The organism is uncultured Candidatus Kuenenia sp. (genome assembly GCF_900696675.1).
Taxonomy (GTDB): Bacteria; Planctomycetota; Brocadiia; order Brocadiales; family Brocadiaceae; genus Kuenenia; species Kuenenia stuttgartiensis_A.
Window position 1 is genome coordinate 1 of sequence record NZ_CAADGZ010000017.1, and the last position, 44,514, is coordinate 44,514.

At 41.9% G+C, this 44,514-nt stretch carries 29 protein-coding genes and 1 pseudogene; 17 read left to right on the forward strand and 13 right to left on the reverse strand.

What is annotated here, in order from left to right; all coding sequences use genetic code 11:
* Window positions 1-255 precede the first annotated feature (255 nt).
* Window positions 256-2,751, reverse strand: coding sequence for a glycogen/starch/alpha-glucan phosphorylase (locus tag QZT26_RS04575; protein ID WP_164995001.1), 2,496 nt, complete (start codon window positions 2,749-2,751; stop codon window positions 256-258).
* Window positions 2,752-2,939: 188 nt separating this feature from the next.
* On the opposite strand from QZT26_RS04575, the gene QZT26_RS04580 reads away from it, so the two are divergent.
* The 5 genes from QZT26_RS04580 (at window position 2,940) to QZT26_RS04600 (ending at window position 7,353) form a co-directional block, all read left to right on the forward strand.
* Window positions 2,940-3,764, forward strand: a complete 825-nt coding sequence (locus QZT26_RS04580; protein WP_164995002.1) for an adenosylcobinamide-GDP ribazoletransferase — start codon at window positions 2,940-2,942, stop codon at window positions 3,762-3,764.
* 134 nt (window positions 3,765-3,898) lie between these two features.
* Complete coding sequence (gene cobU / locus QZT26_RS04585) at window positions 3,899-4,420, forward strand: bifunctional adenosylcobinamide kinase/adenosylcobinamide-phosphate guanylyltransferase (protein ID WP_099326825.1); 522 nt, start codon at window positions 3,899-3,901, stop codon at window positions 4,418-4,420.
* Window positions 4,420-5,412 carry a DNA polymerase III subunit delta gene (holA, locus tag QZT26_RS04590; protein ID WP_164995003.1) on the forward strand — a complete coding sequence of 331 codons (993 nt, stop codon included), beginning with the start codon at window positions 4,420-4,422 and terminating at the stop codon, window positions 5,410-5,412. The genes cobU and holA overlap by 1 nt, the downstream gene beginning before the upstream one ends.
* Window positions 5,413-5,474: 62 nt before the next feature.
* On the forward strand, window positions 5,475-6,122 hold the full coding sequence (gene fsa / locus QZT26_RS04595) for a fructose-6-phosphate aldolase (RefSeq protein ID WP_295100987.1): 648 nt from the start codon (window positions 5,475-5,477) through the stop codon (window positions 6,120-6,122).
* Between the two features lie 208 nt (window positions 6,123-6,330).
* Window positions 6,331-7,353 carry a cache domain-containing protein gene (locus QZT26_RS04600; protein ID WP_295100989.1) on the forward strand — a complete coding sequence of 341 codons (1,023 nt, stop codon included), beginning with the start codon at window positions 6,331-6,333 and terminating at the stop codon, window positions 7,351-7,353.
* On the opposite strand, the gene QZT26_RS04605 is transcribed toward QZT26_RS04600, so the two are convergent.
* Window positions 7,350-7,538: a hypothetical protein gene (locus QZT26_RS04605; RefSeq protein WP_099326821.1), complete on the reverse strand. Its 189-nt coding sequence runs from the start codon at window positions 7,536-7,538 to the stop codon at window positions 7,350-7,352. The two genes, QZT26_RS04600 and QZT26_RS04605, sit on opposite strands and share 4 nt — an antisense overlap.
* Window positions 7,539-7,948: 410 nt before the next feature.
* Between QZT26_RS04605 and QZT26_RS04610 the strand changes: the two genes are divergently transcribed.
* Complete coding sequence (locus QZT26_RS04610; RefSeq protein ID WP_230405652.1) at window positions 7,949-9,367, forward strand: replication-associated recombination protein A; 1,419 nt, start codon at window positions 7,949-7,951, stop codon at window positions 9,365-9,367.
* Window position 9,368: 1 nt separating this feature from the next.
* Here QZT26_RS04610 and QZT26_RS04615 read toward each other — a convergent pair whose 3' ends face one another.
* From QZT26_RS04615 to QZT26_RS04640, 6 genes and pseudogenes are all read right to left on the reverse strand, one after another.
* The gene (locus QZT26_RS04615; protein ID WP_164995004.1) at window positions 9,369-10,943 is read right to left on the reverse strand and encodes a DEAD/DEAH box helicase; all 1,575 of its coding nucleotides are present in this window, start codon (window positions 10,941-10,943) and stop codon (window positions 9,369-9,371) included.
* 1,233 nt (window positions 10,944-12,176) lie between these two features.
* Window positions 12,177-13,055, reverse strand: a complete 879-nt coding sequence (locus QZT26_RS04620; RefSeq protein WP_099326820.1) for a hypothetical protein — start codon at window positions 13,053-13,055, stop codon at window positions 12,177-12,179.
* A gap of 5 nt (window positions 13,056-13,060) precedes the next feature.
* Window positions 13,061-13,780, reverse strand: a complete 720-nt coding sequence (locus tag QZT26_RS04625; RefSeq protein WP_099326819.1) for a metallophosphoesterase family protein — start codon at window positions 13,778-13,780, stop codon at window positions 13,061-13,063.
* Window positions 13,781-14,080: 300 nt separating this feature from the next.
* Window positions 14,081-14,218, reverse strand: a pseudogene (locus QZT26_RS04630) (DUF2442 domain-containing protein); the annotation flags it as partial.
* Between the two features lie 340 nt (window positions 14,219-14,558).
* Window positions 14,559-14,813 (reverse strand): hypothetical protein, encoded by a 255-nt coding sequence (locus QZT26_RS04635; protein ID WP_197705273.1) that lies wholly within the window; start codon window positions 14,811-14,813, stop codon window positions 14,559-14,561.
* 731 nt (window positions 14,814-15,544) lie between these two features.
* Window positions 15,545-15,922 carry a hypothetical protein gene (locus tag QZT26_RS04640; protein ID WP_164995005.1) on the reverse strand — a complete coding sequence of 126 codons (378 nt, stop codon included), beginning with the start codon at window positions 15,920-15,922 and terminating at the stop codon, window positions 15,545-15,547.
* Window positions 15,923-16,725: 803 nt separating this feature from the next.
* On the opposite strand from QZT26_RS04640, the gene QZT26_RS04645 reads away from it, so the two are divergent.
* Together QZT26_RS04645 and QZT26_RS04650 are read left to right on the forward strand one after the other, a co-directional pair.
* The gene (locus QZT26_RS04645) at window positions 16,726-18,735 is read left to right on the forward strand and encodes an FAD-dependent oxidoreductase (RefSeq protein ID WP_157820758.1); all 2,010 of its coding nucleotides are present in this window, start codon (window positions 16,726-16,728) and stop codon (window positions 18,733-18,735) included.
* A 161-nt stretch (window positions 18,736-18,896) separates the two neighbouring features.
* Window positions 18,897-19,703 (forward strand): enoyl-CoA hydratase/isomerase family protein, encoded by an 807-nt coding sequence (locus QZT26_RS04650; protein WP_099326815.1) that lies wholly within the window; start codon window positions 18,897-18,899, stop codon window positions 19,701-19,703.
* A 108-nt stretch (window positions 19,704-19,811) separates the two neighbouring features.
* On the opposite strand, the gene QZT26_RS04655 is transcribed toward QZT26_RS04650, so the two are convergent.
* From QZT26_RS04655 to QZT26_RS04665, 3 genes are all read right to left on the reverse strand, one after another.
* Entirely contained in the window at window positions 19,812-20,021 is a 210-nt protein-coding gene (locus QZT26_RS04655) for a twin-arginine translocase TatA/TatE family subunit (protein ID WP_099326814.1), read from the reverse strand.
* Between the two features lie 21 nt (window positions 20,022-20,042).
* Entirely contained in the window at window positions 20,043-21,014 is a 972-nt protein-coding gene (locus QZT26_RS04660; RefSeq protein ID WP_099326813.1) for a polyprenyl synthetase family protein, read from the reverse strand.
* 68 nt (window positions 21,015-21,082) lie between these two features.
* The gene (locus tag QZT26_RS04665; protein ID WP_157820756.1) at window positions 21,083-22,177 is read right to left on the reverse strand and encodes a glycosyltransferase family 9 protein; all 1,095 of its coding nucleotides are present in this window, start codon (window positions 22,175-22,177) and stop codon (window positions 21,083-21,085) included.
* A 386-nt stretch (window positions 22,178-22,563) separates the two neighbouring features.
* On the opposite strand from QZT26_RS04665, the gene QZT26_RS04670 reads away from it, so the two are divergent.
* The 8 genes from QZT26_RS04670 to QZT26_RS04705 all read left to right on the forward strand — a co-directional run bounded on the left by QZT26_RS04670 (window position 22,564) and on the right by QZT26_RS04705 (window position 39,897).
* On the forward strand, window positions 22,564-23,412 hold the full coding sequence (locus tag QZT26_RS04670; protein WP_295100993.1) for a lipopolysaccharide kinase InaA family protein: 849 nt from the start codon (window positions 22,564-22,566) through the stop codon (window positions 23,410-23,412).
* A gap of 31 nt (window positions 23,413-23,443) precedes the next feature.
* The gene (gene plsY, locus QZT26_RS04675; protein WP_197705272.1) at window positions 23,444-24,064 is read left to right on the forward strand and encodes a glycerol-3-phosphate 1-O-acyltransferase PlsY; all 621 of its coding nucleotides are present in this window, start codon (window positions 23,444-23,446) and stop codon (window positions 24,062-24,064) included.
* Between the two features lie 278 nt (window positions 24,065-24,342).
* Window positions 24,343-24,600, forward strand: coding sequence for a type II toxin-antitoxin system HicB family antitoxin (locus QZT26_RS04680; RefSeq protein ID WP_295100994.1), 258 nt, complete (start codon window positions 24,343-24,345; stop codon window positions 24,598-24,600).
* A 366-nt stretch (window positions 24,601-24,966) separates the two neighbouring features.
* Window positions 24,967-28,224: a BTAD domain-containing putative transcriptional regulator gene (locus QZT26_RS04685; protein WP_295100996.1), complete on the forward strand. Its 3,258-nt coding sequence runs from the start codon at window positions 24,967-24,969 to the stop codon at window positions 28,222-28,224.
* Between the two features lie 262 nt (window positions 28,225-28,486).
* The gene (locus QZT26_RS04690; RefSeq protein WP_295100998.1) at window positions 28,487-34,876 is read left to right on the forward strand and encodes a DUF6531 domain-containing protein; all 6,390 of its coding nucleotides are present in this window, start codon (window positions 28,487-28,489) and stop codon (window positions 34,874-34,876) included.
* Window positions 34,877-35,786: 910 nt separating this feature from the next.
* A complete protein-coding gene (locus QZT26_RS04695) occupies window positions 35,787-36,938 on the forward strand; it encodes an ATP-binding protein (RefSeq protein ID WP_295101000.1) in 1,152 nt (383 codons plus the stop codon).
* 1,023 nt (window positions 36,939-37,961) lie between these two features.
* Window positions 37,962-38,318 (forward strand): hypothetical protein, encoded by a 357-nt coding sequence (locus QZT26_RS04700; protein ID WP_295101002.1) that lies wholly within the window; start codon window positions 37,962-37,964, stop codon window positions 38,316-38,318.
* A 19-nt stretch (window positions 38,319-38,337) separates the two neighbouring features.
* Window positions 38,338-39,897 (forward strand): M12 family metallo-peptidase, encoded by a 1,560-nt coding sequence (locus QZT26_RS04705; protein WP_295101004.1) that lies wholly within the window; start codon window positions 38,338-38,340, stop codon window positions 39,895-39,897.
* Between the two features lie 87 nt (window positions 39,898-39,984).
* Here the strand turns inward: QZT26_RS04705 and QZT26_RS04710 are convergent, their stop codons facing one another.
* Complete coding sequence (locus QZT26_RS04710) at window positions 39,985-40,179, reverse strand: DUF4926 domain-containing protein (RefSeq protein ID WP_197705271.1); 195 nt, start codon at window positions 40,177-40,179, stop codon at window positions 39,985-39,987.
* A 510-nt stretch (window positions 40,180-40,689) separates the two neighbouring features.
* Complete coding sequence (gene dsbD, locus QZT26_RS04715; RefSeq protein ID WP_164995008.1) at window positions 40,690-42,519, reverse strand: protein-disulfide reductase DsbD; 1,830 nt, start codon at window positions 42,517-42,519, stop codon at window positions 40,690-40,692.
* 299 nt (window positions 42,520-42,818) lie between these two features.
* Between dsbD and hemC the strand changes: the two genes are divergently transcribed.
* Entirely contained in the window at window positions 42,819-43,769 is a 951-nt protein-coding gene (hemC, locus tag QZT26_RS04720) for a hydroxymethylbilane synthase (protein WP_099326801.1), read from the forward strand.
* The last annotated feature ends 745 nt before the right edge of the window (window positions 43,770-44,514 follow it).

Here is a 44,514-nt window from a genome sequence, read left to right on the forward strand (position 1 = left end):
GAATAAAACAACCGTATCATAGATTAAAGCGTAGAAGAAAAAGTTGAAAAAGGGGCAATTTAAAAAAATTTAAATTTGCTCAGAGAAAGAATCTTGCATAAAAAAGATAGTTTTCGTTCAGACACTATATAGTCAAACAAATAGAATTTCCGAAAGGTGAATAATAAGATTCATTGTAAGGGTGGAATTATCCTGATAAAAAATTTAAAGACTTCCCTGCTCTTTCCCTAACAACCATCTGCCATCAGCCATCAGCTACGTTTGCTTGCCATTTAACCGAATAGGAACAGATTTTACATTCCAAATATCCTCGGCATACTCATGAATGGTTCTATCACTGGAAAATTTTCCAATACGGGCGACATTAATGATTGATTTCTTTGTCCATTCATCCTGGTCACGATATAACTTGCTTACCAACCCCTGACAGTTGACATAACTGGCAAAATCTGCAAGCACCATATACTGATCGCTTTTTAGAAGTGAATTGGTAATTGGCATAAAGAGTGAAATATCGGAAGATGAAAAATATCCATTCGCAATCATGTCAATTGCCGTTTTAAGAGCGGTATTGTTACGATAATATTCATACGGATTGTAACCCACACGTTTGATATGATCGACCTCTTTCTCGGTAAGTCCGAAAATAAAGATATTATCAGATCCTACCTCGTTCATAATTTCAATATTAGCACCGTCAAGCGTTCCGATCGTTAAGGAGCCGTTAAGGGCAAATTTCATATTTCCAGTACCTGAAGCTTCCATACCAGAGGTGGAAATTTGTTCGGAAAGGTCTGCTGCGGGAATGATGCGTTCTGCCAGAGAGACCTGATAATTCGGCAAAAAGACGACTTTAAGCTTATCGCCAATATCGGGGTCGTTGTTAACGACTTCAGCGACAGAGTTTATCAGTTTAATAATGAGCTTTGCGATAAAATAACCGGGAGCCGACTTTCCTCCGAATAGTATGGTACGCGGCACAAAGTTTTCAATGGAATTGTTTTTCAGTGAATTATAGAGAAAAATAACATGCATAATATTCATCAATTGTCTCTTGTACTCATGGATGCGTTTTATATGGCAGCAGAACAATGAATCTGTATTCACCACAATACTGGTAGTCTGCTTTATGTATTCAGCAAGCCGTATTTTGTTCTCTTTTTTAATATGCTGCCATGTTTCACAAAATGCTTTATTTCCGGTAAACGGCATCAATTTTTTTAAATCCGCAAGATTTTTGAGCCAGCCTTCTCCTATAGTATCCGATATCAGTTGAGAAAGCGCAGGATTACATTTTTTCAGCCATCGTCGCTGGGTAATGCCATTTGTCTTGTTGTTAAAACGATCAGGGTAAAGTTCGAAAAAATCCCTGAAAACGGTTGTTTTTAAAATTTGTGTATGTAAAGCGGCTACGCCATTTGTTGAATGGCTTCCTACAATTGCCAAATGGGACATTCTTACCTGTTTTTCATTGCCCTCTTCAATTAATGACATACGGCGTAACCGATCGGCATCGTCAGGATATTTGGTTTTTACACTTTCAAGAAACCGGGAGTTTATCTCATAGATAATCTGAAGATGTCTCGGCAATAATTCGCCTATCAGGGGGACACTCCACTTTTCCAATGCTTCTGGAAGGATGGTATGGTTTGTGTATGCAAAAGTACTGACGGTTATATCCCATGCTTTTTCCCACGAAATACCTTCTATGTCAATAAGGATACGCATTAGTTCCGGGATTGCAATGGCAGGGTGGGTATCGTTCAGTTGGATAGCTACTTTATCGGGAAAAAGATCGAAGGAGGTATGTGTTTTTTTGTATCGGCAAATAATATCCTGAAGGGTTGCCGACACAAAAAAGTATTGTTGTTTCAGCCGTAGCTTCTTCCCCGTATGGATTTTGTCGACAGGGTAAAGGATTTTTGAAATTGTCTCGCTTCTTTGTTTTTCCTCCACAGCCTTAAAATAATTTCCCTCATTAAATGAATCCAAATCAAATTCACGGCTTGCCCTCGCAGACCAGAGGCGTAGGTTGTTGACAGTATTGGTGCGGTATCCGGGAATCGGGGTGTCATATGCCATTGCCATAATTGTCTGGGTGTCTATCCATTCACTTCTTGATATCCCTTTTTCGTCAGTATATTCCCTCACATGCCCATAAAACATTACCGGATATAAGTGCTCTGGTCGTTCGAATTCCCATGGGTTGCCGTAGCGCAGCCAGTTGTCAGGCAGTTCAACCTGATAACCATTGAGGATACTCTGGAAGAAAATCCCATACTCATAGCGCATGCCATAGCCATACGTCGGCAGTTCAAGAGTAGCCATAGAATCAAGGAAACAAGCCGCAAGCCTCCCAAGCCCACCGTTGCCAAGTCCTGCATCCCATTCTTTTTCACAAATTTCTTCTAACTCATACCCTAATTCATGCAGCGCCTTGTGGCATTCATCGAGAAAGTCAAGATTGATCAGATTGTTTCCAAGCGCCCTGCCCATAAGAAATTCAAGAGAAAGGTAATACACACGCTTTACGTCATTGTCAAAATAGGATCGTTGTGTGGCAATCCAGCGTTCCACGAGACGGTCACGAACGGTATAGGCAATGCTTTTATAAATGTCCAGTTTTGTCGCCGAATAGGTGTCTTTGGACAAAGAACATGTGAGATGATTGGCAAAGGATTTCTGAATCGATTTGATATCAGTGGCAGATATAGTATCGATAAGTTTTTTTAGTGTATTATTCTGGACCATTATGGTGTTACTCCTGGTTAAATACCGTTTAATGAAAAACCGGAAAATAGTTGACCGTTTGAAAGGCTGATGAATAAGAACACTTTACTCTTGCGCACGGACAATTAATTTTGGTAATGTTTGGTCATGACAAACTATTTAGTGTAATACGTAAAATTGTGGCCATCCCCACATTGTAATGGCAATTCATGAATAATTTTTTATGGGCGCTAAAGTTTCTCACCATCATTCCAATTAATAGCGGATCCGGGGAATTGCCCAAGAGCAGTTATGCCGTGTGCTGGTTCCCCATTGTAGGAATTGTCATTGGCGCTATTTTATCAGTTGTTTCTCTGCTTTTGCAAAATGTTTTTCCTCCGTGTATAACAAATGCCTTCATATTAATAACGTATATTGTAATAACCGGAGCGTTGCATCTCGACGGATTTGCTGATACATGTGATGGTATTTATGGCGGATGGAACAAGGAAAAACGGCTGGAAATAATGAAAGACAGCCATATTGGGAGTTATGGCGTTATTGGTTTGATTTGTATTCTCGGACTGAGATATGCCTGCCTTCTGCATACAGGAGAATGCCATGTTTTCTTGAATACAAAAGACATTTCAGCCGGGATATTACCATCATTTGGCGAGCCATACAGTAGAGACGCTTCTTCCGCAGTAGTGACAAAAATTATTGTGCTGTGTTTAATGCCTGCAGTAGGGCGATGGGCGCAGGTGTTTGCCGCCGGAGTATCAAATTATGCAAGAGATGTGCCGGGAACAGGAAGTTTCATCGTGAACGGAACCACGCAAAAACATGTGGCTGTTGCATCCGTTGTTCCCTTTGTTCTTATACTGTATTTATGCCGTTTAAAGGGTCTGGCGGAATGCGCAATAATTGTTGTTTTTACATTATTTATAATCTGGTATATCAAAAGAAAGATTGGCGGTATGACAGGTGACACATTGGGCGCAATCAATGAGGCGGCAGAAATTATTTTCCTCTTAGCACTGTTCGTTGTTTTTTAACGGTTAACCCCATTTCTTGTAAAAATATGGATTTTTATAAAATTCCATAGTGAAGCATTTTCTCTCTGTATTTTTAGGGAATGAAAAGTTGTTTAAGAATAAGAAATTAAAAAAAGAGGTTTTTACAGAGTTCTATGGCTAAGACTATCCTTGTGCTTGGCGGTGCCCGCAGCGGAAAATCTTCATTTGCGGAAACCATGGCGAAACGTTACAAAACAGTTGTGTATGTGGCTACCGCCGAAATCAAGGATGATGAGATGCGTGAACGCATACGGATACATCGGGAACGGAGGCCGTTGTGCTGGCAAACAATTGAATCGCCGTATAATTTGGAAAAAGTCGTTTTCGACCAGAGTAAAAAGGCAGACCTGGTTTTTATAGACTGCATTACCTTATATATTACCAATCTTCTTGTAATGCCGGCAAATCAGGATTCGTCACAGATAATTGATAAAATACATACACTGTGCCGCGTTTGTGAAGAAATAACTTCAGACATTATAATCGTCTCAAACGAAGTCGGACTTGGCATAATGCCGGAAAATGCACTGGCGCGGCATTTTTGCGATATAGCCGGTTCTGCAAACCAAATACTGGCGCAGCACGCAACAGAGGTATATTTCGTAATTTCAGGAATTGCACAAAAGATCAAGTAATGGATATTCAGGAACTCAAAACATCAATAGCGAAGAAGAAAGATTGCCCGGTCTTTGTTGTTTTCGGGAATGAAGAATTCTTTATTAAAGAAGCGGTAACGACAATAAAAGCCGCTTTAATTGCCGATAACGATACCGACCCGGTGGTGATTGAGGTCGGCGGAAATGATACGCCGGCACCGGTCATTTTTAATGAATTAAGAGGACGTTCCTTTTTCCAGAAAAATAAAAAGCTGGTTATTGTAATTAACGCAGACAATTTTGTGGAAAAAAACAAAGATTCATTAGAGAGTTATTTGCAAAAGCCATCAACGCATGCGCATTTGATTTTAATATGTGCCGGATGGGATAAAAGAATAAGGTTGTCAAAATTAGCGGAGAAAACCGGCATTGTCGCAGATTGTCAAAGGATAAAGGAATATCAATTGCCCACCTGGCTTATGTCCCGCGCAAAACATTACAAAAAGACGATGAACCCTAAAGCCGCACAGCGGTTAGCCGGGGACGTCGGAAACAATCTGGCTATATTAGACATGCATCTTGAGAAACTTTCTATTTATAAAGATAATAAAGCTACAATAGACGAATCGGACGTCGATGCATTAGTGACCGCCGACAGGAATAGAACGATATTTGAGCTTACCGACGCAGTTGCCCGGAAAAATTTTCCACAGGCGCTTAAGATTCTCAATCAGATGTTGACACACGGTGAGAATTCAGTGAAAATTATCACATTGCTGGCATGGCAAATCAGGAGGATTTGGAGAGCCAGGCAATTATTGGCGCAGGGAAAAGATGAAAATAGCATTTCTTCTGAGCTTCAAATAGCGCCTTTTTTTAAAAAAAAGTTTTTTGACCAGGTAAGGGATTTTACCGAAAATGACCTTATGAAAAAACATGCCTCCCTGCTTGAATCTGACATACAAAGCAAGACAAGCGCATTCAATAAACAACTATTGCTTGAACTCCTGGTACATAAATTGTGTGCATGATATTTTATGGCCGCGGATTTTTTTTGACACATTAATTCTATTTGCATTAGAAAGGAATTGTTATGAAATTTTTTATTGATACCGCAGATGTAAAAGAGATAAGAGAAGCGCATGACCTTGGAATTCTTGACGGTGTAACGACGAATCCGTCCCTCGTTGCAAAAACAGGCAGACCATTCCGCGAAACGCTTGAAGAAATTTGCTCCATAGTAAAGGGGCCAGTGAGCGCTGAAGCGGTAAGCCTCGATACACAAGGCCTCGTTGATGAAGCTCGTGAGTTATCGAAAATTGCCGAGAATATCGTAGTAAAAATACCCCTGATAAAAGACGGACTTAAGGCAGTGAAAATATTATCTGAAGAAGGAATAAATACGAATGTTACACTTTGTTTCTCTGCCAATCAGGCGCTGTTAGCGGCAAAGGCTGGGGCAACCTACATTAGCCCTTTTGTGGGGAGACTGGACGACATAGGGCATACAGGAATGGACGTCATAGAGGATATACGGGCAATTTATGATAATTATGGGTTTGCGACTGAAATAATTGTGGCAAGTATCCGGAACCCGAATCATGTTCGTGATGCGGCATTAATGGGAGCGGACATAGCTACCATCCCTTTTAACGTTTTTAATTTGCTGGTGCAGCATCCGTTAACGGATGCCGGTATCAAAAAGTTTCTTGCCGATTGGGAAAAAGTTCCGAAAAAATAATAGTATAAGCCCGTTTTACCCACTCCCTTAGTCCCCTCCCGAGAAGGGATTTCTCAAATTCCCCTTTTGAAGAGGGGGTAGGGGTGAGTTAACGACATAATGAAAAACTTTGTAACACTTTATCAGGGGGACTCAATTGATGATTTTAACAGGCAAACAATAGATAAAAATTCAAAACGCTGTTTGCTATTTCCTGGAGTGCCGCGCATTGTTTAACTTTACAAAAAACAAACTCATTATATTTTTGCTCATCTTTTCGTTCCTGCCGTTATTTATCATGCGTCTTGTTGTTTATCCCATTGCTTTCAATGCATTAAGGGATGAAATTATTCGTAATTTGAGGCTTGCGGTAAATAAACAGGCTGAATTAATTGCAGCATGGATGGAAGGCCGCTTATCAAATACCAGGTACATCGCAAATAATCCGTTCTTGATTCAAGCAATGCAAAAAACAGGGAATGCGCTTACCATAGAAGTTAACGAATATTTTAAATCCATTTGCAGCGATTTTGGCTATAAAGAGATTTTTTACGCTGACCGTAACGGAAAAATTTTATTTGCATCCAACAAGGCACTGTACGGTGAAAATATATTGGAACAGGATTACTATCGCAGGGCAATTGCCGGGGCATTTTTTGTATCGAATATACAATCCTCCCTGGAACTCACCGGCAATGTTGCCGGATTCCAGGAGGCAGATACACCGGCAATGATCATGTCCTTGCCGGTAAAAAACGCCCCGGATGCAATTTTAGGGGTGCTGGCTGTGTGTGTGGATGTTGCCGAAATTGACAGGGTGATGAAAAGTGTTCATTTCGGGAAAACGGGAGAAGCATACCTGATAAATAAAAACGGATATATGTTAACTACCTCAAGGTTCACTGATGAATTACTTCAGGCTGACCGTATCAAAAAAAGGGCATCATTGGAGTTAAAAATTGTTGATCCTTACACAAAAAAGCCGACAAAAGGAGCGCTTGAATGTATTAACGGCGGGGAAGGCTATGATGCGCATGGTTATCCTGATTACAGGGGAGTACGGGTACTTGGCTTTTGGCATTGGATGCCGGATTACGATTGGGGAGTAATCGCGGAGATAGACGTTAATGAGGGGTATGGAAAACTTTATACACTGCGTGATTCTGTCATGTTTGTTTTTGCATTTTTAGCAATGGGGATTGTTATTGTTGTTTTTCTTCTTGTAAAGAAGGTGACCCTGCCTTACCGTTAAAATATTTTTTCGCGGAGGCTGTTTAGCATTCTCACTCTTATGATTTCAGAATAATATTTCTCGATGTACCTTTCCATTTTAGCCCTGTGTGTTTTCATTGCACATTCGATTTCTTTCGGTTTTGCGTAAAAGCAGTACCAGCTAAGAAAATTTTGTTTTTCCATTTCATCATCTGTTATCATCATAATTACCTCCTGACTTTCTGTTTTTCTCCCCTATCCAGTTAAATAGCAATAATAATGCCAAATATGAATTTATTAAAGGATATTGTACTAAGTTGCGTATTACCATAACAATGTGACTATTACAAATAACCGTTTTATTTTTTTTGGTGTTATTTTTTTATAATTAAAAATGCAAAACCTGCACATTTTTCCCACACACACGTGGAGATATGTTCGCCTTTAAACTTTGCTCTACTATGAAAAGTATTGTAACACTTTAATCTTTTGAAACTGGAAATTGTCATTTGTAGTGCGACGAGGTTCGTCGCACTACATGTGAATTTAGTGGGCTTAGATTTCAAGTGAGGAAGGAACGAGCAGCAACCGTTTAATATATAGCAAATGCTTCGCCCCTGTTTTTGACTATACGTGTGAAACTTGTTGAAAAACAGTATTTATTTCCAAAAGCTTCGTTAAAAGAAAAGAGGAATGAGGCGTTGATTACAAAAAAAGTGCAAAGAAGTTTATTTGATACAGTCCGTGATGATACAAAAAAATCACCCTTGGCAGACAGGATGAGGCCGCGAAATCTCAGTGAATTTGTGGGACAGGAACATCTCGTGGGGGAGGGCAAGATTCTGAGAAGTTTTATCGAAAATAAAGAACTTGTTTCATTAATCTTTTGGGGTCCTCCGGGTGTTGGGAAGACAACGCTTGCCTTGATTATTGCAAACGCGATGAATGCTCATTTTATCACATTTTCAGCGGTACTCTCCGGTGTAAAAGAAATACGGGCGGTTATTGAGGAAGCAAAGGAACAGCTTAAATTCAATGGCAAAAGGACGGTTCTTTTCGTGGATGAAATTCATCGGTTTAACAAAGCCCAGCAGGATTCTTTTTTACATCATGTGGAGGATGGTACTATTACTTTAATAGGTGCGACAACGGAAAATCCCTCCTTTGAGGTCAATTCACCTCTCTTGTCACGATGTAAGGTACTTGTTTTAGAACCGCTCAGAAAGAGCCATATCACTGCTATTTTGTTGAATGCCTTGTCGGATAGAGAAAGTGGTTTGGGCGGTCAGAAGATAGAAATACCGCAAGACGTCATTGACTTTATAGCGGAGTTCTCACATGGTGAGGCAAGAGCGGCGCTGAATACCCTGGAAACTGCCATTATGCTTGTTCGTCCAAACGAAAAAGACATTCGCCCTGTCACCATGGAAATTGCCATGGAGGCAATGCAGCGAAAGGCATTACTCTATGACAAGGGGGGAGAAGAGCATTACAACGTGATTTCCGCTTTCATAAAGTCCATGAGGGGAAGCGACCCTGACGCCGCACTCTATTGGTTGGCGCGTATGCTGGAGGCGGGGGAGGACCCTCTCTTTATTGTGCGGAGAATGGTCATATTTGCAGCGGAAGATATCGGCAATGCCGACCCGGCCGCTCTTCAATTAGCCGTATCGGTAAAAGATGCGTTTCATTTTGTAGGTATGCCTGAAGGATGGATACCGCTCGCGCAGGGGGTCACCTATCTTGCCTGTGCGCCGAAAAGTAATGCGTCGTATATGGCATATTTAGCAGCGATAAAAGATGTAAGAGAAAGAGGGGCATTGCCTGCACCAATGCATGTAAGAAATGCGCCTACCACTCTTATGAAGGGGATGGGATACGGCAAGGATTATAAATATCCACACAGTTTCGGTGGATATGTTGAACAGTCGTATCTGCCAAAAGAATTGGATAGTAAGGAATATTACCATCCGACGCAGAATGGATTTGATGCAGAAATCAGGAAACGACTTTCCTTTTATAAGAGTAAGCGAAAAGGTCTGGAGGATGAATAGTCTATGTCCGCATTTTTTTCGCTTTGGTGATAAACAATCCGGATCCCTTTTTTCTTCTTTTAAAACTCGTTAATAATATTTCCGCTTCGCGAAAAGGGAGTGTTACAAAAGAATATTTATCAAGAATCTGCACGTCCCGTATTTTTTCACTCGCGATATTTGATATATCCTTGATGTATGTCACTAATTTTTTGTGTGTTAATCCTTCCTGTTTCCCCTGCGTTACAAAGAGCCTTGTTTTCCCTTTCTTGTCAACTACCGCCTCTTCTATTTCAACATAGCGTTTTTCATTAAGTTCATCAGGAAAGGAATACTGCAGTAATGCTGATATGATATCTTCTGGTTTCTTATGTTCGGTCAATTCTTTTGCCATTTCAATGTAGCAATTATGGGCATTTAAATCCACAATTTCATTAATATGGTCTTTTATTTTAAGTTTTTTTGTCCGTATAATATCCTCGATCTTTGGAAGTTTTTCCTTGCGAATGTCCGTCTTTGCCGCTTTTTGTATAAATTGCAGTTTCCTGTATTCTTCCGGGGTTATAAATGTTATAGCAATTCCCCCTTTCCCCGCGCGGCCGGTGCGCCCAATCCTGTGGACATATGATTCTGGGTCCTGCGGAAGGGAATAATTTATTACATGGGAAAGGTTGTGAATGTCTAATCCCCGCGCCGCCACATCAGTTGCGATAAGTATGTTGATCTGGCGTTTTTTAAATTTGGCAAGGATCTTTTCCCTCAGGCTTTGAGATATATCGCCGTGCAATGCGTCCGCATCGTAACCGCGTTCAATCAGATGGCTGGCAACGGCGTCAACATCAATTTTTGTACGGCAGAAAACAAGGCCGTAAAAATCCTTCTCGATATCTATTATCCTGCAAAGCGCTTCAAATTTATCCGCCGCAAATACCTCAAAATAAATCTGATCTGTCTGACTTACGGTAAGTTGTCCGGCGTTGACCTTCTGCACGTCAAAGTCTCGCATATAATTTTTGGCTATTTGCATTATTTCAAAGGGCATAGTAGCAGAAAACAGCAATGTCCTTTTTTCATGTCCCGTGTTTTCCATGATTTCTCTGACATCATCAATAAAACCCATATTCAGCATTTCATCCGCTTCATCAAGGACAAGAAACGATATTTTGCCGATCTTTAATGTGCCCCGCTTCAGATGATCAAGGACACGGCCTGGCGTGCCGACAACAATATCAATCCCCTTTTTAAGGCTTCTTAGCTGTAATTCCATGGATTGCCTTCCGTATATGGGAACAATGCTCAATCTTTTCTTTCCCTTCAGCGAATTGAGTTCTTCTGCCACCTGAATTGCCAATTCTCGTGTTGGAGTGAGTACAAGCGCCTGAACATTTTTTGATTTTTCCGGCAGGAGTTCAAGAACGGGAAGGCCGAATGCCGCTGTTTTGCCAGTACCCGTCTGCGCCTGCCCCACGATATCTTTAGTTCCGCTCAGTATTGCCGGTATGGTTTTTTGCTGAATTGGCGTAGGTTCTTCGTACCCCTTTTCCTTTAACACCTTTAGTGTTGATTCTGACAGTCCTAAACTTTCAAATGATTCCATAGATTATTTCTATCCTTACATTATTTAAATAGGTATAAAATTTGTAACTATCACAAATGATACACGTTATCTGCTACTTTAACAATAACAATCTCCATAATAAAGACATCAACTATACAAAAATTGCATTGATCCGGCGACCTGTTTTCCTCTTTTTTATCGGTGCTACAAATAGAGAAAACATTGCTTTTTTATCAAAAATCTTAAACCGTCTTGTCTATCTTCTTTTACCCCCCATTTGTCCATTCTTTGTGTAAGAGGGTCGCGGGGTTGCTATACTGTAGGAGTTCACAAAATGTGATTCCAGAAATGCTATAATTATTTATGTTGGCAGAAGTTAAATTTTTCCTTAGAAATCCCTATTTGTGAACTATTACAGTATACATCTGATCACAATTTTACAAAAAAGGGCCCGAGAAAATAAGGGAAGGGGCTTGGACTTTTTTTATTAACGGTGGCAGAAAAACCACAGAAAGAAAATCTGTTAGAGTATTTTATCATAAAACAATTGTTGATAACATGTCGGTATAGTGCTAGTATTACGTTTTTAAATAATATGGTAAGTATAATATTATAGATAAGATAAATGTTTTTTTACTTATTTATTAATAATGTTTATAATAAGTAAATTACAATAACTATTCAGCGTAATTTATTAAACTACCGGAGATCAGAGCGCAACTCGTTCCCAAACAGATACTTCACTATGTTCAGTACAAAGTTTGGGAACGAGCCGTGTATCGTTTACGCTGAATAGTTACGTGATTCCCTTTGAAAAGTGCTGATAATATGTCTGTGTAGAGGAGTGATGGTTGGTGTATGGTTAGTCATTATCTCTTGATCTCTTGAAAAGCTGCTTCTATCGAGAACCAATGTTTCTATATCCTCAATATCTTTTGGTGAGAGGTCATCGTATACCAGAAAGGCAAGCGAAAGGATATCTGTCGGTTCTTAGTTGTTATCTTTAATGATAAGGGAGACCTTTTTTGGTAAAATGAGTAAAAAACAGATCAGCTTACGGGTAAAAATGACAGGTTATCGCAAAAAAATCAAATGTTTTGTAATACTTTAATTTTTTGAAAAATACGTTCACGTATAGGAATTTCAATGTGCATAATGTAAGAGACGCATTGCATGCATCTGGAAACTGCTGCACGTAATAAAAATGTTGACACAACAGATAGACGCATGCAATGCGTCTATCTGATTTAATGCGTTAATCCTGAAGTAATGTTAACCCCATACTGCAAGCTGTGATAAGGCGGTTAAGGTTAAATACATGGGGAACGACGATTGGTTTTGCGACAAAATTCTTTGAATTTCCGCGCTCAATCCCTTCCGCCATTCTAAGTATTTTCGCGGGAAAGGCTGTTTTTTTTTCAGCATATTAAACAAATAATTAATCCTTGACTCCACCATTAATTGCGCCAATTTTGTATTGTCATGCACATATTTCCCAATCAAATTCAATATTATTTTTTTATTTTTGTAAAATGTTTCTATCAACTCCACAACGTGGGGAATATCGGTAATAGTTTTTTTATTAAAAAAATCAATTATCGCATCCGGAAATGCAAGAAGATCTTCATCTTTACCAATAACAAGGCATGCGTTATTATCAATAGCGTGTATTTTGTCATCACTGGTAAATAATATGTTTCCCAGGTGTCTGTCGCTGTTGCCAATTATAAAATCGAAGATTAGCAATCGTTGGTAATCCTCTCTTTCTTTACGGGTCATTTTATCTATTTGATATCCGTCTTTCGCATTTTTTACCCATTCCTGAATGGAACCGTTATATCGTATATTGTTAATGGTATCGTCAATTACCATCGTTTTCGGGACTAATCCAAGTCCTACTATGGTGTCAATTTTATAAACAATAGTTTCCCTGATAGGAGTATCCGGGTTATCAGCCATCCAGTAGTGCCGGATATCGCATTTAAACATTGCGATACTTCCATCTCTAAAAGTTATTTTCTCAGGTCCGCGGGGACCGCCCATCCATCGTTCGCATTCCACGTTTTCTATTTCTTTATCTTTTATGCTACCGAAGATATCACGTTCCAGCTCGTTTTTAGAAAAATTATCAGTATGTTTGTGAGAATCCATAGACTTTAACCTCCTAACCGTAATGCATTTTCTCCAGGCAGTCCAGCCTTATAAATTTTTTCCATTGCAGAGATAATATTGTATTTGACCCGCTTGATATGTACGGTTTTTTGTTCGGTGTTGTAAATAGCGTAAGATGCCCTCAAATCCCAATCGCGCGGCTGTCCAACACTCCCCACGTTTATGAGTGCCTTTTCTACATTATTCAAATCAAAGACATGTCCTTTATCCAACCGGACAGAACTCTCGTTTAGAAATAATGCCGAGGGCACATGGGTATGACCGTAAAAGCAAACAGATGTATTTAGTTTATCAAAACTCAATTGAGCGTCTGCGAGGGTTGTTATGTAGTCAAAGAATTCCGGCCTGTTTAAAGAAGCATGCACAAGGGTAATGTCGTTCCATTTCTCAATCAGGGGCAAATTTTTCAAATAATCTTTATAACTTTGTGAAAGTTGGTTTGACGTCCATATGGCCGCTTCTTTTGCGGATTTATTGAAATAACTTACGGGGAATTTCCCTACCACCGCACAGTCGTGATTGCCTGCAACGGTTTTACAACGTAGTTGTTGTACTAATTCAATGCACAAAATTGGTTCTGCGGCATAACCAACAATATCGCCTACGCAGAATATTTCATCGACACGTTCTTTTCGTATTTCATCTGCAACGGCAGTAAACGCCTCATAATTACTGTGTATATCACCTATTATTGCATAAATCAATGATCACTCCCTTGTATCTTAGTCGCACTATCGAGTAGACCTTCTTCCTTATCGCACAACTTTTTTTGGTGCGGCGAATCCCGTCACACTAAATTGTTGGAATTTTTTAAAATACTAAATTGTTACGAATTTTATTGTTCTTCTTTTGAAGACCTTATTTGTTTGACTATATATAATGACAGGGCCAGACCTTATCTATTGACAACTTCAGTATGATTTGTCTGGTTATCTACATTACAAACTCAATAATAGCTGTTGCCTGCTTTAAGCTGGCAGTAATTGACACTATGTGTCATCCTTTTATGGTTTGTATACCAGAGGATACTTTTCTGGATTTTCCAGAGAGTCTATTTCCAGATCGATGTCCAGGTCAGGCCAATGTAAATGCGAGTCGTGGATGAGCTGTACATTCTGAATCTCCCTCATTTTTGCATCTTGAAACCAAGGGTACTCTTAGTAAGTCAAAAAATACTCCTTCCCATCTGTATATAGCCAAATACCGACTGTATATAGCCAAATATCGAAATTGGATATATTTACAATTTCGGCTTTCAAAAATGCTTCTTCCACTTTTTTGCAAGGTCGTTTTTTTCTCCTCAATGATTTTTTGTATTTCCTGTCTCGAAAATAAGACTACAAAAAATAACTCAAGCACAGGTGCCGCAATATGATATGGCTATAAAACCATTTTCATCGTTTCCGGGTGTTGCTGATGCAACATGATGACTGATGACTTATTTTGTCATTACAAGGGTATCCGCTTGTCATTGCAGGGGTCTCAGCTTGTCATTGCGAGGGTATTTTCCGAAGCAATCTCATAAACCGTCATAGAGATCTTCCATCCCGCATTCATTCCAGTAATTAATTCTATTTTTTTAGCCCTTGAGCCACCCTTAATTTGCTTTTCTCGCGATATGGCGTTTCTTACGTCACGAAATATCTCGTAGTATACTGATTGCTTCGGAAAATACCCTCGCAATGACAAGCAGAAAAAGACCCTTGCGATGACAAGCCGGGCCTCCTGCAATGACAAGCTGATACCTTTTGGATGGCCCTATACATTAGAACCGGTACAGAAACAGAAATGCCAGATGTTCCCAACTCGAAAGTAAGACTGCAAAAAATAGCTTAAGTACAGATACTACAAGATGATAGGGTTATAAAACCATTTTCATCTTTCATCGTTTCTGGGTGTTGCAAATGAAACATGATGACTGCTTTGTAGATAGTCCATAATGCCTTGCAAGTGAAACCAGTGATTCTCACCAGAATTTTGTTTCTCCGTCGAGATATTGAAAATGTATGTGGAGACTGGATTCTTCTCCCGAAAAGAAACAAAAATGATAGTTCTTATGCCGAAATACGGAGGGACTTACCTCCTTACTCTTTCATGGTAAAATGTTTAGCTTAATAATTACTATTCCTCGTCCACATAATCAATCTATCAATCTTTTGCCAAAAAGTTAAGTCTTTTTTCTTAGTCTTAACCTCGGCAGCCTTCGTTCCTGTTGCTATAAGTCAAACAAATCGTAACACTTTGGTTTTTTGGAAAAGTAGGGGCGAAGCATTTGCCCGTTTGGGTATGAACTTATTTATAACAATTTATGGTAAATGCTTCGCCCCTACACTATGCGGCAAACATTGCCAATATTGGAATTTTTAAAAAAAATAAAGTGTTACAAAAAAGTAGCAAATGAAGTGAATGGTAGGAAGTGAATGGTAGTATTCCCATGGATTACCCATTGAGAATTATCTCAACCGATTTTAGGGTAGTTTTGTGTTGTTTATGTTTTTTGCTGTGTTTGTGAAAAATTTCTGTATATTTGATAAGACCTCTTCCCATTTCTTTTCTGCATAAAATTCATAGAATGATGTTTGCTCATCCTCAGCAACCCAGTTTTTCGTAAACGCCGCAAATTCGCCATTATGCATGTGCAAAAACTCCCGCAACTTCAAATCAATGTTTTTATCATAGTCCAGGAACCACTGTACAAAATGGTTCCATGATTTTGTTTCCTTTTTAATCCACATGCGCCAAACTTCCACAGGACAGTTCCAGTCCATTTTATCCCTGAATACAAGTTTGACAATGTTAAACAAGTCATCTGATATTTTTGATTCGTCAACTTTAATTATTTTCATAACAATTTTTTTCTCAAGAATTATTTCTAAAATTGTTCGTATTGTTTTTATTACAAAGTACCCATTCCTGCAAAACAATGCCCCATTTCCTATGTGTGAGAGCTTCTTATCTTCACAATTAAACAAATAGTATGCCAGCACGAGAAAGGGTTTTTTGTATTAAATATAACTATTTATATTACAACCATTAACGCTAATTATTTGATAATTAATAAATAAAATACCCAAGGAAATGAAACGAATAAAGGATGCCGCTTTGCAATATCTGCAATCAACGCATAAGAATACGTTTATCAAATACTTACATACTTTATAGATATATGATGGAAAACGTATGCCTTTGATTAAATACACACAAACAAAGTATTCGCGCCTAACCCTATGCATATTTTATTTAATTTTTTGCCTATGCAAATTTTGCATTTTTGGTAACAATTTGTAACACTTTAGTTTTTTGAAAAAGTAGGGGCGAAGTATTTGCAATAAATTGGCATAAATGCGTTCATGCCCAAACTGGCAAATGCTTCGTCCCCTGCACTTTTTTTTGATTACCTTGACAAAAAGTTAAATGATTTTTATAATCGTAACGTTCCTGAATGTGAAGAATTAGAGCAAATGTGTCTGTTTTTTTAACGGTAAACGAGTATTGCGTGTTTGATTAAAAATATGTCTCCTGCCAACAGTTTTTGGTTTCCACTCCCCCTCTTATTTATATTCAACACGTAAAGGGGCATTTCATTCCATTACCACGGTAATTATCTTTATTGCTGCGGTTTTTGCTATTTTTTACAACAAATTTTATTATGAATAAACTATTCCAGAAAATAAAAATCGGACGTATGCAGGTAAAAAACAGGCTTTTCATGTCTGCCATGGACTTGGGTTTTACTACTGACGGCGGTATTAATGATCGCATCATTCAGTTCTATATTGAAAGGGCAAAGGGGGGGGTTGGCCTTATTGTTGTGGGCGGTTGTTATCCCGAAATGAATGGCAAGGTGTGGAAGAGCATTATAGGGCTTGACAAAGATGAATTTATTCCCGGACTCAAAAAACTGACCGACGCTGTTCACGCTTATGGAACGTGCGTTGCCGCTCAATTGCTTCACGGGGGAAGGAGCGCTTCTTCATTTTTCACGAAAATGAAACCCGTTGCCCCGTCGCAATTGGCACACAGAAATATCAGACAGGAACCTCATGCATTGACAATAACGGAAATAAAAAAGGTTATTGACGGATACGTGAGCGCAACGATCAGGGCAAAGAAATCGGGGTTTGACGCAGTGGAGCTTCATGGCGGTATGGGATATCTCATTAATCAGTTTTTTTCCCCTGCGACGAATAAACGTGATGATGAATACGGTGGAAGTCTGGAAAACAGAGCGAGGTTTGCGAAGGAATTGGTAATTGCAATAAAGGAAGAGGCAGGGGGGGATTATCCCGTTATTTTCAGGTTATCCGGGGAGGATTTCGTGGAAGACGGCATCAGGATCAACGATTCTGTTGAAATAGCTGGAATATTAGAAAAGGCGGGGGCTGATGCGTTTAATGTATCTCCCGGCTGGCATGAAAGCAGGATACCTATCATGTCAATGGTAATTCCCAGGATGACATATGTCTTATTCTCTGAAAAAATTAAGGCACACGTCAATGTGCCGGTGATTTCTTCCGTCAGGATTAACGATCTTTCACTGGCGGAAGAAATACTTGATAATGACCGTGCAGATGCTGTGTCTGTTGGCAGGCCGCTTATTGCAGACCCGGAGTTGCCCAACAAATATCAACAGGGACGTTATGATGATATCAGGACGTGTATTGCCTGCAATCAGGGGTGTTTTGATTCGCTGCTCAATTTTAAGGCCGTTTCCTGCATTTACAATGCAATGGCCGGGCATGAGGGTGAATATGCGGTAACAAAGGCGGAAAGTATAAAAAAAGTTATTATAGTAGGAGGCGGGCCTGCAGGCATGGAAGCTGCCCGTATTCTGGCATTACGGGGACATGATGTTTCTTTGTATGAAAAAAAAGATATCCTTGGGGGACAATTGCAATATGCCTGTATTCCTCCGGGACGTAATGAGGTGCGAAATATTATACACTATCTCAAAAAACAGTTGAAAAAACTGCATGTCAAAATACATACGGGCGTTGAAGTTGATAGTGTTTTTATTGAAAAAGAGAATCCAGATGTCGTTATTCTCGCAACCGGGGGGGTGCCAATCTTGCCTGATCTGCCGGGCATTAACTCAAAAAACGTTTGCCTTGCAAGTAGTGTTTTGGAGGGAAAGACGCCGCTGGGAAGCAATGTAGTAATTATCGGGGGGGGGACTGTTGGTAGCGAGGTTGCGCTCTATGCGGCTAAACAGGGGGCAATGAGCCCGGAGGTTGCCTGTTTTTTGCTGAAACATAAAGTGATTAATGCGGATGAGGCAGTGGAATGTACATCTCATGGAAACAGAAATATCACACTATTGGAGATGAAACGGAAGGTCGGGGGCGGGTTTGGCGTTTCAACGCGATGGATTATGCTCAATGAGCTTAAAGATGCCGGGATACTCGCCGAAACGGGAGTAAAGGTAAAAAGAATTGTTGACGACCATGAGGGTAGTGGCATTGTGTATGAAAAAGACGGGCAGGAGCATTTCATAAAGGCGGATACCATAATTGTTGCGGCAGGTTATCGTCCTAACGCGGAGCTGCAGGATGAAATATCCCGTAAATTTTCAGAGAGTTACAGCATAGGCGACTGTGTTAAGGTGCGAACGGCATTAGAGGCTATTCATGAAGGATTTCAGGTAGCGCTGAAAATATAAGCCTTTTCGGAAGAATACTATGATGGAAGAATATTCTCCTTTTAAACCCAGGTTTCCTGTGCCAGCGGTGTTACACGTTTTTAAACAAACCAAATTTTGTAAGTATGTTAAGTTTATATGTTTAATAGAAAATCAAACAGGTAAATAACCGGGCTATTATTATGAAAGACATCCGTATGAATCGTGGAGATACCTCAGGGTACGACCACATTGAATTTGAAGAAATAAAAGCGAAAAATGGCAAGGCGATCGGCATTATTTACATGAAAAAACCGCCAAGAAATTCTATTGGTTCATGGTTGTTGGATGCTATTTACGACAAGATGGATCAATATGAAGGGGACGACTCTATCGGAGCGATTATTATTGCAAGCAGGATTCGTGGGGTTTTTAGCGACGGGGCAGATCGTGACGAGCTGTTTGGGTCATGGATTTCCGGTCTTGTAGCGGAGAAAAATTACGAAAGATTCCGCAAGGCGCATGAAATATTTGTTGAAATAGAGAATTGCAAGAAACCCGTTCTTGCCGCGATAAATGGCGTTACCATTGGTGCAGGGCTGGAGCTGGCAATGTTGTGCGACCTGCGTATTGCGTCTGATATATCCTTTTACAGTCTGCCGGAAGCCAAACCGGAGCTTGGAATTATTCCGGGTTTGGGCGCTACTCAAAGACTCCCGAGATTGGTTGGGGTAGCGCGTGCAAAGGAGATGTTGTTCCTTGGAAAACTGATACGGGCTGATACTGCGCTGGAATGGGGGCTTATTAATCAGATCGTGCCTCATAAGGATGTTTTAAAACATACGATTGAAATTGCAAAAACTTTGCTGGAACGGGATGCAAGGGTGTTGAAGGAAATGAAAAAATGTATCAACTACGCAATGGAAAACGATCTTCAGAAAGGAATCGAATATGAGGTAAGGCTCTTCGCAGAAATGATGCGGTTGAAACTTGTTGGAAAGGGCTGCTGACTACAAGTTAATTATTACTAAGACGTCAGGCGTGGGTGTGTTTGAGGATTACTGAAATCTTCGTGATTATTTGTGTGAAGATGCAGTCAATAAAATACCCGGCAAGTATCAATTAATCTTAAATTTAGTAATAGTATCGATATTGCCTTTTATTTCTTTCACTTCGTTTATTTCTTCTTCAACGTTTTTAAAGCCCTTCCTGAACTCAGCAATACTTCTTCCGACATTTTTCATAATGCCAGGCAGTCTTTTGCCAAATATGAGAAAAGCAATTAACGCGATTATAATCCACTCCCAACCACCTGGTATGGAAAACATAAAGCAGTCCTTTCTTCTTTTTTATTTTTTCCTGGCAATGATATAATCTGCCAGTTCAATAAGCGCTGTCTTGTATTGAGAATCGGGAAGCGGTGCAATCACATCCTGCGCCTGTTTAACAATGCTTCTTGCCCTGTCAAATGCGTACTCTACGGCATCGTGTTCGGTAAGCAACTCTACGATGGCGTCCTTTTTTTCATCTAAATGACCTTTAAAGATCAACTCCTTTGTTGATTCCCTCTTGCTTACGGGGAGTTGATGCACCAGCCGGATAAGCGGTAAGGTGAGTTTCCCTTTTTTAATATCCGTATTCAGCGATTTGCCAACCTCATCTTCATCTCCCATAAAATCAAGGCAATCATCTATTATCTGAAAGGCGGTACCGATTTTTAAGCCGTAATTTGACATCATCTCCGAAAGCTTATGGTTTGCCCCGGCAAAGGTGGCGCCTAAACGGCAACTTGTGGCGCACAATGAAGCGGTTTTCTTTTCGATAATATCAATATAATCTTCTTCACTAAGCCCCACATCATAGCGTCTTTTCAACTGAATCAACTCGCCTTCGCACATCGTATTTACCGTTTGAGAAAGCAGCAGAGTTGCTATTTGAGAATCAAGGGCGGAAAGGATGGTAAAGCCGCGCGAAAACAAATAATCACCAAACAGAATGGATATTTCACGTCCCCACTTTGAATTCATACTTTCGACATGCCTTCTCATGGCAGCCTCATCGATGATATCATCGTGCACCAATGTCGCGGTATGCACCATTTCCACAACAACAGCAAGGTCTATGTGCTGAGGTGCCGTATCGCTTATACATTTGCCTGAAAGCAGCGTTAAGGCGGGCCGCAGCCTTTTTCCTTTATATTTACTTATATGTACAACGAGGTCTGCCAGTGAGTTATTCTGTGGTTGTAATTCTTTGTAAAACCGGGCTTCTACCTCATCCATGAGTGGTTCGATTGAAGCGAAAATATCCTCTGTTTCCAAAACAAAATCTCTCCTAAATATCGGCTTCTATTAATAGTAAAGCGAAGCGATATGTTATCAGGCAATATTTAAAAAGTCAAACCTCTTTTCTTCCTTAATTTACAGATTTCGCTGTATACATCGTCAGGGGTTATTGAGTGAATGCACGTAACATGTTCACACCTGCGTTTTTCACAAGGACTGCAATGAATGTCTTTTCTCACCACCGACGCATTCTCATCAAAGGGTGCGTAAACAACCGGGTCCTTTGGCCCGAAAACTGCTATTGTAGGAATCCCAAGGCATGATGCAAGATGGGTAGGCCCGGTATCCCCTCCAATATAAATATCCGCACGTTGCAATAACGCAACCAACTGTTTCACCGATGCGGTCTTGCATGCAATTATCGCCGGGAAATGCATGTGCGACCGGATATCCTCTGCAATGTTATATTCCGGGCCGCTCCACGTAAAAATCACTGCATATCCGAAATCTTCTATCAATTTGTCTGACAAACGCGCATATTTTTCCGTCGGCCATCTCTTGTATTTGCCAAACAGGCTTGTTCCCGGATGAATAATCGCCATGGATTTCTGACCCAAATGGTTTTTGAGGATAAAATCGTCAATATAATTATTGTCTTGTTCCGGAACAGAAAACACCGGTTTTTTATAATATGCTTCGATGCCCAATCCCTGAACGAGCGACAGGTATTTTTCAATTCTGTGCATGGTTTTTTGCCGCGGAGTAATATGCACATTCGTAAAAATATAATTGAATTCTTTACAATATCCCATGGAAAACCCCACCCGTATTTTTGCGGCGCTTAGATATCCCAAAAGGCCGCTTTTAAAATTACCATGAAAATCCAATACAATATCATACCTTTTCATGTTTAATTGTTTAAAAAAGGCAAACATTTCTGAAATGAATTGAAAATACCGTTCCGGACGCAATAACCATGATTGCCATCGCTTCCGGGGGAAGACAAGCACTTCATCCACTTCGGGAACCATTTCAACCAAATCCTTAATATTATCCTCAACAAGCCATGTAATTTTGCTGGTGGGCAATGCTTCTCTTACATTTTTTACGGCAGGAATCACGTGAATAATATCACCCATAGCACCCAGGCGAACAATTAAAATATTTTTCTGGTTGATGCTGTTTTTCCCTATTTTCATATTTGAAAACCCTATCTCCGTCCTTTTACGATATTTTCTGCGGCAGTTCATCTTTCGGGTTAATGTACCCGCCGAAATGTGTATTTGCAACTCCAATTTAACCCGTTATACGCCACCGTTTATCACAATGCAGGAATAGCAACTTTGCGTTTGTATTCATGGAATTCGTGATATATAATGAAACACCCATGCAGACTTCTATAAGATTTACGAATTACGATTTGGGATTTGGGATTTGGGATTTGGGATTTAAATCGTACCTCGCAAATCGTAATTCGTACATCATAATCGATGGTTTAAATCACCCCTTTTTTCACTAAGCTTTACCCCGACAGTATATGAACTGTATGCCGCATACAACAAAAATACCCCCGCATTTTTCCATAATGAGAAGCAATAAGACTATCATATGTGTAAAAGAAGATTATAAAGAATTTATTGCAGACATAATTTCCCCTCCATTGGTGTCAGAAGCAGGCAATCAGGATTCTTTTCAAATAAAGCAGGGAAGGGGCCGCTATCCGACCATTCCTATTAAAAAAAACGGCGGTGAAAGACTCATTGTCAGAAACTATAAACATGGCGGTATGTTGGGCAGGCTTTTAGGAAATGTATTCTTTTTCGGCGACCGGCCATTAAATGAAATCTATGTACATGAAGTTGCCCGAAAAAACGGCATAACCTCCGCGGAAGCCATCGCCGTAACAAAAAAAAAGAGATGGGGCATTTTTTATTCGGCCAATTTCATATCGAAGGAGATTGCAGGCGCCGTTGATTTAATAGACTTTCTCAATGAACAACCTGCAGTAAATGTCCACTCAAAAAAATCTGTTATTTTTACCCTGGCAAAATTGATAAGAAAAATGCATGACGCGGGAATATACCATGCGGACTTACATTTAAAAAATATGCTCTTAAAGAAGATTTCCGGGGGAACATTTGAAGCGTACATAATTGATTTGGACAAATCAACGGTTTGGCGTCAATTAACTATCGGTAAAAGAATGAAGAATTTGCTGCGATTAGACCGTTCCCTTGAAAAATATTATTGGCTGCAAGGTAAAAAAACAGAAAAGCCGCTTTCCCATGTATCAAAAACAGACAGGATACGATTTTTCAAAGCATACATGACGACCGACCCGGCGATAGACAGAGATTGGAAGGTATACATTCACCGCTATTATTCGCCGTACACGTTTCACAAATTTTGGTGGCATTTTTCGGGGTTGTCCTAAAACATTTTTTAAAAAAGGTTCTTCCATGTTCATGATAAATATAATAAGTCCGGTTATTTCATATTTTATTGGGAGCATTCCGTTTGGGTTTATTATTGCCAGGGTGGCAAAAGGCATCGACATTCGTGAGGCAGGAAGCGGCAATCCTGGAGCAACCAACGTGTGGCGGGTAATGGGGAAAAAGTATGGGATACTGGTTTTCATTCTTGACATGATGAAGGGTTTTCTTCCGGTTTTAATTTTTGATTACGTGACGTCAGGACAAAGCCGCAGCTTATATGCTATATTGTGCGGCACCGGTGTTATATTGGGGCATACCTTTCCGGTCTTTTTAGGTTTTAAAGGAGGCAAGGCCGCCGCAACCGGGTGCGGTGTATTTCTGTGGTTAGCTCCCTTACCTCTGTTCATTTCAGTAGCCGCATGGTTATTAACCACTTTTATTTCACGCTACGTATCATTAGGGTCAATGGTCAGTACCGTTGTATTGGTAATCAGTATAATACTGTTAAATAACGAACCCTTCGGCAGCGGGTTGTCTTTAACATTATTTTCCATCTTTATCTCATTATTTCTCATTTTCCGGCACAAATCCAATATCAAACGCATCATCAACGGCACAGAAAATAAAATCGGCAGAAAGACAAAAAACTAAGCTGGCATAGCCAGAACCGAACAAGCACGAAATACGAAAGAGGAACCACAGATTTCAGTAGAGTAGAAACAGACGACGAGAACTTAGGCAGAAGTTTGTTTTCTCTGTTTGCTGGCTGGTTTCCCGCCAGTGCCACCATATCTCCGCCATATACTTATCACCTGCCCCTCGTCAAACCGTGCATGCGATTTTCCCGCACACGGCTTTCCGACAGCCTTCTTAAGCTTTCACAGGTTGTCTGAATTGAAAAATATAATCTCTTAGAGGAAAGCGATTGAATGTATAAGCATGCAATTGAAATATTCTATAGTGAAGAGGACGAGGGATATATTGCTGTAGTGCCGGAATTGTCTGAATGTTCGGCTTTTGGTGAAACGGAAGAAGAAGCCCTGGAAGAAGTTAAAACAGCCAGGTACCTCTGGCTGGAAACGGCAAAGAAGGAACGGAGAAAAATACCAAAACCTCAAGGGAGGGAAATGCTTAAAGCTGTTTATAAAGATATTCTTTTGTCCAAAACACCCTCGGCAAACAAATGAATATCACGGTAACACTTTAGTTTTTTGAAAAATTACAATAATTGCAATGTAAGGGCGAAGCATTGGGGAGAATATGGACACTTCCTATATTTCTTGATTGATCTGGTGGGATAATAAGGGAAGTGTCCCTATTCTCCTATATTATCCCATCAATAATTTCTGAAAATCCTGAAGACATTTCTCACGGAATTGTCTTGATAAAATACCTCCAAATGCCTATAAACGCAAAAAAGACGTAGGGGGGATTTTGGAAAGGCGGAAAGTAAAAGGATAAAACATGGCGTGATTTTTCTCTGTTTCCTCAAATTCTCTTTCCTTTCCCTTACGGACCGTTTTGATCCGGTTATTTATAAAACAAGTCGCTGTATGGAAAAAATAAATACTTTTATAGCAAAAATAACCCGCCCCAAGATTGCGGGTATCTTTCCCAGAGAAAGACTGTTCCGCTTGATGGATAAAGGCAGGGACAAGCCTGTAATCTGGATATCGGCGCCTGCCGGTTCCGGAAAGACAACCCTTGCGGCAAGCTATCTGAATAGCCGTAAGCTCTCCTATCTGTGGTACCGCGTGGATGAAGGCGATGCTGATATTGCAACCTTTTTCTACTCTATGGGAATAGCGGTAAAGAAGGCTGTTCCATCGCATAGGAAACCCCTCCCCTTGTTAACGCCTGAGTACCAACAGAGTATTCCCCTGTTTACCAAACGGTATTTTGAAGAGTTGTATAGCAGACTGACGTCACCATGGATAATCGTTTTTGACAATATACAGGATGCGCCTGTTAATTCTTTATTTCATAAAACGCTTACCAGCAGCCTCGATATAATCCCTGATGGTATCAGTATTATAGCCGTCAGCCGGAATGACCCGCCTCCCCACTATGCCAGTATTAGTGCAAACAATAAATCCCATCTTATTGGACGGGAAGAGGTCAGGTTTACCATGAAAGAGTCTAAGGAGATACTTCTGGTAGGGGCAAAAAAGAGAATAGCAAACACATCCTTAACCCGGTTATACACACAAACAGAAGGCTGGGCGGCAGGTCTTGTACTTATAGCGGAGCACATAAGAACAAAGGGTCTTGATGATACGCTACGAAGCGGATCAATATACGAAAAGGCATTTGACTATTTTGCAAATGAAATCTTTATAAAGACAGATAAGAAAACGCAGATATTCTTACTTAAGACAGCCTTTTTGCCAAGAATGACGATACACATGGCAGAAAAACTCACCGGCGTCAGCGAATCGGGACGCATCCTGCACGAACTGACCCGAAAGAATTACTTTACCACGGCACACTATCAGAAGGAGACTATTTATCAATACCACCCGCTTTTCAGGGAATTTCTGCTCTCCAGGGCAAGGGATTCTTTTGACACCGGAAGATTGTCTGCTATGCAGCGAAAGGCTGCCGCACTTCTTGGAAAATCAGGGCAAATAGAAGATGCTGCCCTTTTATTCATTAATGTTGGTGACTGGGATGGTCTTATCAAGCTAACCTGCAGCCATGCATCGTCCCTCATAGCGCAGGGGAGAACAAAGACGCTTGTGGAATGGATTACAAATATTCCTGAAGAAACAAGAGATAATGAACCGTGGATCCTTTACTGGCACGGTGTTTGTAAATTATCGTACAATCTTACAGAAAGCCGTGGTTGTTTTGACAGGGCATTTATGCAGTTCCGCGCCTGGAATGAACAAACGGGCATGTGGCTGTCCTGGTCGTATGCGGTAGATACTATTTTTCACGAATTTGAAGATTTTCCCCGTCTTGACAACTATGCTTCATTATTTGATGACATATTTCAGAAAAGAACACCCTTCCCTTCATTTGAAGTTGAATTGAGGGTTCTTCCCTGCAGGTTTTTCATTATGGCGATGAGGGAACCAAATCACCCTGAGATTGATAAATGGGCTCACCGCGTTTTTTTGTGTCTGCAGGAGTGCAGAGAGGTAAACCTTCGTCTCCAGCTCGGATTTCATCTTGCGGTACATTACTTGTGGATGGGTGATTTTGCAAATGTCGGCATTGTAATAAACTCGATCAGCGAAGGGTTACGATCCGAAACAATCCTTCCGATGGAGCGCCTTTTGTGGGAAAATACAAAGGCCATGTATGCATGGCTTACAGGTTCCGTTGAGTCGTGTCTTCGTACTGTTTCTGAGGCGTTAAAGCTTTCTTGCGAAACGGGCATACATTTCTGGGATCACCACCTCCTCTCATTTGCGGCTTGCGCAGCACTGAGCGACGGAGATATTGAAACAGCCAATGGAATGATTCGTAAAATAGCGTCCGGTCTGACACATGCACGAAAAATCGACATTATCTTCTATCACTTCCTGTGTGCATGGAGAGATCTGACCAGTGGAAATTTGTCATCTGCCGCAGAACACATGAGAATACATACCAGCCTGGTCGCAAAGATAGGAGCGTATCTCCCTGTTGCGGTAAATCATGTTGCAGCGGCACATATCTTTGCGGCAAGGGGAGAATACCGTGAAGCAATATCCTGGCTCAATCGTGCCCAACAAATTGGACGGCAGACAAAGAGCAAGCTTATCAAACATATGTGCCTCCTGACGAAAGCCTGGTTAGCATTGGAGTGTAGCGGAAAAGGAACTTCAGAGGAAGAGGGGCTGGCAGCATTGCGCAAGGCAATGTCGTTTGGGAGGGAACATCGTTTTATCAACTGCTTCTTATGGCGGCCTGAAGTCGTCTCACGATTGTGCATAAAGGCGCTTGAGGCAGGAATCGAGGCCGAGTACGTCCGTGAACTTGTCCGCACACGCAAACTGGTTCCCGATACGCCGCCTCTGGGGTGTGAAAACTGGCCGTGGCCGTTAAAGATATTCACGCTGGGGAGGTTTACCCTGCTGAAAGAAGACAGCCCCGTTTCCATGTCCGGAAAGGTACCGCGCAAGCCATTGGAACTTATCAAGGCGATTATTTCACTGGGAAGCAAGGAAGTATCTATAGACCGGGTAACAAATATGCTGTGGTCCGATACAGAAGGAGACATGGCGCATCATGCCTTTGAGAGCACATTGTACCGGTTGCGCCGTCTCATTGGCAATGATGCGGCAATCAAGCTACAAGGCGGACATTTATCGCTTGACAGCCGGTATTGCTGGGTTGATGTATGGGTATTTGAAAGGTTACTGGAGGAAATTGCCGGTGCATCCGTATCTGAAAAGCCCGTCCCCCTTGTGCGACCCGATGTTTTAAAGTTGTTTGAAAAGGCCTTTGATCTCTATAAAGGGTGTTTTCTGCCGGCGGATATATCATGTTTATGGACTGTATCAATCCGGAAATCCTTACAGAAAAAGTTTTTCCGGCTGGTTATGTTATCAGGGAATTATCTGGAACGTGCGAAACAATGGCAAATGGCAGTGGAATATTATGAAAGGGCGATTGAGATAGATAATCTTGCAGAGGAGTTTTACCAGCGGCTTATGATGTGCCACCATATGCTTGACAAGCGTTTGGAGGCAGTTAAGGTTTATCACCATTTAAGGAATGCACTCTCTTCGGTTTATCAGATTACACCTTCACCGGAAACAGAAGCTCTGTACAGATCGATACTATCCGGTACTAACAAGCCGGAATGCAAGAAATTTTAAAATATTGAGAATCGGTGAGCTATCGGTGAGTTTTCTTGTGTTAAATATTTGGAATGTGAAATTTTCATCCTATTGAACAAGGAATTTTAAAATTGCGGCTGTAGGGCGAAGAATCTCTCCGCCCTATATTGGGAGGACCGTTGATACCTGATTTAAATAATCCGGAAGAAAAATAGAGAAAGAGAACGGCGGAGAAAATCCAAATTGTTTTTCCACGTATTTCTTGGGCCTAAATATCTTTATATCACAGAAAGGAGCATGTATGTATTTACTATTTGACAGGAAAACAGTGCATTATAACCGGACACTAATTTTAACTATATTTATAACTCTCGCTTTTTTAATTCTTCCCGCGCTCACAAAATTGCCCGTTGCCCAGGCACACGATTGCGGCCCTGTTGCAGTGACAATGAACGTCGGGGAAACCACCACCTGGCAGATTACGGCTGATTTGACGGAAGATGTGACCCATTATCGGCCGGTATATACGGGAGATACCAGCATAGCAACACTATCTCCTGATACGGAGTTCTATAGCCACCATGGCGTGTTTACCATTACCGCCACAGGGGCTGGGCAAACGAGCTTTGCAATTGAGTGGTATTATGAACAAACCGATACAGGCGGCATTTGTGAGGTGGTTGTTACCGTTAAAGAGGCTAAACCAACGCCAATCCCAACGGTCTCTCCAAAACCGACACCGACAGTTACGTCACCAACCGGGCTTATGATCAATGATGATCAGTATGTTACTCCCTTAAATAATGCGTCTACAAACTATAAAAAACTCATGAGAGCAAATGGCGGCGTTTTTATTGATGCTGCCTGCACTACATGTCCACCACCTGATGAAGCTTTCATGATTACAAGTCCTGGTCTTATCAATGACGCACCCGACCCCATAACGCTCCATAACGGTGAATTCGTCTTACAGGCAACAGACCTCAAGATACCCGGACGCGGATTCGACTGGGCGTTTACCCGCACCTACAAAAGCCGCATTACCTATGACGGGACGTTGGGACATAACTGGGATTTTAACTATAACTCCAGGCTAATTGAAATTACGGAAGATAATCAGGACGCCATTTCAACGGATACCTTTACCCCTGTATTCAGTAGTTCGTTTACAAAAGTCGGGAGTGTCGTCGTCATGGATGGTCACGGCAGGTCAGACCTCTATGGTTTACAATCAGATGGCGCATACAGCACTCCATTAGGAGCCTATACCCGACTAACAAAAAATAAGGACGGTTCATTCATACTAAGAGACCGTCAGGGGAGCAAAAAGTCTTATGATAAAAATGGCTTCCTTAATAGTCTGGAAGACAGACACGGAAATTCCATGAAGTTTAAAAGGGATGACAACAGCAGACTCACAGAAGTTACCGACACACTTGGCAGGAAGATTTCGTACAATTATAACAGTGACGGACGACTCACCGGGGTAAAGGATTTTGCCGATAGAACCATCAAATTTGAATATGACGGCAACGGCGACCTCATCTCTGTAACTTCTCCATCAGTCACCGGTACCCCTAATGGAAATGACTTCCCTGATGGCAAGACCACAAAATATACCTATTCATCCGGGTTTGATGATGAAACGTTAAACCATGGCCTTCTGACCATAACGGCCCCGAACGAAGTGGCAGTCGGTGGCTCTCCGCGTGTGATTAATGTATATGAAACAAACTCCGCATCATATGCCTACGGTCGCGTTATAAAACAGACCTACGGAGGAACTAATGCCGGCGGAATTGCCGCAGGGGGTGATGTCACGTATGTATATGAGGAACGTACCTCAAATCCTTCGGGTACCAATGAACCGGCCAATCGCGTTACGGTAACAGACCGCAACGGCAACAAGACGATATATGAACACAATAAGCTGGGAAATGCCGTATCCATTAAGGAATATACCAAAGGCTTGCGAACGGGTGAACCGGCATATTTTGAGACGGCCTTTGAATATAATACGGATGGAGAAAGAGTAAAAGCCACGTTGCCTGAAGGAAATGAGGTTGAAAATACGTTCTCCACAGAGGACGCAAGTTCAACCGATTATACAAAGGACAGGTTTAAACAGGGGAATCTCCTTGAAAATAAGCAGATACCAGACAGCGACCGCGGGGGCAACCAGCAGCAAATCACCCCGACTTTTACCTATGAGCCGATATACAATCGTACCAGAACAGAGACTGACCCGCGGGGAAACGACGCCGGCTATGCGCCACCCAACGGCGGCACGCATTCAAAAGCACGTTATACTACTACCTATTATTTTGACTATCAGGAAGGCAACAATCTGAATGCGATAGCAGAGGTCTTGGGTGTTTCAAGTGCTGACGTTCAGTCGATGCTTGATGAGGCAGGGGTAAAAATTGGTCTGGGCGATCTGAACGGCGACGGCGTTACCAACGGCGTTGCAGGCAATGTGGTCAAGGTTGTTTATCCCACCATTACCCTGCTGAGCGGTTCCAACCAGGCGCAGCGGGAAGGCGATACATCACAGGAAATTGTGGAATTGTTTACCTATAATGAATATGGACAGGTCACGTCAAAGACCGACCCGGAGGGAAATGTTACTGAATACGACTATCACCCGGAGAACGACCCCGACGGTGACGGAAAGAATAAGATTAAGGGCAATGGAAAAGGTTCGTTTGGCTACCTGAAAGAGGTGGTAGCAGATACCACTTCCTCGTCAAAGCGGAATTCCGGTAAAAATCCAAAACCGGCAAAGATTAAGACTCAATTTTTTTATGATGATGTGGGAAATGTAATAAAAGAAGTCAATAGCCGCGGCATTGCTACGGAATATGTGGTGAACGAACTCAATCAAAGGGTCAAAATCACCCGTGCTGCCTCTGTCTCTAAAAATAAAGGAAAAAAGAAAAAAACAAACTTAAAGGCATTCAAATATGTCACCTATATGGAGTACGATTATAATGACAATATCGTAAAGAAAGAGGTTGAAAATAGTGACAGCAATAACGGCGATCTTGCAGGGGATTTTGTTGAGTACACCTATTCCTACGACATTCTTGATCATTTAATTAAAGAGACCAAGGAAGTTAGCGAGAATGAAACATTGGTTACTGAGTATCATTACGATGCGAATGAAAACAGGATAAAGGTCATACAGCCGGAGGGAAATTATCAGGAGACGGAATATGACGAACGGGACAAGGTATTTCGCTCCACTAATGTGTGCGGATGCAGCGGAGGTTCTCCAAATACAACATACAATTATGATAAGAACGGAAACCTTGTTGAACAAATAGACGGAGAGGATAATAACGGTGACGGAGCGAACGATAGCATCCTGTATGAATATGATGGATTTAACAGGCTCGTTAAAACTAAAGACCATTTAGGGAATGTTACAGAGCAGGTGTATGATACTGGTAGTAATGTTATAAAGGTATCACGCTATGGCGCTATCGGCGGTGAAAGCCCGAAAGACAATTCAGGTTCTGGGAACGTGTTGTTAAGCCAGGCAGAGTACTTCTTTGACGAGATGAACAGGCAGTACCAGCAGGATGAAATACTGTTTGTGGCTGACGGTGTGAGTACCGTCCGTACCACTGTCCTCAAAGATGGACCTTTGGGTACATCTGATGACGGCAGGGTAACAACACGAAACGAATTCGACCGCAAAGGACGCACGACTTTTACCATTGCGGACGATGGAGACGTGTTTGAATCACAATACGACGGGGTAAACAGATTGATAGCAAGGATTGACCCGGAAGGGAATCGTGCAGACTACACCTACGACGAAAACAACAATATGACAAAGGTCAAAGAAACGGAGGTCACTCAGGAAGGGAACAGCCCTTCATTGACAGAGAAATTTACCACCATAAACGAATACGACGCACTGGACCGTTTAGTCAGGGTAACTGATAATATAGGGCAGACCGCCAGATTTACCTACGACAGCCGCAATAATCTCATTTATACCAGTGACCCGAATGGAAAAAAGACAAAGGATAAAGAGGGACTCTATGACGGCAAGATTAATAAGGATGGCAACACCGTGCATTACTATTATGATGGAATCAACCGGAAGATCAAAGAGGAAAGAGATCTCAGGAAGGGAGGACAGGGCAAGGGAACTATTGACACCTCCAATCCGTATAACCCCGACGGAAAGATTACCATTACCTACACGTATGACGGAAATTCCCGGCTCACTGCGATAACAGATGATAATGGAAATACAACACAATACGACTATGACGATTCAAACCGTTTGACACAGCAAACCAATGCCGACGGGACGACAAAGACGTTTGAATATGATAAGGACAGCAATCTGGTAAAAGCGACCGACGAAAACGGTTCTGTGACAGAGTTCACCTACGATGCACTCAACCGTCTGACGCAGAAGGATGTAACCAGGGCATCAGGGGTTATTGGGACAACACAGCAGGCATTTGAGTATGACGGTCTCTCGAGGCTCACAAAGTCCTTTGATAACAATGACCCAGATGATACCACGGATGATGCTACGGTTACTTATGCTTATGATTCACTGGGCAGGCTTATTGAAGAAGTTCAGAACGGACAGGCCGTGTCAAGCCAATGGGACGGTGATAATAACAGGGTGGCATTAATCTATCCCAATAGCAGGAGGATAGAGACCTCCTATGATAAGCTTGACAGGATTGATACGATCAAAGATTCGGGCGCAGATACAAACGTTGTTGACTATGATTACATAGGACCCGGAAGGATTTTGGAAAGGACATACAGTAACGGCGTTCGTATGACCTTTCTTAATGATAAGAGGACAAAAAACGAGGGTTACGACAAGGCACGACGTACGGTAAAGCTGAGACACCTTACGGAAGACAATGACCTTGTTGCCGGGTTTGAACATGGATACGACCGGGTGGGTAACAAATTGTACGAAACCAGATTGCACGAGTTCATCGGGAAAAAGAACGTGGGTGATGTATATACGTATGATTCGGTGTACAGGCTGACAACCTTTAATCGAGACGTCATTGACCCCAAAAAGGCGTCTCGTAATGTAAGGCGAAGCGTTGCTTCGCCTTACGAAGAGCGAAGTAGCACTTCGCTCTACAAAGATAAGAATGGTAAAGGGAAGGCCGGTGAGAACCAAACGGACTGGGGGTTTGACGGCTTAGGGAATTGGTTAACGCTTACGATTGGCACTGAAACCTTTAAAAATACCGCAAATGAAATGAATGAGTACGTTGACTTTAAAGGCGCTTCTCAGGCGCACGACTACAATGGTAATTTGACTGACGATGGAACAAACATATATGCTTATGACTTTACAAACCGGCTGTGTACCGTGAGCAGAAAAACGGATAGTTCCGTAATCGCCGCCTATACGTATGATGCCTTGGGACGCCGCATTCGCAAAGTGGTGTCGAACTCAGATGACCTTGATAGAACCACAAACTTTTACCTGGATGGATGGCGGGAGATCGAGGAACGGGATGATGCCGATAGCGTATTACAACAGTATGTCTTTGGGATTTACATAGACGAACCTCTTGTGCTGAATCGAAATATGGACGGCGACAATAGCGCTATCGGCACTGGTGACGAACAATTATTTTATCATCAGAATACATTATACTCCATATTTGCATTAACTGATAATAACGGCAGGGTTGTAGAAGGCTATCAATATGATGCCTATGGCCGCCAGACGGTTATAAAGGCAGGCGATAACGGTATCGTTGATTTTAGTGGAGACGATGAGTTTTTATTAGGTGGGATAAGTGTATTAGGAAACCCTTATATTTATACGTGTAGGAGGCTGGACTCCGAAACAGGTTTCTATTATTATAGGATGCGATATATGAATCCAGATCAGGGGCGATTCATTAGTAGAGATCTGATACGCGCTACTAATCTTTATGAATATGTAAGAGGCCGACCAATTGCAGCCTTAGATCCATTTGGACTTCACACAAACTGGGCGGCCAGAGCATGGCAAAAGGTTTGGGATGTGGTTGAAACTATGTCTCTTATAGCACTTCCAGGTTCACCGGACTACAGTAGAGTTGTTAGTAGCGAATTAGTGGTTAACGCGGAATTCACAGCTAACTATGGTCCCAATGATGACGCGGCAGCTAGTGGAGAGGTGCTTTACTTGGATGCAAATACTGATGCTAGCCCAACCCAGCGACAGGGAGTACGACAAACGGAAAGTTCGCGGGAACGTGAAGTGTGGAAGACGAGAGGAGGGAACGGGTTTATCATAGCTAGTTCACCACGGACTCCCTATTGTGTGCAGTGCTTAGACTTCAAATGGACAGCAGAGATAGAAGCTGAGGAAGTGATACCCCCACTCGCGCGAGCAGCTGTCGGTGTACTAACAACAGCCATTAATACTGACACAGCCGGAGGAATTGGACTTTCTGCGGCAGGAGAAGCTCTGGATATTCTCTCAGGGGGCACCGATGCTAATAGAGTTGGAGGTTTTCCTATATTCAGAATCCGAGTGTGTGCGGATGGCACGAAAATTATTCGGATAGACAATCCAATCGTGGGCCGGCAGAGCTATACAAGCGCTGCTAGCCTTATAAGTGGGCCATTTAGATTTCTTACTAGCGGTAGACTTCCAGGGTATCATTTCTCATCCGCAGTTGGATACGAATAACAAGGTGTGAGCGGGGTCACGCGTCTTGGGGGGGCATGGAAAAATTAGGGACATCCAACATTTATCAGGTAGCGTTGGAGCATTGGTGTCAAACCTTAATTTATGATTAAGTGTGGTTAGGTACGCCAAGAAGCGTATATATATCAGTTGGTGCAAATCCAACCCGCCAATTGACCGTTCGGGCGGTAGTGAAAGAGGCAGAAAGCCTCACGGGAGGACGTAAACAGCGATGAATACGTTCGAGTTCCCTGTAGCGAGCAGTCAGACCGTAGCGCAAGCGAACACGCAGGCTTCGTCACGCTAAAAATACGATAGATGAGCCTCCCTGATTGGGCGAAATCTGTAATCGCATAGGTAGAAAGAGACAAACGGTGGAATTATGCGGTGTCGTCGGAGTTAAGAGTGACGGTATGATTGTAAAAGGTATATAAATGAACTTGGGAGGTCTCATTATTCAGGTTGATGACCGTAACGCATACTATAAGGCAAGCCGAAGGGTATAGCGGGATAATGAGAAGTCGGAGATGCCCATAGTAGTGAAGATGGTGAAGACAGAATTCTCTTACCAACATTGGCTAATAGGGAAAAGAACGGTGGCGGGGTATCAGCGGCGACACGGATAGAAAGGAGCAGTATCAACTGGTGAAACCCTCCTTGTCCCTGATAGAAATATCAGGAGGACTGAGGGTCACGTCTTAAATATTAAGCAATTGTTTTTTTTATTTACCTGTTTCGGTGAGCATCCGTACCGAAATAACTCATATGCGCTAAACAAAAAGAAAGGGTGGTAAAGTCTTCAAAAGCGAGAATTTCCTTTCAATTTTTCCAGGCGGGCTCAGGCTTGTAACCTGAATCGAAACATTTTGGAAATATCTTGATATTGCAAAATAGAAATTGTATTCTATTTTGTATGATTATCGCAAGAAAGATAAAAACGCTGGTACAACAGCGCCTGAAATCGTATCCGGCGGTAGCTTTAATCGGACCACGCCAGTCCGGCAAAACCACGCTGGCGCGCTCTTTGTCAACTGACTATTTCGATCTGGAACAAGAACCAGAACAACTGCGTCTGGACGTCCAATGGCCTTCATTGATCAAGACCAAACGCCTTATAGTCCTTGACGAGGCCCAGTCATGGCCGGAATTATTTACGCGCTTACGTGGGGCAATAGATATGGAACGACAAAGGCTTGGTCGCTTCCTGCTGCTGGGTTCTGTTTCACCGGCGCTCATGAAACATGTTTCTGAGTCCCTGGCAGGACGTCTCTCCCTGGTTGAGTTAACCCCTTTGACTCTCACCGAACTTCCTGATATCCCAATGACGGAATTATGGTTACGGGGTGGTTTTCCTGATGGCGGTGTTTTGACGTCCGACCGCTATCCACAATGGCAAAAGGACTATCTCGACCTCATGACGCAACGTGACTTACCAAGCTGGGGGTTAAGCGCCAAACCACAAGTGATGCAACGTTTGTTGAGAATGTTGGCAGCCGTTCATGGCCAATTGTGGAATGCCTCGCAAATTGGTCAAAGCCTCGGCCTTTCGTACCATACGGTCAATACCTATGTCCATTTTCTGGAAGGGACTTTTCTCATTCGGAAGCTTCAACCCTGGTTTGCAAATGTGAAGAAACGGCTTGTTCGTAGTCCGAAGTGTTATTGGCGTGATACCGGCATTCTCCACAGTTTGCTTGGTGTTCAGGACTATGAAACGCTTCTTAATCAACCATGGGTGGGCGCAAGTTGGGAAGGGTTTGTTATCGGGCAAATCCTGGACACCTTGAATATGACCGGATGGCCGGTGGATCCATGGTTCTTCCGTACGGCTGATGGCGCTGAGATTGATCTCATGTTCCGTTACAAGAACAAATTATGGGCTATTGAAGTGAAGTTGACGTCGAACCCTTCTTTGCAGGATTTTGACAGCCTCAACCGCGCTGCCGATCTGGTTGGAGCGGATAAACGTGTACTTGTCTCCCAGACAACACAGTCAGCAGTTGGAAAAATGCAGATTTCATGCTCGTTACAGGAGTTGTTGGAAATGTTCGTTAAACCGGAATAGTTCAGCTTACGGGAAATGGGGGTCTTTGATTTTGATGTAGCGAGTTCCTCCGGTTGGGCAGGAATAATTTTAATCATTTCTCCACATTTTCAGGGCTGGATCGGGCATGAATCGGGTTTAACGTATTTGATTTCTCCGTTTCTGATTGTTGTGTGAAAAAGTTTTCGTGAAGTTAACCTGAAGGTATACAAAAAGCGTTGCGTAAGGATACCGAATAGGGTCATGTGTTGGTATCAAACCTTGATCTGTGATTAAGTGTGGTTAGTGGTTAAGGGGGGAGCATTCCCGATTTTTTGTAAAAATGCCATTAGCGGGGGGAGGGGAAGGAATAGTAACACAAGCTTCCAGTTTGAGGGTAAAATGCCACAAGCAGGGTGCTTGTGTTACAATGTACAATTAGTTAACCAAAAATCGGGAATGCGCCTGTTGTTCAAACTATGTCCTCCGCTGGCGGGGGTGCAGGGGGTGGACTGGATTTCTCCATCGATTCAACTACCCCTTTATTATGAAAATAAATTTGACCCTCTTTCCCACGCTCCGCAGACTGGTCAAATGGACAATTTTATCCTGTTTCGTGACATGCATTCCCGCAGAACGTAGGAATGAGAAGAAAAATTTATGGCTATTCATGTTATAAACCTCCCAGATTTCCTCCGCATACAATTATACAATTCCACCCCCTTAATCCCCCGCCAGCGGGGGACAGGCTTGCCACATCCCTTGCAGCGTTGTTTTGCCCCAATCACACAAACGGTTACGAAAAATCGGGAATGCTCATGTTAAGAGGCAAATAGGGACAGGCACTATTTTGTTTAGTGATTATAGGTAGTGGAAAGGAGTTGAATTATATGGAGGAATCAAATCTTTATTATTGACAAATTACCATGAATAACCATTTTTAGGAATAGTCATTTTTGCACTTTGTTCAGGGCAACGTCTTAGTGTATATTCTGGTCGAAAACGACAGAAGAAAGGCTGCTGAATAAATTTCTGGATATTTAATAAGGTCTTCGGCCAACTTTTTTGCGCAACCGAGACGGTCGCGCTACCAATTTGAAATTCTTTACCGGTAAATCAGGCATTTGGCAACATTTTTTTGTAGAGCGAAGTGGCACTTCGCTCTACAAAATTCTGCAATCATTAAAGTCATACATGGCAAGGGAAGCAAACAAACTCCTCAACCGCAGTGGCGCCTTCTGGCAGCACGAAAGCTATGACCATGTTGTGCGTGATGGAAAGGAACCGGAACGGATTGTAAGTTATGTTTTATACAATCCTGTAAAGACTGGCTTGGTCTCAAGCTGTGATCAGTACGTACATGTGGTGCAGAATGGAAAGCATGTAGAGCGAAACGCCGCTTCGCTCTGCAATACAATGTGATTGAAAAGGAAATGGAGTTATGCCTAAACCCAAAAATACAATTTTGCAATTAAAAATGCTGTGGTATGTTGTTTTCCTGTTGGCTATGTCTCTAAATGTGCATGCCGGCAATGAAGAAATTGTTTCCCTCTTTCCCTCTGCCGTGTCCGGGAATTTAACGTCTGATGATGCAGTATTTGGCGTTGCAATGTCTGACAGTCAGCAGGAAGTTATTATCAACCTTATTCCTTTGAAATCCAAAATTGAAGCATATGAAAAGGTGCGCATGGATTTTCTGGAACATAGCATTGTTGTCAGACGCACTGCATTTCTTCGGGGGTTGAAGGAAAGCGTGACATGGATTGGAAAGCCTGAAGGTCGGGAAGGATCGATCATTATGTCGGTTTGCGGCGATGCCCTTTTTGGGCAGATTGAGCTGAAAGACGAGGTTTACAAGATAGTACCTGTCAGAGGCGCAAACACGCACCGGGTCTTTAAGCTCGATCCGGAAAAAGCCGCTCCCATAGACGACGTTGGCTCGATTCCGCATTATGATAAATTGAATGACAAAGAGATCAAGGATAGTTCTTCTTCCGAAAAAAGAGATGACGGATCGGTTTTTGACGTGCTTGTTTTATATACGAATGGTTTTGCGGAGGCATATCCGGGTGATGAGCTTATTGCCCAGATTAGTTATCTGGCCGGTGTAGCAAACGCTTCCTATGTAAACAGCGAAATTGGCCTTACTGCACGGGTTGTCGGAATAGAGGAGGTTGATTATGAAGACAGCGGAACAACGGCGGACGCCCTCAGTGATTTAACGTACGGGAGTGGCGTTTTTTCAGACGTGGCGGACCTGCGCAATCGTTTGGGCGCTGATCTTGTTGTTTTGTTGAGGGTTTATACGTCCGGTAACGATGTTTGTGGCAGAGCATGGCAAATGACGTCACTGAGTAGCTCGTTTGAAAATTGGGCATTTTCAGTGGTACAGGTAGGCGAAATTAGTTCTGGCAGTGGTTCTTGGTATTCGTATTGTTCAGACCAAACCCTGGCCCATGAAATGGGACACAATATGGGGTGCGGACATGCTGACGCATACTCGGCTACGGGTGTATTTGAATATTCATACGGCTATTGCTTTTATCCTTATAGATCTGTCATGGCTACGTGCAATGGCACGAGGGTCAACTATTTTTCGAATCCGGATGTATCCTATGAAGGATTTGCTACCGGCACAGATAATGCTAATAATGCCCGTTCGATAAACAAAGTCAAACTAACGGTTTCTCAATTTCGGGATTCGAAATGCCTGGGATCGATAACAATATCTCCGAAAGAATTGACACTTGCCAGGCAGGAAGTTAGTGAAGTGACGGTAACGGTAACAGGCGAATACGATTCTCCGTCCGAAGGCGAGACGATAAATGTAACAGTAAATAAGGCCGGCAGGAAGCAGGTATCGGTTTCACCGTCCATTGGTATCACAGACTTCAATGGTCAGGCGGCATTTACCATAACCGCAAGGAAAAAGAAAGGGACTGCAAAGGTCAAATTTAAGGTAGGTTGTTTGAAGAAATCAATGACCGTGAAGGTTAACTAAAGCTATTCCACGGATGTCGCAGAATTTGCCGTAAGGAGTCATCAATAAAACGAAAGTGTTACGAATTATGAAGATTTACCCTGTCTCTTAATCTTTTCCTTCTACCACCAATGTACGAATACTAAAAATCTCGTTTTCTGCTAAAGGCTCAATTGCCGACACAGGTACCGTTATCACAGCTATGGTGTCTCCAGGTGCATTAAATACTTCTAAAGAATATCCATCTTCACCCTTAGAAACAGGGTGATACTCAACAATAGTAGCAACGTCGCCTTTCTGCAATTTTTTTCAGGGATATCTTTTAATAAAACAATTTCTTCAAATAATTTATATGTACTGTCAAATTTTTTCCATTCGGCCCGGTTAATGTGCCTTTGGTTTTATACATTTGACCGTATTGTGTATTTTCAATGGATATGGCATCAAGCGATAAAATCTGATTATGCAAGCCATTTTTCAGCAAATACCAGTTTTAAAGAGTGTATCCTGCCCTGGATAACCATTGTGATTTATCATTTCGTTTTCCCGGAACTAATAAATATTGTATCATCTTATCACGAGAAATCAGAGTATTTCCAGCCAGTGTCATTTTAGTAGTCTGTTTATAAAGCAGTATTCATATTGGCCTAAAATGTTTGGTTTCTGCAGTGCAGTTTTTTCCGTTTGTCCCGTTTATACTACTTCGGAGTTCGTGTTTTTAAATAAATTACATTTTGAGAGGACATTAAGCATACTATTTGCCAAAGATTATAAAAAATTTCAAAATAAAACCTATCCGTTCGCCAACTAGCGCTATTCCACACTTTTTAGCGCTTGCAAATATTTTTTTGCATCGACAAAACCCGTTATTGTTTTGTCCTTCAGGACTACGCCGTCCTTATTAACGAACACTATTGTTGGCAAACCGACAACCTTGTATTTTTTCCAAAGTTTTTTTATTTCCGGATCTTCTGCGTTTGTAGCATCTATCTTAATATTGACAAATTTCCCCGACTCCTCTATTACCTGCGGATCAACATACGTGATTTTTTCTAATTCCATGCAGGCAGAACACCACGACGCCCAGAAATCAATTATTGCCGTCTTCCCTTCCTTTTTTGCTATTTCCAAACCCTCTTTTTCATTTGTAATCCAATGTATTTCCGCGTTGTTCACACTGCCAATTCTGGTATTTGTATCAGTGAATAGCGGCGGTAAAATGAAACCTTTGTTTACCATATAACCTAGTAAAAAATATACTCCGAAGATAAATGCTATCAGACCAAATGATTTCCTGACGCGCTGAAAACGAGAGCTGTCAAAGGTTAATTTATCAAAACCCCCCGAAAAAACCGCGGCAACAATCAGGAAAATGCCGAGTAAAATAATAAAAGCGCCTTCGGGAATAATGAGCCGCAGGTAATAAAAAGCAGCTCCTATCAAAAGAAAACCGAATATCCGCTCAACGGTTTCCATCCACGCGCCGGACCTGGGAAGCGCCTTTACTGCGCCTGAAAAAGTCCCAAGCACGATAAGGAGAACGCCCAATCCCCACGCAAAGACAAACAGCATCCAGAAACCTAAAAAGATATTTCCCGTACTCGCAATATATACCAGTAAACTTGCAAGAATAGGGCCTATACACGGCGAAGCGATAATCCCTGAAATCAAACCCATGACAAAAACACCGGCAACGCCCCTTCCTGTTCTACCGCCAAGCCGGTCTGAAATAAAAGACGGGACACGCAAGTAGTAAAATCCAAACATACTCATTGCGAGCGCTACAAATACCGCCACAACAAAACCAATAACCCACGGGCTTTGTAATGCGGCGCCGAACAGTGCGCCGGTTGATGCTGCCGTTACTCCCAACGCAGCATATACAATGGAAATGCCCAGCACATAAATCAATGACAGTAGGAATGCCCTCAGGGAATTTCTTCTTCCCTGCTGCTCGCCGGAAGCCTGTCCGCCAATTACCGCCACGGTAATGGGAATCATTGGATATACACATGGGGTAAAGCTTAAGCCTATTCCTGCCAGGAAAATAAAAATAAATGATAAAATAAGCCCCTTATCCTCGATGGTTTTCTGTATATCGCTCACATCCGACGTTACTTCCTCTTTTTGCAATACACGCGAAACATCTTCGGTTTTCCCCGTGAATGTCATGTTCTGAGAGGAATTGATTTTTAACGGCAAGAGTAATTCCTCTGTCTTTGGGGCGAAACAAATTGTCTCCGAACACCCCTGATAGTTTACCTTCAGGCGAATCGTATAAGGGCCTTCAGGCACATTATCCGTCAATTGTACATACGCAGCTATCGCGACCTGTCCTTCGTAAAAACTTACCTCTTTCTCCAGAAAGGGATCTATTTTTGTTTTTCCTTCAGGAAGTTTTGTAAAGAAAACCTCATAGAGATACGGTTCGCTGCTTACCATTTTTACCTGATCCTTGTAAATGTAATGGCCAGTATCAATGGCAATGATTAGAGTTATGGGGATTTGATCTCCAACGAAAACCTCACCCGGTACGTCCTCCACATATACTCTGAAGGGAAGAGCGTCTGCAAACGAAACCTTTTGAATAACGATACATAATAACAAACTATAAAGAATTCTTTTGAATATGCTGGTTTTCATAAATTCCTTCCTTTATCGAAAATGAAAAGACGACTGACTTTATCATTTCCCGGTAACAATTTAGTTTTTTGAAAAATTCCAATAATGGAGCTGTTTTGCCGCATAGTGTAGGGGCGAAGCATTTGCTACAAATTGACATAAACGCGTTCATACTCAAAGCGGACAAATGCTTCGCCCCTACCGTTAACAAAGGAGTTTGACTCATACACTATATTATGCTATTATCGGAACACTAAATAAAGTTAAAAATACATGTGCATGTTATTACTATTTAACCTTTTAAATGGAGCGTGTTTGCATTGCCAAAAGGAAAACCTATTATCGTTGGATCGCGGGGAAGTAAGCTTGCATTGACCCAGACAAATTGGGTTATTTCAGAGCTCAAGAAATTAAACCCCGGTGTTGAATTTGAAATAAAAAAAATATCTACCAGCGGAGATAAGATTACCGATGTGCCGTTGTCACGTCTGGGAGGCGTTGGCGTTTTTACCAAGGAACTTGAAGTTGCCTTGATTAAGGAGAAAATTGATCTTGCGGTGCATAGCGCAAAAGACATTCCTACAGAGGTGTCTGAGAAATTAACACTCGGTGCAATGCCAAAGCGGGTTGATCCCAGCGACGTTCTCATAAGCGCGAAAAACGTCACCCTTGAAAGACTGCCTGGAAATGCGCGTATCGGCACCAGCAGCCTGCGCAGAAAGGCACAACTCCTTGCGTTAAGGCCAGATTTTGAAATTGTAGATCTTCGGGGCAATCTTGATACCCGTCTAAAAAAACTCGAGGCTGACGATTTAGATGGTATTATCGTTGCCCATGCAGGTTTGATAAGGATAGGCTATACCGGACAGATCAGCGAAATCATTCCTTTCGAAATTATGTTACCCGCCGTAGGACAAGGGTCACTCGGAATAGAAATACGCAAAGATGATGAACGGATAAATAAAATACTATCGAAAATGGATGATCTGCACACCAGGATTGCAGTAGAGGCGGAACGTGCTTTATTGGCGAAACTCCAGGGTGGATGCCAGGTACCTATTGGAGCACATGCAAAAGTGCTTAATGATGAAGTACACCTCGAAGCGGTTATCTGTACGCTTGACGGAGAACGTACTATACGGGACAGTCACAAGGGACCTGCTAATCAAGCGGCTGCGGTTGGAAACGAACTTGCTCAAAGGATGCTGGACAATGGCGGTGATAAAATTTTACAGGAAATCAGGCAGAACTTCCCAAAACAAATGCCTTAAATGTATAGGAATTTTAGTCCGAAAATCTTTTTTTTAGTAACATTTTAGTCTTTTGAAAAACGTATTACCTATAAGCTCCGTAGGAGCAGCCTGTTTGTAGCAAAATAGGATATTATAACAGATATTAGCTCCGTTAGGAGCGACCTGTCTCTTGTAAATCCATATTAAACAGGTCTGCCTGAATATGGACAGGCCGCTCCTACGGAGCTATTTACTCTATTGAATTTTATTGTGCTACAAACAGACCGCCCCTAACGGGGCTACATGGTATTTTTTCTATACCGGGAATTTTTCAAAAAACTAAAGTGTTACTTTTTTTACACAAAGGCACCGAATAGGCAAGGGGGAGTTTCACCCCCCAAGCCTCTCACAAAACGGGAGCATCCCCGATTTTTTGTAAAAATGCCATTAGCGGGGAGGGAAAGAATAGTAACTCAAGCTTCCAGCTTGAGGGTAAAATGCCACAAGCAGGATGCTTGTGTTACAATGTACAATTAGTTAACCAAAAATCGGGAATGCCCCTGTTGTTCAAACAATGTCCCCCGCTGGCGGGGGTGCAGGGGGCATAAGCGCTAACTTGTTTTATTGACAAATTTTATTCATCATGGTATTTTTATATTAATTATCCCGCTAATCACTCTATAGGAGGATAAAGCCATGATGAGAGAAGATTGGGATCTTCTAAGAACTTTCTTCCCAAACGATTGGAAAAGTTTAGCCGTTGATACAAATGCTTTAAAAGGCT

Bases quoted from the DNA above. Each gene is read 5' to 3' on its own strand.
- QZT26_RS04575 (WP_164995001.1), bottom strand. From the start codon at position 2,751: ATGGTCCAGAATAATACACTAAAAAAACTTATCGATACTATATCTGCC.
- QZT26_RS04580 (WP_164995002.1), top strand. From the start codon at position 2,940: ATGAATAATTTTTTATGGGCGCTAAAGTTTCTCACCATCATTCCAATT.
- cobU (WP_099326825.1), top strand. From the start codon at position 3,899: ATGGCTAAGACTATCCTTGTGCTTGGCGGTGCCCGCAGCGGAAAATCT.
- holA (WP_164995003.1), top strand. From the start codon at position 4,420: ATGGATATTCAGGAACTCAAAACATCAATAGCGAAGAAGAAAGATTGC.
- fsa (WP_295100987.1), top strand. From the start codon at position 5,475: ATGAAATTTTTTATTGATACCGCAGATGTAAAAGAGATAAGAGAAGCG.
- QZT26_RS04605 (WP_099326821.1), bottom strand. From the start codon at position 7,538: ATGATGATAACAGATGATGAAATGGAAAAACAAAATTTTCTTAGCTGG.
- QZT26_RS04615 (WP_164995004.1), bottom strand. From the start codon at position 10,943: ATGGAATCATTTGAAAGTTTAGGACTGTCAGAATCAACACTAAAGGTG.
- QZT26_RS04620 (WP_099326820.1), bottom strand. From the start codon at position 13,055: ATGGATTCTCACAAACATACTGATAATTTTTCTAAAAACGAGCTGGAA.
- QZT26_RS04640 (WP_164995005.1), bottom strand. From the start codon at position 15,922: ATGAAAATAATTAAAGTTGACGAATCAAAAATATCAGATGACTTGTTT.
- QZT26_RS04645 (WP_157820758.1), top strand. From the start codon at position 16,726: ATGAATAAACTATTCCAGAAAATAAAAATCGGACGTATGCAGGTAAAA.
- QZT26_RS04650 (WP_099326815.1), top strand. From the start codon at position 18,897: ATGAAAGACATCCGTATGAATCGTGGAGATACCTCAGGGTACGACCAC.
- QZT26_RS04655 (WP_099326814.1), bottom strand. From the start codon at position 20,021: ATGTTTTCCATACCAGGTGGTTGGGAGTGGATTATAATCGCGTTAATT.
- QZT26_RS04665 (WP_157820756.1), bottom strand. From the start codon at position 22,177: ATGAAAATAGGGAAAAACAGCATCAACCAGAAAAATATTTTAATTGTT.
- QZT26_RS04670 (WP_295100993.1), top strand. From the start codon at position 22,564: ATGAGAAGCAATAAGACTATCATATGTGTAAAAGAAGATTATAAAGAA.
- plsY (WP_197705272.1), top strand. From the start codon at position 23,444: ATGATAAATATAATAAGTCCGGTTATTTCATATTTTATTGGGAGCATT.
- QZT26_RS04680 (WP_295100994.1), top strand. From the start codon at position 24,343: ATGTATAAGCATGCAATTGAAATATTCTATAGTGAAGAGGACGAGGGA.
- QZT26_RS04685 (WP_295100996.1), top strand. From the start codon at position 24,967: ATGGAAAAAATAAATACTTTTATAGCAAAAATAACCCGCCCCAAGATT.
- QZT26_RS04690 (WP_295100998.1), top strand. From the start codon at position 28,487: ATGTATTTACTATTTGACAGGAAAACAGTGCATTATAACCGGACACTA.
- QZT26_RS04695 (WP_295101000.1), top strand. From the start codon at position 35,787: ATGATTATCGCAAGAAAGATAAAAACGCTGGTACAACAGCGCCTGAAA.
- QZT26_RS04705 (WP_295101004.1), top strand. From the start codon at position 38,338: ATGCCTAAACCCAAAAATACAATTTTGCAATTAAAAATGCTGTGGTAT.
- dsbD (WP_164995008.1), bottom strand. From the start codon at position 42,519: ATGAAAACCAGCATATTCAAAAGAATTCTTTATAGTTTGTTATTATGT.